Genomic DNA, 57,671 nt, shown 5'->3' on the forward strand with positions numbered 1-57,671 from the left:
GCCTGGAGCCCTTTTTGGATTAATTCGGAAGACTATTTATTTATTGAGCAGAAAAAAATGGATAAAACGTTTGGATTGTATCGTGGCTCACTAAAAAAGCCTTCCAGGCAGTTCTTATTACAGGATGCGCAGACGCCTAGTATTTCGCGGTAACAAAGGTAGATATGTCAAAGTGTAGGTTGTGGCCCCAGTCCAGCATCTAGGCCTATGGGGCTCAATGTGGGGCCTGGAATCCAACCTACAGGTCATTGCAGAATTTCTGCTCTTATCGGATTTAATTGCTCCAGATGAGCTTCATGATGCGTCGTCAAAAGAATACCACAATGAACCGCCTTTTCTTCCAACAGCTCTAACAATACGTACTGTGATTTCTTATCCAAACCATTTAAAGGCTCATCTAAAATAACAAAATCAGGTTGTCCTATCAGTGCAGAACTTAAAATAAATTTCTTTTTCGTACCAAACGACATATCTGCAATTTTAGTGTGCGCATGGTCTTGCAACTCAAATCGCTCAAGAAGCCGATTAATTTCCTCTATATCGTTTGTTCTTGCTTTTGCAAGCCAAAATAAAAACTCATGTCCTGTTAAAAAAGGATAAATTGGTAGGTCATCTGGAACATAAAATAATCTTTTTGCATTAACCCTATTATCTCGTACCGAATAGTTATTATTCAGTACAATAGAACCCGAATCAGGTAAATCCAAGCCAACAATTAAACGCAACAAGGTAGATTTACCAGCACCGTTCTCCCCTGTGATATGATACACCCTCTGCTGAAATCTATAAGACAGGTCAGTAAACAATACCTTATTAGAAAAGGATTTATTAACTCCCTTCAGCTCGATATTACGCTCCAAAACACGCTCCTAGAACAATATGTTGAACAATACCACTTCCCATAGTACCAAGCGATGAGGTAAATAAGCAAAAGCGTAATGATTGAGCATAAAAAATTCGATTGATTATTAGCCCAATAAAACCCATCACCAAAATAACCAAGAGCAATAAAAAATGGTTTTTAAAACTAAAAATACAGAACAAAAAAACAGGAAACAGTATCACGGTCAACAATGCGAAAATAATAGTTATTTCCTTTAGCCAGTTAATGTGTCGTTGATAGGGAAAGACCTGGTGAAATAAGGCATAATCTAATTTTCCTTTTTCAAAAAAAGCAAAGAGTGTGGATAAAATATATGTTTGCAAACCCACTAAAAAAAGAATAATCCCTTCTCGATTATCCAGCGCGCCTTGAAAAGAAAATAACTGTAAAATTAGTATGGAAACTGTCAAACAAAAAGTTAAGCGTGTTACTAGTGCTCTTTTGCTTTCTCTTAAAACCGCTAATTGGATAACAAAAATACCCTGACAGATACGACGATTCGATGCGTATATAGGGACTGTTTTAAATAAATAATTTTTTGTGCTTACAAGAGGTTCCACAGTCCAAATAATCAATCCACTTAGTAATAGTACAAAGCAACTAACACTATAATTTACAATCCAGCTCCCCTGTTTTGAACTCCAAAGAACAAGTAACAATGCAGAAAACAATAAAATACCATTCATCATTTTCCGATAAAGACAATTCCATAATAAAGTAATTAGTACCAATATCGTAGCAGCATAAAGACAATATTGAGATGAAACAAACCATGCTGCCTTAGCGTAATGAACAATGTTAAGAGCCCCACAAAAAACAGCAAACCAGACAATATTTAATGATAATAAGAGAATAATGAAATCTATTTTCTTATACGTAGAAGAAGGTATATGTAAAGTATGCAAATATTCTCTGAATGCCCCACCTTTTATAAAACGCGATTGCGATATGGTCATTGTCAGTAAAAAGATAACTAAGCAAACTAAATAAATTAGCTTCTCTGTTAGGGGCTTAGAAGTATCCACAAGAGCATAAAACGGAATACCTATTGCTTGAATATGTGCCACACCAGGTGCCAATAAACAAATGATGAAGGCTAACAATAACTTGTGTCGAGCAAGAAGCTCCGTCGTTTCATTAAAGTAGTACTGAATACGTAACTTGAGAAAATACTGATTAAAACCGCTCTTATCCAAATGATTTTGTTTAAACATAGATAAATGTGCCTAACATACAAAGATCGCGATGAAAGGATAGTTATTTTCTGTAGATAAGTACATAAGTGGACAATGATTAAATTATTTTACTCCTAATAAAGGCTTAATGTTCGTTTGTTATACTATGCCCCGTATTAGTTAATAAGAGAGTATAATATGTGGCTTTTTAAATTTTTTAGTTCTAGCTCAGAAAGTGTTGCTGATTCGCTTCCCGGATGCATCGAATCTACATCAAACGCAGCACTAATAGGCTCTGCATCCGCCATGGCTGTTGTAGGCTCCCCACTTATTATTGGATTTCTGATTTTAAATGAAGTAAATCCAACATTAGGAAATGCGATTTTAAACAAGTTGGGCCTCGGCTCTGATATGGTTGATGAGCTAGATATTCTGCCCACAGGCCACTATTATCAAGAAACTGAGGGTGCCATCGCTTTTGCCCAACAAGAACAATCAGAACGGCACAAAGCTCAAGCGCTAATAAACAAGATTGCAGAAAAACTAGTTCATGACTATGAAACTGCAGAGACATTAAAAGAAATTCCTGAAGAATACCTATGTCCCATCACCTTAAGTATCATGGTCGAGCCCATGCGAGTTATCACCTATGTGGAGAACAAAGAAGTTATTCATTATTTTGATAAAGATGCGATCGAGGAATGGTTAGAAAACCACGACACCAACCCTCTGAATAGACAAATGATTGTTTCGATAGAAAAAGATGAGGCATTTAAGCAAAAAATTCGTAGTTTTGTCGATGACCCTAAAAATCATAAAGAAACTGAAGAAGAACTGACTCAATCGACAACTGTAGCATCTATGTACTAATTCTGCCGTTACAGCCCGGTTGCTTGCAACCGGGAGACTCATCGTACTCATACCCCAAAAAAGCATATAAACACGTTATTGCTCAAATTGCGACATGACATTTTTTAGTGGAAAACTTTCGCTCACTACACTAACTGCTTTTTTAAAAACAGAAAATACCTGTTCTTCCCTATTTTTGGTTATGCTGCCATCAATAATAAGCTTTGTAAGCTCAGCTGCAATTTGCATTTGATTATTACACGCACTAATTGTATCTCTCATTACGTCAACCATCATGTGGTCGCTGTAACCCTCTTCCTCAAAAAGCGATCTGAAATCCATCTCTTCTTCTTGATTTTTCTTAGCCATGTTTATTCTCACCACGTATCAAAAGATGGAAGTTAATCATTTAACTGTATAAAAGCAAGAGGAATTTATGAGGGATGCTCGCAATAGAGAAATGGACAAATTAGTGAACGCGTACGAACTTTATGAATGAGAAACAGGTGGTTTAATTTAGGGGATTTGTTGAGTGTAAACTTTTACAAAAAGCTAAGAAGATTTGGTGCCCAGGGCCGGAATCGAACCGGCATGGTGTTACCACCGAGGGATTTTAAGTCCCTTGCGTCTACCTGTTTCGCCACCTGGGCTTTTCTTCTTATTTGGAGGCTGAGGCCGGAATCGAACCGGCGTCCACGGCTTTGCAGGCCGCTGCATAACCACTCTGCCACACAGCCAACTGATACTTGCAATGCACGCATCATTTGTATCTGTTGCTCTAAAAAAAAAGCGACTGTATCGTCGCTTTATTTTGGAGCGGGAAACGAGACTCGAACTCGCGACCCCAACCTTGGCAAGGTTGTGCTCTACCAACTGAGCTATTCCCGCGTCTCTACAGGGCTGCATTCTACAGGGTTTTCAGATCCTGTCAACAAAAAATTTAACTTTTTTTCGATAATTCTGGCCAGGCTATACAGAGGTAAATAACCATCGACCAAATAGTTAAAATTGCAGCCACGTATAACAAAATAAAGCCAAATATACCCCACCACGAATTGGCCGGATTAAAAGCTAATAACAAAAACAAAGCCGCCATTTGTAAAAATGTTTTCACTTTTCCAACATACCCCACTGCAACACTGGTTCGTTTACCAATTTCAGCCATCCACTCTCTTAATGCAGAAATCACAATTTCTCTGCCCACAATGATTATTGCAGGAATAGTAATGTAATTAAGATCCTTAACCCCCACTAAAAGCAATAAGCTAGTTGAAACCAAAAGCTTATCGGCCACCGGATCTAAAAATGCCCCTACTGGTGACATCATGTGTAACTTCCGTGCCAAATAGCCATCGAGCCAATCCGTAAAACTAGCTGCAGCAAAAATACCTGCGGATACAGCGCCAGCCCACTTAACAGGTAAATAGAAAATAATAATTAGTACCGGAATCAATACGATACGAAGTAAGGTTAATAAATTAGGTAAACTGGTCAATGTACTCAATGCTTGATACTCCCTTTGCAGACATAATCCTAATAAACATCAGCAGATGCCCTAAGGATAATATTAACGAAAAAATTTAGTGCTCTCACTGTGTTTCAATAATTTAGAACTTCACTTACTAACGCCTGCCTGAGTAGAGCTCAGCGCAATCCGAGCTAGAACTACAATCGGAATTCCTCCCATATTACGCTAGTTAATACGGCTAAGCTTCCTGAAATCGTCCTTTAACTTACGGGCACTAACCTCAATCATCGCTTAGATCTTATAAACGTAAATAATCAGCAAGCAACTTATAGTTATCAAATACGGCTAAAGCACCTGCTGCTTTTAATGCGCTTTCTTGTTGGTGATAAAAATCGACACCGATGACATTAACCTGGATGCTTTTTGCCATCTCTACATCGGTAACGGAATCACCTATCATTAATGTTGTAGCTATACGCCCACCCATTTCATCAATAATTTCTTCAAGCATCTGCGGGTGCGGCTTTGCGGGTACCTGTCCTGCGGAACGCGTAACCTTAATAAACTCATCAAGGCCGGTAGTCTGTAATGCCCGTGTTAATGACTGATGCCCTTTGTTCGTGGCAACAGCCATATTTATATGAGCATCATGTAGTTGCTGAATAAATTCGCGGACTCCAGGAATTAAAAAGACTTCAAGCGAACGCGTATGCATTGAGCGATGCACCGCATGTATTAACTGCTCATGTTCTTTGGCAGATAAGTGTGGGTATGCTTTTATTAATGCGCGTTCTAAACCCAGGTCTACATATTTTCTGGCCTCTTCTGGATCAAAAGCTCCAAAACCGAGTAAATCTGCTTCTATAGCAACAGTATGAAATACTGCACCTAAAGTATCTGCAATAGTGCCTTCCCAATCAAACACTACCAAATCATAAAGATTGCTCATTACTCACTACACTCCTCGCACGCAATTGTTTTAGTGTGTTAGAAAAGACTTCATCTGCATCAGCTTGAAAGAAATGCTTAGTCCCATTCAATTCAAATTGGATAGAACGTGCATGCAAATAAAGACGATGATGTCGATTATCTATGCCTTCTACTTCTCCTGCAATAGATCCATATTTTTCATCACCCACAATTACATGTCCTAAATGTGCACTATGTACTCGAATTTGGTGAGTACGCCCTGTTTTAGGGCTTGCCTCAACCCAACATGCCTGTTGGTAATTTTCAAGTAATTTAAATCCTGTTTCTGAGGCTTTGCCCTCATCGGTTACCGACACCACACGCTCACCTGATTTTAAGGTATTTTTTTCTAGTGCAGCGCGAACAGTTAATTGTTTTTTTCCTTCCCAGCGATGCGTTAGTAATGCCCAATAGGTCTTTTGTACTTCACGAGCTTCCAGTAAAGCATGCATGGCTCTTAAAGTACTTCTCTTTTTAGCCAGTAAAAGACAACCTGAGGTTTCTCTATCTAATCGATGGATTAATTCTAAATAAGCCAGATCCGGTCTGGTTTTTCTTAATGCTTCAATAACCCCAAGGCTTAAACCACTGCCGCCATGTACAGCAATACCCGAAGGTTTATTAATCACCAAAAAACAAGCGTCCTCAAAAATAACGCATTCTTTAAGGCGTTTTGCCATAGCATCACCAACAAATACTTCTTTTGATTCTGAAATACGAATTGGTGGAATACGAACCATATCTCCTGCACGCAAGCGAGAACTAACCTGTGCTCTCTTCTTATTAACACGAACCTCACCACCACGAATAATTCGATAAATGTGGCTTTTAGGTACGCCCTTTAAAATTCGGATTAAGTAATTATCCAGACGTTGTCCTTCCTCTTCATTACTTATCTCTCTATAACTTACTTCATTCATTGTCAATAAACCTGTTTTCTGGGCGTGTTTTTTTTGATATGATCGCCTGTAGCGTGGGAATAATTCCATGCAACCGAATTATAACGCATAAATATAAAAAAAGCGTAACTATTTACCGCACTGCCAGGGTATCTGCTTATAATTCACTATTAGAGCCATTTGGCTAAGAACGTGAACTTATCATCAGGCCCAATTTTGAGTCTGCAAACACAGCGCAGCACAAGGATAACAAGGTATAAGGCAATTAGTTACAGAAGAATCGCGCTTCCATTTAGGCTTAAAGATATAAGGAAGCGAACCAATATGCCAGAGACAAATTGATCACATACTTGACAGAAACCTACGCATGCCAGACATGCTTTATACCGACTGTGAACTACAAAAAGACTTTTACACGTCTCCTTTTTACGTGTTTAGTTCCCATTCAGTATATTACCCAGTATGCACCTCCAATGATTCAGGGAACATGCGTAAAGTCTGTCCACACGGCTGCGGATTCGCTTAAAGATCACATCTCTTACTGTTCAAAAGATGAACCTCTAAGATATATTGAGCCTTACACTATCGTAACTTAAATGAAAGCGCCCTAAATATGGGGTTACAGATGGAAAAAATGTTAATTAATGCAACGCAAACTGAAGAGGTACGTGTTGCACTTATTAAAGATAATCGTTTGTTTGACTTGGACATTGAATGCCCAGGTGAAGTAAAGAAAAAGGGTAATATTTATAAAGCAACCGTTACACGTCGAGAGCCAAGCCTTGATGCTGTTTTCGTAGAATATGGTTCAAAACGCCAAGGTTTCTTGCCTCTTAAAGAAATTGCACCTGAATATTTAAGCAGAAATCTTGATGATTTTGGCGATGATAAACCACCAATTACTTCGTTAATTCGCGAAGGTCAGGAATTATTAATCCAGGTAGATAAAGAAGAGCGCGGTAATAAAGGTGCTGCGTTAACCACCTTTATTACATTAGCTGGATGTTATTTGGTATTAATGCCAAATAATCCTCGTTCAGGCGGTATTTCTAGACGTATTGAAGGGGATGAGCGTGACGAATTACGTGAAACCTTGAATGCCTTGACGCTACCTGAAGATATGGGACTTATTATCCGAACTGCAGGAGTAGGAAAAAGCCAAGAAGAATTACAAGACGACTTAGATATGTTATGTAATCAATGGCAATCCATCAAACAAGCCTACAATACGGAATTATCACCCTGCCTAATCCATCAGGAAGGTGATGTCATTATTCGTTCTATTCGCGATAATCTGCGTAAATCAATTAGTGAAATTATCATTGATGATCAAATTTCTTACATTAAAGCAAAACAATATATTGAACGGGTAAAACCTGAGTTTTTACCTAATTTGAAGTTATACAATAGCAGTATCCCACTGTTCAATTTCTATCAAATTGAAAGTCAAATAGAAACGGCATACCAACGCCAAGTGATGCTACCTTCTGGAGGTGCATTAGTTATCGACAGAACCGAAGCTCTGGTATCAATTGACGTTAACTCGGCTAAAGCCACTGGAGGCTCTGATATTGAAGCCACTGCCTTCAATACTAATATCGAAGCTGCGGATGAAATTGCGCGTCAATTACGTCTGCGTGACTTGGGTGGTTTAGTGGTTATCGATTTCATCGATATGAGCTCAAGCAAGAACCAACGCGATGTTGAAAATCGCTTAAAAGAAGCATTACAAGCAGATAGAGCGCGCATCCAGGTTGGTCGGATTTCTCGCTTTGGCTTATTAGAAATGTCGCGTCAGCGTCTGAGATTATCTTTAGGCGAAACAGCTCAAGAAATTTGCCCGCGCTGTGAAGGTCGCGGTACTGTACGTAATATTCAATCGCATGGGCTTTCTATTACCCGTCTTATTGAAGAAGAAGCATTAAAGGAAAAGACCGCTGAAATACAAGTACAGCTTCCTCCAGAGATGGCTACATTCATTATGAATGAAAAGCGTAATTTCATCCGAGAAATTGAAAAAAGACATAATGTTTCAGTAATGATTATTGCTAATCCTTACATGCATTCACCCCAGTATACGATTACTCGTTTGAAAGAAGATAACGTAGGTAAAACTAAAAAACCAAGTTATAGCTTAATTCAGCAACCTGAATTGCAAGTTACAAGTAATGAGCAAGAGGCGGCTGTGCGTGACGAACCTGCAGTAAAACCATTTGCCGGTCATCCTACGCCTAAAAACCTCCATACCGGCTTTATTAAGCGTTTATGGTCAAGTTTATTTGGTGCCCATACAGATACCACAACACCTGCTGCACCTAGCCATACGAAAAAAACGCATAATCGTAATCCTCAACAAGGGAAATCAACGCCCCGTGGAACAGGTGGCGAACGCAAGCCCCAACAAAACCGCAGACGTCGCTCCGGAGGTAATCAGCAGCAACGTACAGGAAATGTCGGTGCCAATGCCAATACAGGCAATACAGGCAATGCGAATGCAGGAAATACGAACGCGGGGAATGCAAATGCAGGCCAGCAGCAACAACGCCGAAGATCAAATACCAATCAGCAGGGTTCCCGTTCTTCTACACCACGTGAAGGAAATAAAAAAAGGGAAACAACCCCTAAAGAACAAATAGAAAAATAGCCTTTTGTATCCGAGTTGCTTGCAACTAATCAGATCCGAATTACCGCGGTCAGCCGCGGTAATTCATACATAGTAAGCCACAAAGTATCTTCTTCCTTACACTCCCCCAACATTGTTTTCTAAGAACTCCTAGTTACAAACCACTCCCCTTTCATATTCATCATAAGGCTTGACGGTTAACCCAAAGCCCCCTATCTTTAGATTCCATTATCACTTTATTAAAGGACTAAAAATGATACCTGTAAAAGGATATGCTGCCCATGATACCAAATCCCCATTAATACCTTATGAGTTCAATCGTCGTGAAGTAGGAAAAAATGATGTCTTAATCGATATTCATTATTGTGGTATTTGTCATTCAGACATTCACCAAGTTCGCGATGAATGGGGCGGTTCTTCTTTTCCAATGGTTCCAGGGCATGAAATCATTGGTACTATAAGCAAGGTTGGCTCAGAGGTAACCCACTTCAAAGAAGGAGATCGCGTTGGTGTAGGTTGTTTTGTTGATTCGTGTCGTAAATGCGTTAATTGTAAAGAAGATTTAGAACAATATTGCGACGAGGGAGCTACGCTAACCTATAACAGTAGAACTCGTGATGGTAGTGAAGCCACTCAAGGTGGATATTCCACAAAAATTGTTGTGGATAAAAATTATGTGTTACGTGTCCCCGAAAATTTACCTATGGATGCAGCTGCCCCTCTTCTCTGTGCGGGTATTACCTTATATTCGCCGCTTAGACATTGGAATACTGGTCCTGGAAAACGAGTTGCTATCTTAGGCTTAGGTGGTTTAGGGCATATGGGCGTAAAACTAGCTCATGCCATGGGGGCTGAGGTTTCTGTGCTGAGCCATTCAATGAATAAAGAAGCTGACGCGAAACGTTTAGGGGCTGATCACTTCTATGCAACTTCGGATCCCCAAACATTTAATAAACTAGCTAACCATTTTGATCTTATCATTTGCACGGTTTCTGCTAAATTAGATTGGACGCAATATTTAAATCTGCTGAAACGTGATGGGGCTATGGTGGTAGTTGGCGTACCCTCCGATGAAATTCCCATACATGCCTTTGCTCTGATTGGTAAACGCTTAACCTTAGCAGGCTCGATGATTGGCGGGATAAAAGAAACCCAGGAAATGCTCGATTTTTGTGGAAAACATAATATCGTCTCCGATATTGAATTAATTCCAATGCAGAAAGTCAATGAAGCTTATGAGCGTGTAGTAAAAAGTGATGTACGGTATCGTTTTGTTATTGATATGGCCTCTTTGTCATCCTGAAATAGGAAACCATAAGATGACTTTGTCTGACCATGTTGAAAACTTTATTCCATTACGCTCATTAAGAATACACTTAATAAAAGAGGCAAATGGTTTCCCTCATTGACTCAATCACTAATGAGGTTGCATAGCCCGTATCAACGGTTGGATACGGGCTGTTTTGTCTAGTATAGAATTCTAAGGCACCACCGCCGGACTAGGACCACCAAACAAACTCATAACCAACATAATAATAAATATCACAATAAACAAAAAGAATAAGATCTTAGCTATATTTGTAGCAGTTGAAGCAACGCCTCTAAAACCAAATAAACCAGCAACAATCGCAATCAACAAAAATATGACCGCCCAATGTAACATAACAATCTCCTTATTAATTACTCAACAGGTACCAGAGCTACCCTATTGTTTAATACAGCGTCATAATGTACTTTTTAAGTATAGATGATTTTGAGCGTTGGGTAACTATTACTACTCAGCAGCAATTGGATTGACTCCGATGTTGGGATTAATACCGCAATCATCAAGAATCTTGAGTAAATTGTTACCTTTTTTAGTGAAGCGATTAATACAATACTCAGTCAAATAACTTTTTAAAATATAATAATATTCATCCAAAATTAAAATACGTAGTATTTTCTCTGCTCGCTCTAAATGCTTGACTTGACTGAATTCACAGGCCTGAAATAAGACCCCACCCAACATTGCAGCAATACTTGCCTTTCGTTGAGGACTTGCCAAATAAAAACGTTGTATGCATTCGTCCAATGCGCGGTCTTTATCCCATTCCACCCATTCATCATAGAGCCGCATAGCCGGTGCTGGATTAAAGGCATTTTGCTTGATAATTCCTTGGATAGCATAAGCAACGGGAACGATTGCCTGTATATTGGCCCAAGAACAGTTACCAGCAATCTGGGGACTAATTGGCATTCGCGCTACGGGAATTAAGCCTAACTGCTGATTAATTTGCTGATGAAAATAACGCCGACTTTGTTTCTTATACATAAAGTTTTGTAAGAAACTTAGGTTAATTGCTTCAGGACGAGTAATTTGGTAAATATTAACCGTGCCTTCTTTGGTGCTATTTTCACCTCGATCTATTTTTGCCCACCATTGTCCAAAGCGAATAAACCCCATCGCATGTCCACGGCTGGCAGCAGGAAGAATCAACATGGGTGCCTGTAATATTTGCTGCATACGGGCAAAATGTTGATCTTGTAAGATAGGAATATGTTGGAATTGTAATAATTCAGCCGCGTCATTAAAGGCATCAATAATCACATGCAGTAAGGGAAAATAGTCGCGCAAATGGCGGGTTGAATAACTACTGGTAAAACGTCTTAGGGAGTCTTTGAGTACAGCAACTGTAAACTCCAGCATAAAGCCTTCGTAATCCAACTCAATAAACTCACCTTGAGCATTGATTATATCGACATCACCTTGTAATTCAAATCGATGTCCCAAAAGTTTGCCATTGATGAAGTCTAAAGCAAAATCGAGTCGCGCACCGTATTGATATAACAAATGTTTTAATGGATCTTGGCCGCGCAGAACGGGATAAACTAATATGGAAAGTCCATTGCGGGTATATGCATTTGCATCAGCGCCATGTTCTAATAATAATCGCACCATATCGATGTCATTATTATCAACAGCCCAGTGCAGAGGTGTATGCCCGGTTACATCTTGCCCGTTCACATCCACTTTACGTGCAAGCAATTGTGCTGCAATTTTAGGTTGGCGGGTAATCGCACATTCAATAAGCGGGGTAAAACCATATTCATCAATATCGTCTAAAGATTCACCAGCACGCACATAAGCATCAAAATCAGGCATCCGATGACTGATAATGTCATTAGCAATAGTCATTAGTAAGGCCCTCTAGGCGTAGGGGCATTACTAAATTTAGGCATGTTACCCAAACGCAATTGCTTCTCCTTTTCTTGCTCACGACGCTTATTATCGTATTCACGGCGCGCAGCTGAATTTAACGGAGGTTCGGGATTAACATTTGGGTCAATTCCATCAAAACGCTGATTATCCAGATAAGGATGTTGAAGCATGCCATTATCAGCAGCTTCTTCGGGGGTATCCCCAATATTATCAGTAGTGCTATGCTCACGCGCATTCACACGAGCTATTCTGCGTTCTCCATCTTGTTCCATGAGGCGCCTTCTGCGCTCCATCTCTTTGGTTTCGGCAGCAAAATAACTACTATCAGCCTTGCGGGCTGCTGGCAAATTAGTGTCTGGAATGGTTACTTTTGTGCTCATAATTACTGAGTATATACCTAAAAAAACTTTATGGCTAATTGCAGTACATTCTGTTAAATGTATCTGGAGTTAAGCAAAATGTCACTATTAATTTAATGTGGGCGGGGCTGTATTTTTTCAAGAGGTTGCTGATAATTAAATTCCTTACTGAGTAGCCCTGGGTTGCGTCGCTACGCTCGTAATGACGGATATGTCGTCGTTGCGAGCATAGCAACCCCTGAGTAGTGGAGTGAGGTTATCCAGCTGCTACAAATATTCTCTTTGCAAAATCTCGGCGATTTGCACTGCATTTGATGCTGCGCCCTTGCGGATATTGTCGGCGACAACCCACAAGTTTAATCCATTAGGATGAGAAAGGTCCTCTCGGATACGGCCAACAAATACATCATCATACCCTGCGGCATTTTTTATCACGGTGGGATAGCTGGCTTTAGCTGGGTTATCAACTACCTTCACCCCTGGAGCTTTAGACAGAAGAGTGCGTGCCTCAGCAGCAGACATAGGCCTTTTTAACTCGACATTAATCGCTTCTGAATGCCCATAGATTGCGGGTATTCGCACGGCGGTTGGGTTTACTAAAATATCCGCATCTTCCATAATTTTACGTGTTTCCCAAACCATTTTCATTTCTTCACGGGTGTAACCGTTTTCTTCAAATTGGTCAATGTGTGGAATCGCGTTAAACGCAATCTGCTGAGGATATACATCAATTTTCGCAGGTCTGCCATTGAGCAAATCCCCCACTTGTGAAATAAGCTCACTAATTGCTTTTTTCCCCGTACCAGAAACCGATTGATAAGTAGCCACATTAATTCGTGAAATCCCTGCAGCATCATAAAGCGGTTTTAGCGCAACCACCATTTGAATCGTGGAGCAATTAGGGTTCGCAATAATATTTCTATTTCGATAGTCTGCTATGCGATGCGGATTAACCTCAGGAACCACTAAAGGAATGTCATCTTCATAACGAAAGCAAGAACTGTTATCAATAACAATACAACCTGCTGCTGCAGCTTTAGGAGCATATTCTTTAGATACCGCGCCCCCAGCCGAAAACAACGCAATATCTGCCTGACTAAAATCAAATTCAGCTAAATCCAAAACATCGAACTGGCGATTATTAAACGCAATGGTCTTACCCACTGAACGAGAACTAGCCAAAGGGTAAAGGTTCTTAATTGGAAGCTGACGCTCTTCTAAAACCGTTAGAAAAGTTTCACCAACAGCCCCCGTAACACCTACTATAGCTATATTTAATTCTATGCTCATTATACCCTCTTTTATTGTATTGCCTTTTGGCGTAGATAATGGTCCATCAGCACTAAAGCCATCATCGCCTCAGCGATAGGCACTGCTCTAATTCCCACGCAGGGATCATGGCGACCTTTAGTCACAACGGTCACCTCTTCACCGAAAACATTTATCGTTTTGCCTGGAGTAGTAATACTCGAGGTGGGCTTTAAAGCCATACTGACTTCGATATTTTGCCCAGTAGAAATTCCACCTAAAATTCCACCGGCATTATTACTTAAAAAACCTTTTTGTGACATTTGATCGCGATGGACAGAACCCAACTGGTTAACTGCGGCGAAGCCAGCTCCGATCTCAACACCTTTAACAGCATTAATCGACATCATTGCAAAAGCTAAAGTCGCATCTAACTTATCAAATACCGGATCCCCCAAACCAACAGGTACATTTTTAGCAACAACTTTAACACGAGCACCAACTGAATCGCCTTGCCGTCGTAACCGATCTACATACTCTGCCAATGCTTCAACCTGTTGATTATTCGGACAAAAAAACGGGTTATGATTAATTTCCTGCTCATTGTCAAAATGCAAGACTAAATCCCCCATTTGCTCCAGATAGCCAACAATTTCCAATTGTAAATGGCGCTGCAAATACAAACGAGCAATCGCACCCGCAGCAACTCGAGCTGCCGTTTCACGTGCAGAAGATCGTCCTCCCCCCCGATAATCGCGGTGGCCATATTTATGGTGATAAGTAAAATCTGCGTGACCGGGACGAAACAAATCCTTTATTTCCTCATAATCACGCGAACGTTGATCCATATTTGGGATCAATAAAGCAATTGGTGTTCCAGTCGTTTTTCCTTCAAAAACGCCAGAAAGAATTTGCACCTTATCGTCTTCTCTTCGTTGCGTGGTGTATTTAGACTGGCCTGGCTTACGCTTATCTAAAAAAGGCTGGATATCCTCCTCTCGCAGCTCTAAACCTGGAGGACAACCATCGACAATACACCCAATAGCCGGGCCATGACTTTCCCCAAAGGTGGTGACAGTAAATAAGGTTCCAAAGGTATTACCTGACATTGAAGTATTCGTCCAATTGCTGTTTCGTTAACAAGAACACACCCTGTCCGCCATGACTCATATCCAACCACGTAAATGGGACATGAGGATAAGCATCATTTAGAGCTTCTTCACTGTTCCCTACTTCAACCACTAAAATTCCATGATCACTGAGGTATTCATGAGCGTTCCTTAATATATCTTCCACAATGGCTAAACCATTATTACCTGTTTCTAAAGCTAATACCGGTTCATGTCGAAATTCATCCGGCAGCGTCTGCATTTCTTCCTTACCAACATAGGGAGGATTGCTCACAATTAAATCATAGCGGACCTTTGGCACTTTGGCGAAACAATCCGATTCAATTAAAGTAAGTTGCTCTTCAACACCAAGCTCCTCACAATTAATGGCAGCAACGGCGAGCGCTTCGCTAGAAATATCTACTGCATCGACCTGAGCTTCGGGGAACGCATAGCAGCAAGCAATGGCAATACACCCACTTCCTGTACATAAATCTAATATGCGCTCAACTTTATCCGCCTCAATCCAAGGAGCAAATTGCTCATTAATCAATTCAGCTATAGGAGAACGAGGAATCAGGACGCGCTCATCAACGTAAAATGGCAAATCACAAAAATAAGCCTCTTTAATTAGGTAGGGAACTGGAACACGTTGGTTAACCCGTTTCTCTAACTGTTCGCATAAAAATTTCTTTTCGCTAGTCGTTAGACGACCGTTTAATAGCATCGGATCAATATCATAAGGAAGGGATAAACTTCTAAGAATTAAAGACCGCATGTCGTCTAATGCGTTGTCTGTGCCGTGACCATAATACAATTGTGCATCAATAGCACAAGACAAACTAAAACGTAAAAAATCCAAAACTGTTGATAATTCTTCCGTTTCTTTAAGAATATAGTTACTCATTACTGCTCCATGTTCCTAGGATGTGACTGTTATACAGAAAAGATACAGATTGTACCTCGTAAATCTGGCATTTTGAAGGATCTTAAGTATACTTCAGGCATAACTCTTAAATATTGATAAAAATGGTTGATGACTTTCTGTCTGATGAAGACAAAGCTTTGTTTCGCGAACACATGCGTAGCGTCAAACCATTAAATGAAAAGAACAACCGGGTTAAGACTGAATCGTCCCCTAAGCCTCCTCCTCTACGGAAGAGAAGAATAGAACCGGTAATTGAAGCAAGAAACGATTACTATTTATCCGACACCATTCAAGAAACGGTTTTGTCGCAAAGCATATTATCCTATGCTCAATCGGGATTAACTAATCAGCGTTTCAAAGAACTGAAAAATGGCAAAATCCCCTGGGAAAGCCGTTTAGACTTGCATGGATTAAAAGCTGATAATGCGCGCGATTTATTGTGTCGCTTTATTCATAACCAAGCAGAAAATGGCAAGCGCTGCCTTCTGATTATTCACGGTAAAGGGGGCCATCTGGGAGCTCCTCCAGTTATCAAAAATTTGGTTAACCGTTGGTTGCCTCAATTAGATGATGTGCTTGCCTTTCATAGTGCTCAGCCCAAAGATGGTGGGACTGGGGCTGTTTATGTATTTTTGAAAAGAAACCGGCTCTAAGCACTTGAATTTTTTATCAGCATCCCCATTAATCGGCTATAAATTCGCGAAACAAGCTCCTTTACTTGCGTTAACACCGCATTCTGAGGATAATTCGCTTCATTATTAAAAATCATGAGTACAACATGGAACACTTAGGTCAATTTATTACAAATCACTGGCAACTATGGTTACTTTTCATTGTCGTGTTATTTTTAACCTTCCTTAATGAACTGCTAATGCAAAAGAAAAAAGCAAAACAGCTCTCACCACAAGCAGCCGTTGATCTAATCAATAACGAAAATGCTATCGTAATTGATTTGCGTGAAAAAGAGGTCTTTAAAAAAGGCCATATCATTGATGCAATCAATGCTAAAAATGACGATTTTGAACAACAAAAAATGGATAAATACAAAAATCAGCCCATTATTTTAGTTTGTGAGCGCGGCTTACAATCTCCTGCTGTTGCAACTAAAATCAGTGCCCAAGGTTATAAAGCCTCCGTACTCAATGGTGGAATGGCTGCTTGGCTAAATGCGGACTTGCCTATAGTGAAAGGGAAGTAAATTATGGCTGAGGTTATTATCTACACCACAGGCTATTGTCCTTACTGTGTCAGAGCCAAGGAGCTGCTTAACAGAAAAAATGCTGCGTTTACAGAAATTCGTGTGGACTTACAACCCGAACTTCGTGAAGAAATGATGCAAAAAAGCAACAGGCATACAGTACCTCAGATATTCATTAATGGTCATCACGTTGGTGGCTGCGATGATTTGCATGCCCTGGAAGCTCAGGGAAAATTAGATCAATTACTAAGAGGATAGAAACATCATGGCTGAACAAGCAAACCCAGAACAACAAAACCTTGAAACTCAATTCATGATCCAACGCGTTTATGTTAAAGATTTATCCTTTGAAACGCCAAATACTCCTGCGGTATTCCAACAACAATGGGAACCTGAGTTAACACTTGATATTAATACTACTTCCACTCAATTAGAAGCCGGTGTTTACGAAGTGGTTTTAACCGTAACTGCGACTGTGAACAATCAAAAAGAAGTTGCATTCCTAGTTGAAGTAAAACAAGCAGGTATTTTCACTATTCAAGGCGCTCCAAACGAGCAGTTAGATCATTTGCTCAATAGTTTCTGCCCAAGTATTCTATTCCCTTATGCTCGTGAAGCAATTACATCACAAGTTATTCGTGGTAGCTTCCCGCAACTCGTATTAGCACCAATTAATTTTGATGCTTTATACATGCAACAACTTGCAGAAAAGCAACAAAGCGCCCAAACTCAAGAAGAAACTACTACTCACTAAGACATATGGATAAAAAAACTATTGCCATATTAGGTGCCGGATCATGGGGCACCGCTGTTGCAATTCATTTATCCCAGATAGGGCATCGTGTTTTGCTATGGGCGCATAACCCAGCGCACGTAGCCCTTATGGCGGAAGAAAAGTCTAACTCTCGATATTTACCTGATATAACTTTCCCGAAGACTTTAATTCCTGTTGATGATTTAAGCCAATGCATGCGCGACGCAGATTATGTCATTATTGCCGTTCCCTCCCATGCCTTCGCAGAGATTGTTTCTAAGATAGATAAGCCGAAAACGAGCCAAGGTCTGGCTTGGATTACTAAAGGAATCGACCCCCAAAGCCATTTACTACTCAGCCAGTTAGTCGAACAACGTTTTGGTCCGGATTTACCGGTTGCTATGATTAGTGGCCCGTCATTTGCAAAGGAAGTGGCTCGCTTTTTGCCAACAGCGCTGACTCTTGCAGGGAATGACTTAATATTTCAAAAAAATATTCGTGAATTGCTCCATCATAATAATATTCGTGTTTATCTCAGCGAAGACTTAATTGGTTTGCAAGTTTGTGGGGCCGTTAAAAACGTACTAGCTATAGGTTGTGGAATTAGTGACGGTTTAGGTTATGGGGCTAATGCTAAAGCTGCGATTATTACTCGTGGTTTAGCGGAAATGAGTCGCTTAGGTCTAAGCTTAGGCGCTAATGCTGATACCTTCCTCGGTTTGGCCGGTGTAGGTGATCTGGTATTAACCTGTACCGATGATCAATCTCGTAACCGTCGTTTTGGCTTGCTTTTGGGCAAAAACACCAGTATAAATGAAGCAGAGAAACAAATTGGTCAAGTTGTGGAAGGAAAAAGTAACGCTGCACAAGTTTGTTTTCTAGCCAAACAAAACCGGATTGAAATGCCCATTTGTGAGCATATCAACGCACTGTTACAAGGAAGCGTTAGTGTCAAAGAGGCTGTTCATAGTTTAATGAGCAGACCCCCCAGGGAAGAATAGCTCCTTATTAAATGATTTGATCCTGGGGTTGTATTATGTATGCTAAATCTGAAGAAACTCTTTTTTGTTTACATCAAACCGTCCTTAGTAAAATAAGTGCTATTGAACTTACAAAAGCGAATGAGGACTTATTGCAGCTGCTTTTGGAACTTCTTCATGAGAAAAATTTACTCTCGCACCCAAACATGCCCAGTCTGCTCTATCTGTTAGATAAACCGGGATTACCTGTATTGATTAACTATATTGTTGGGTTGGATAGCGTTGATGCCTCACCAAAGTCATCTAAAGGTTCATTCTTCGCTCAAGAAATAATCAACAAACAGCATGCTGGCTGTATTAATTTGTTGCGGAATGTAGCCTCAGTAAAGAATGACGACTCTCACTTATGGGAAGATGCTAATGGTTTATTACAAAATGCGCTCTTAATTTATCCCGCATACCATAAACTGTCTAGGGAAATTAATTCTGGATTTTGCGTTCTATGCTAAAAAGAAAACCTAGGGGAGATACAACCTCTTTACACCTACAGCTCCTGGACAAAAAATACTCACGAATTACCATGGTTGGAGCATGATCTCCACAAGTTCAAAGTGAAGAACAAGAAATTTGGATACCGTAGTCCAACCCCGGTAATTCGAGCTCTGTAGGCAAAAGAGCTAGCAGCAAACCCGAGGTTACGTCCACCACGCCAACTCTTAACGCACATCCACTAATTCAATATCCGTAGCGCTTAAAGCCTCTCCTAAAAATATTTCACCAACAGACTGAAAACGTTTAATTGAGTCAGTTACTAAATAATTAACGGTCGCAACTGCAGATGAATCATTAAGTAGTTTTTTCTGCTCGAGTAAAGTGCACAATGAGTAGGCTGTTGCATGGGCTGAATCAACTATAGTAACCCCTTTAGGCAATAAATTGGTTAATAAGGATTTAAATACAGGAAAATGAGTGCAACCTAGCAATACGGTGTCCTCATCCTTAAATCCATCCAAATAATGCTTTAGGGCCTCCCGGGCTACTTGATTATCTGTCATCCCCTCTTCTGCCAATGCCACCAAGACACTGCATGCACGTGTACTAATTACAGCTTCCGGCAATTGCTGCACGATAAGCTGTTGATATGCTTTAGAAGCAATCGTTGTTTCTGTAGCTAAAACAGCAATGCGTTGATTTCGGGTTGCCGCAACAACCGCTTGAGCTCCTGGCATAACCACCCCAAGTACGGGCATATCAGGCAGCATAGATTGCAAATAAGGTAATGCGGCAGTTGTTGCTGTATTGCACGCAATGACCAAGGCTTTAATCCGCCGTTCTACAAGTAGCTTCGCCATTTGCATCGCATACTGCTTTACAGTATCTGGGCTTTTTGTACCATAAGGAAGACGAGCCGTATCACCTAAATAAATAAACGATTCTTGAGGTAAGCATTCTTTCAATACACGTAAAACAGTCAGCCCTCCCATCCCTGAATCAAATACCCCAATAGCTAATTGATTAGAATCCAATTATATCCCCTTATTATTTAGGCCAAACTAAGTCCATTTTAGCTAGAATAGTAGAAATAGCAACTCACAACAGTTAAAACATTACGGCTAGAATTGAAGAGCCCGCGGTCAAACCGCGGGTGGTTGAAGGAGGCGAATTAGCCAGGGCGTCGTGCCTGTTCCGCTTCCGTCTCTGCAGATACACCGTGTGCTTTTACTGTTTCTTCTCTATTAGTATTTATAGTACTTCTATAAAGCTGACTTGTTTCTTTCAGTTGTTCTTCAGACTTAGGCGTTCCTTTTCTATTCAATCGTTCAGAAGCATGTTCTTTTGATGCTTCAATTGCTGAATTAACACTATCATTATGTTTTTTAAATACTTGTTCATGAAGAGAATCTTTAGCAAAATTACTCCATCCCCAACCTAATTGAGCTTTGGGATTAAAAATATGATCATTAACAACCCTGATTGCATCAGGACCAAATTTCATATTGGGTGTGTTCTCACCAAGAATAACCAAAGCAGTCCATATATATTTTAATTGCTCCTGATCTTTCCCACGCAAACGAAGCGGATTATCCTTACTTGGTGGGCGATCCATAGTAGCAAGGAGTTGAGTTGCGACAGCCATAGCATAATCTACTTTTGCTTTTTCAAGTAGCACCGGATCCTCGGGGCTTCCGGCTTGATAAGTTGGAAATTTATCTACATTGATACGACCGGCATTCGCTCTATGTATTCCGCGATCCGTACCTGTTGTAGGAACGCTTTTGCTCGTATCATAAGTAAAACGGCTTTCAATAGTAACAGTCTGACTTTTATCACTTGTATGTTGGCGTTTCTGAACAATATCAAAATAACGAACTTCTGTACTTGCTAGTGGATCTGCAAGATTAAAGTTAGCTACTTTTCCTGGATCCACAGCATCAATACCGACCATGTCCTCATCTGGATTGACCCCAGCCTCTTGAATACTCAGCGCGTTTAATTGTTCACGTGTTGTAACCCCACTGGTAATCTCTGCATGATTATAATACCAATAGGGCTGCTGCCTTATTCGATGAACCATATCAAGGATACCCTTAGGTCCCTCAATACGCTCTTTTATTAGTGCGTATTGCTCTAATTGTTGATCAATTTTATCTTGTTGCGCCTTTAATTTATCCTTCAATTCCTCAATTTTAGGTCCTACCTTGAGTTTAGTTTCGCTATCACCTATACCAGCAGTAGCTGGTAAAGCATCAACCAAACGTTGCAATCGCGCATGATCATGCCTTAACTCGTCCATCTTGGCATCGCAATTTTTTACCAAAGCCCCATATTTTTCTCTTAGACTTTCCCCTGGTTTAGCAGCTTTTTCTTGTTCTCTGATTAGAAGATTATTTATATGTATTTCTTTGACATCGAAAACGAACTTTGCACTATCAAGATGCTTTCCAATCTTCTCTTGAGCTTGTTCCACCTGATCTAAGATTTTTTGTACTTTATTTACTGCTTTTGTTGCCTCATCAGGTTTTTTTTCTGTACACGCTTGCTGTAAAAGTTCAGCTTGCATCTCATTAAATAGTGAAGGCGGAATCGCTAGGTCTAAAGATGCCTTAAATTGCTTTCTTTGATTTTCTGATAATCCGCTACTTCCCATGTCAACGCATACATTGATAAAAAACTCTCGATCCGTAAAATTTAATACTCGATTCTGCAAGGTCTGAAATGAAACCGGTGTATTAGGAACTGTCCCATATGCAAGCGGTAGAGCCAGCATAGCGCCTAAAAATTTTTTATTTATAGTGCTGCTAGGATCCTGGTAATTATCAAAGAGCGCTTTATATTTTTTATTGTGATTATGAATTTCTGCGGCAAATCCATGAGGATCATTTTTAGTTAACCCATCATCGGCAAGTCCAAAAGCTCGGTTAAATGCTACTTCATTAGCAGCTCCGGCAATGCCACAAATGTCCTTTATCTCAGCGACCATTTGTATATAACTAGCCTCATCACTCCACTCTTTTTTAGCCAAGGTCGCATTGATCTCATCAACTTGCTCGAGCGTTAGGTCAACTGGAAATCTGGCAGCTAGTACCTTATAAATTCCGGGGTTCTGAATTTTTTTTGATAAATCATGTCGCACAGAAGAATCTAATACCGCTTGTAAATCATCTTTCTTTGCATCTGGCATATAATGTTGGAGGACACTTATATCACGCGCATTCACTAGATGCTTTATAATAACTACGCGCTCCATATCCCTGTCATGTCGAGGCAATAATTTCTCTTGCGCCGCGACACTCATATTTGAAAAGGCCTCAACCAAACGTATATGTGATCCAGGCGTTAAACGGGCAGCCGCAGATATCGCTATTTCGAAGGCTCTAGTACGCGCCGCTTGGCGTACCTCATCAGCCTCTTCTCGATTTTCAGCAGTAAAAAGATCATCTACCATTTTCGATATTTGTTGTACGGCTTGATTTTTCGCAGCTTCATCAGTCAAATCCACACCAAGCGCAACAAGAGCACTATCCGATGTTTTACTTGCTTTTATAGCGTTTTTAAGCTTCTCATCAATTTGAGATGCTGCGCTAATCAAAAAATTATAATCGCCGTTCGACTCTCTAATTTCTTTAGCAATATTTAAACCCATTTTCGGAGCCATTTGCTCTTTGCATTCTTTCATGAATTTGGGAGTGACCACTTGGTCAATATAGGTATGAGCTGGGTATAGTTTTTTTAATTCAGCAGCAAACGTTACTTCCGTGTCCGCGATAAATAGTGCATTTAAAGAATGGCCTTTCTGAATCCGGTCTGCTACAGACAGCTTCAAATAACGCTCGCCTAGCAGTTCTCTAAGCCCTTTAACTTCATCAGCACTTAGATCTCCTTTATGTGCGTGTTTGGTCGATCCTGCGTCAGGCAAGCCAATGCGAAAATTAGCATCATCCGCTATCAAAAGAGGAGCCATATCCAAAACATCTTCATCACTTAGATTGTTAATGTATTTGGTATAATCAGAAAAGGCTGTTTGCACAGATAATTCTTTTTGACGTTCAGCAACTCTTCCTTTCACTAAATCCCAGATGCGCGCACCAGCGATCAAGCCATCCGCTTCATGAGGAAAGCCCGGTAAGGCTTTTATTTCGTCATTAAAGCCATCACCTACTTTATCAGTTAATCGATTTAGCACATCCAGATCGGCCTTTTCTACAGCCATTAAAACCCACCGTGCTACCGCATCTTGTTGAATGTCTATTAAAGCTTCATCAGTTAAAACATTATCTTTTGATGGTTTTTTTGCATCCCAACCAGCACCTAACGCCATCGTTGGCGCGATATGACTTGCTAGATATTCTCTTAGGACATCTTTATTGTTTTGCATGACCCCCAATAAAACATCCTGATCAGTCACATTATTTAAGCTGAGTTTAACGCGCTGGGCTGCCGCCTCTTGATGAAGTTTAATAAAATTAACTGAATCTCTAGGATTTAAAAAATCATTTGAAGTGTAGTATTCTTCGGCCGTGTAGGTTACAAGACCCAAACCAGAACGCGCCCATGCTTCTGGATCATCAAAAACACCCCAAGTTTCTTCATGGGCTCTTACCGCTTCTCTAAACTCAGTAGTGTCTGTAGGATCTACGGCTAATAAGGCATCAAAAGCAGCTAATAATTTGGTCTTAGCCGCCTCGCCTAAACTATCCCATTTAGGGTTATTCAAGACATCCCACAACTCTTTATTTTTAGCCATAGTTACACTCCAAAAACCATTATGTATTCATTTTAAACTTTAATTATTAATTTAACCTTAAATCGGTAGAAAATCCTCATTTTTATTGAATACTTGGTATAAGATGAATTAAGTTTATATTTAGTATAGCAAGTTTAGGGTCATTGTAATGCGAATTATTCTGTTGGGTTTATTAGTCATGGCAAATTTTGTTCACGCGCAAGGATGCATTGTAGGAAATACACCATCCCAACCGCGTTATATTTGCTACGATGGCAGAACTCTGGAGCTAACGCCCAGAGGTTATGTCTGGAATGCCAAACGTGGCTGCTTTATTAGCTCAATCCCTTGTTGTGAATATAACGCAACGCACTACGCCTTTTACAATGACCCTAGAAAAATAGGTGCTGGTTATGCGCGCTGCCGTCATACTTACCCATTCCGATTAGGGGAGATGCAAACTCATTGAGGAAGAGGACAAAACAGTTGCGTCACATCGTGGCGCAGCTATCGTTTTACCCCCGCTGAAAAATGAAAAAAAACTCGTTTCGCGCGGATTGAGTTCATGTCTTGCCTGGCTAATAAGTTGATTAATTTCCATCTGCGTTGAGGTCAAGCCATATAATCCTCTTAACTGACGAACAATCCACAACTTACTACGTAATTGGCGAATATATTTTAATGGCGCAGCCTCCGCCTCAGACGACGAACCATTAACATCACGTTTTAACTGCTCTAATTCGTCGGGAAAATCAGGATGGGACCTTCTTACCTCAATCCATCGTCGAATACAGTCAATGGCCATATTCTTTTTATATTTTAGGCAAAACTGATGCGCCTCACCAATATCTCTTAAAATCTCGTGCAGATCAGTATAAGAAAATGTGGCTTCAATACTTGCTTTAAATGGGTTTGCAAAAGCATAGGTTTTGATTTTCCTATCCAATCCAGAGCGTTTAAATGCCTCAGTCTTTTGTGCCCCATTTTCTAATAAATGCTTCATCACAAATCGCATGTCAACACCCACATTATTATCCGCATCGGGGGCAAATGCGTTCACTTGATCCAAAGCCACATCTAAAGGCGTTTTACCCTCTTTATTTTTTACATTGATAAATGAACCAAACATGCGTATGGATTCTTCATAACGATACTCACCCAATTTAATTGCTGTATGTAATGGCGTATCTCCCTCTGCAAATCCATTTTCAGCACATAAAGTATGAAAACGCGCTAAGGCTTGTGTGATTTGTGGTTCTAGAGCATCATTGGTGGGAATAATTTCCCGCAGAAGCTCTTCATTTTCGTCATCGCTTAAACTAACAACAAACTCACGAAACTCTTTAACTGAAAATAATACAGCTCGTAAATGGGCAAGTCGAGTCACCATCACTTGAGTTATTAGTGCAATATGAGCGCGGTCGGCTGGATCTTGAATATTGGCACATTCCTTTAGGGTTGTTTCAATTAAGGTGCTGGGGATAGAACAATGTTTAAAAAAAGTTTTCCATTTTGAGCGAATAAACGCAGGATTGGTTGCCAATCGTGAAAAAGCCGCTATTTCGGCAAAATTATGATATTCCTTATTATCAAAAGGATTGGCTACATAGCCAAACTTTGTTGGCCAATAAGAATTAGCTGAACGCTTCAAATTTGGAAAGGATATTAAGTCTTCTGCAAAAATATCAAAAGCACTGGGACCATGAAATAAATGAAATGGCCTGCGTGTGTGGAACCCCATAATACTATCAACGAACATCAAATCATGGTCGATTTTAAAAAACACAACATGCGGTTTTCCTGCTTTTTCCACCAGGTAAAAACCAAAATTCCCTTTGTGTAAATCATCCTCCTCCATGGTATAAGAGGTTACAAGGATGCTTGCCAACGAATCATAATCAATAGTCAACTGTTCAGCCTTTTCTGCTTTACGTAATTGGGCATAAAAACCCTGCGGTAATTTGTCTAGAAAATAGATAGGAATCTTTGTGAGATCAGTAACCCGATGTTTCGTGGTTTTACAATTAGAGCGTGGGTTATTTAAGGTATAGAATGAATGTTGTAATCCCTCTTTATTCTCAACAACATAGCAAAGATGTTGAACCGCTACCCCAACAACTTCGTTTTCATCATCAACAACCAGTCGTTGTGATGGTGTTAAATCGGGGGATAAAAATAATTTAGCTAACTGGCTGAAACTCACTTCTAAGCGAGAAAAAGAAGCAATACCATATTTATTTTTTTTATAAACGATCTTTTGATTATTAAGTTTATATGAGGCACTGAGATACGCTTCATGCCCAGAATGAGAAGGAAGACCTAAAATAATATCTTTAATGTTATAAAAAGCAGCACCCATTAAAAACCATTCCCCACAGCATGACCTGTTCAATATTAACACAGAGATTAAAAAAAACAACTCCCTTGTTAATTATTTAACAAATCAAAAAATAAAATATAATTAATTCATAGATACGCCGAGACCATGGCGTTTTTTGGCAGCCTCAACTACTGACACGCTATCAGGCCGCAATACTAAGGGGAATTAAGTAATATCTCAACTACTTATATTCTATAATCACATTTTCTCTAAAACTTCATGTAAATACTTTACCGGCTCAATCACCATAGAACTACTCTGTTGTTTTGGAGCATTAGCAAAAGGAACAATAGCACGCTTAAAGCCATGTTTGGCTGCCTCTCTTAACCGCTCTTGACCACTTTGCACAGGCCTAATCTCACCAGCTAAGCCAACCTCACCAAAAATTATGGTTTCGCTATCAAAAACGCGATTACGTAAACTCGAAACTACTGCTGCAAGCAGGGCTAAGTCAGAACCTGTTTCCGTAACTTTAACCCCCCCTACCACATTGATAAAAATGTCTTGATCATAAGTTGCAATTCCTCCATGACGATGCAAAACAGCTAGTAAAATAGCCAAACGATTATGCTCAAGACCTACAGTGACCCGCTTGGATTGTTGGCCATGGGCTTCATCGACCAAAGCTTGCACCTCAACCAGCATAGGGCGAGATCCTTCCCAAGTAACCATCACGGCACTACCTGGAGTTGGCTCTGGCTGACGCGATAAAAAAATGGCTGATGGGTTAGCCACCTCTTTTAGCCCCTTATCGGTCATAGCAAATACGCCCAATTCGTTCACTGCACCAAAACGATTTTTAATCGCACGAATAACGCGAAAACGACTATCACTTTGCCCTTCAAAATATAAAACACTATCAACCATATGCTCTAAAACCCGTGGACCTGCCAAAGCCCCTTCCTTAGTAACATGCCCTACCAAAAACACTGCGGTTTGGGTCATTTTGGCAAAGCGCACTAATTGCGCAGCGGACTCACGGACCTGGCTTACCCCTCCGGGAGCTGAGCTAATACTTTCCGTAAAAATAGTCTGGATAGAATCAATAACAATAATCTTGGGATTTTCTTTTTGCGCGTGGGCAATAATTGATTCAACCTGTGTTTCGGCTAAAAGCCTTAAGCCTGCTAAAGGAAGACTTAGGCGCTTGGCGCGCATGGCAACCTGTTGCAAAGATTCTTCACCAGTAACATATAATACCGTTTCTTGTATGGAAAGATTCGCTAAGGTTTGCAGCAGTAAGGTCGATTTTCCAATTCCTGGGTCGCCACCAATAAGTACCACAGAACCATAAACAAGTCCCCCACCTAAGACACGATTTAATTCAGATAATCCACAATCCAAACGGGCTTCTTTATCCATCACTACATCTTCTACCGCCGTAATGACTGAACGCTGATTGACCCAAGAACCCCCACGGGTATTGCGGCTGGCAGGAACAATGCCCTCCTCAGCTACCGAATTCCATGCCCCACATTGCGTGCATTGCCCTGCCCATTGTTTAAAGACTGCGGCGCATTGACTGCATACAAATTGGGTTTTGGTTTTCATAGCTAATGACCTTAATTAATGTGCTGGCATCATAGCCGAACTCTAAAAAAATTCCTACCTGCTTGTTGGGATTCGCGACGCTCAGGGCCCAGCATGTAGCGAGTTTTAATTTAATGATTGAATCCGGAAAACAACTCAATGTATAATTACAACTTTTTGCACAAACAGGACAAAGTCTATGAGCAAAGACATCCACTTTGAGCAGTCTATAGGGGAATTAGAGGAAATTGTTAGACAGCTGGAAAAAGGTGAATTAACTCTTGAAGACTCACTAAAGCAATTTGAAAAGGGAATCAGCTTAGCCAGACGCTGTCAGGATGTATTACAGCAAGCGGAGCAAAAAATTGAAATGCTAACTACTGCAAAATCCTCTGCAGAACCCTTTTCGGATGAAGAATTAAGTGATTAAAACCTATCTCGAACGTCAAGAACAATTTCTTGCGCAGATTACCCATGAAGTATCGATACCAGCGGAACAGATTTATGCGGCAATGAGCTACTCTCTTTTCCCTGGCGGCAAAAGAATCAGACCTATCCTGGTTTACTTAACAGGTAGCTTAATTAATTTAGACCTCCAGGTTCTGGATGTAATTGCGGCTGCAGTAGAATTAACTCATTGTTACTCTTTAATTCATGATGATTTACCTGCAATGGATAACGATGATTTCCGTCGCGGTAAGCCAAGCTGCCATAAAGCATTTGATGAAGCTACTGCAATCTTGGTAGGGGATGGAATGCAAGCGCTGGCAATCGAAGTGCTCCTGTCGCATTTATCCCAACGCCTGCCCCCTGCTCAAGTGATTGCCATCACTCAAGAATTAGTGAGAGCCAGTGGTGTTTCTGGGATGGTCAGTGGCCAAAGTCTGGATCTATCCGAATTAGGTAAATCATCGATTAGTGAAGAGCTCCTTTGTGAAATACATCATTTGAAAACTGGCCGGCTTATTTCCGCCGGTATTGAAATGGTCTTGGCTGCAGATAACTCGACCAGCGAACAAGGCAAGGCGGCGTTAAGATCCTATGCTCGTCATATTGGACTGGTATTCCAATTGCAAGATGACTATTTGGATCGTTATGCGCCAACAGAGCTTTTAGGTAAAGGACGTTCCTCCGATCTTGCTAATGATAAAATTACGTTCGCCTCTTTATATACTAAAGAGAAATTAGAAGCGGAAATAAATAATCATTATCAAATAGCCATAGATGCACTTCAATTGTTTGGTGATAAAGCGGCTGAATTGATTTCTTTGACCTGCATATTGCAAAAGCGCAGTGATCTAAAAAAAATGGTTGGGGCTCAATAAATTTAGGTTGGCCCCAACCTACCAGGTAAGACATAGGGTTTATGGCATTATCGGAGCCGACGTTCGTTTCCCCAGATACCCCTGCACTTCATCAAAATAAGTATGATTATTCCAATGATTTGTAGCATCAATGATTTCTTGTTTGGTACGCGCTACAAAATTCCACCAAATGAGTATTTCTTCGTTAAATGGCTCTCCCCCAATCAATAAAAAACGCGCCTTTTGAGGAATATTAAGCTCTAATTCAGAGCGTCCACAACCAAGATAGAGCAACATACTAGGATCAATTAAAGTACCTTCTATATTAATCTCATTATCTAACGGCAAAATCCCATATTCAAAACGGGGGTTCATTGGAAGCTTGGTTTGCACTGCTTTTTGCGCATTAATATCCAACCCGATAAGCGGCGAATAAACTGAAACTGGAGCTTTAACCCCTAATAATTCCCCAACCATTAGATCAATCACTAATCCTTCATGTTCGATTACTGGCACTTCCGGATAATGCTTAAAGTCCGGGGCCATATGTCTAGCCAAATCAGGCAAAGCAATCCATAACTGTACTCCCTGCAATACTATTCCCGAATGTATTGATTCTTCTGAATGAGCAATTCCACGCCCCGCAGTCATGAGATTCACTTGCCCTGCTTTGATCAGCTGTCTTGATCCCAAACTATCCTGGTGCAGTATTTCTCCATCCATTATCCAAGTAAATGTTTGTAAGCCAATATGTGGATGAGGTGCGACATCGAACTCATGTCCTTGTTGCAAATGCAAAGGCCCGAAATGATCGAGAAAACACCAAGCTCCGATCATGCGGCGTTCACGAGTGGGCAAGGCACGACTAATTATTAGTTTGTCTCCTAATAAAGCATGTCGTGTTTTAATCATTTGATGGACTGGTTTTACGGAAGACACGGGACAGTCTTTTGAATCCGAGAGTTGAGCTTTAGTGATGAGATCGCTCATTGGTATTCCTTGGTAGCTCGTCCATAATTTTTTAAGTTATAGCATAAAGTACGCTTGGTACCAACCGGAACGCGCCGCCTGTACTATAATGATACAATTATGCGGTTGTTTTTTAGGAGCGATGTATGAGAAAGGCGGATGCCGCCCTTGGCTGTTTGGGCATAGTGCTATTGCTCACGAACTGCGCCACCACTGATTCAAATGGTTTTGTAATCAACCCGGGAAAAAAAACTTATGTAGTAACTGATACACCAAGCTATTCAGACGAAAACCCAACAACCGCGTATTCATCCCCTTATAAAAACATCAATTATGTTAATCCTAAAGATCCATTGATGAAAGGAACTATACGTAAAAATGATCCCGGAACGCTACAAACGATAGAACAAGAACTACAATCATTACCTAGTGATTATTCGAATGAATGGTAAGCCATAAGTGGCGGTCATTACGATCCGCTCCTTCGGTATAGAGCTGTTTAATTGTAATTGCAGCGACTGTACACACTATGGCGCTGCCAATGAGGTAAAAACTTGGAGCTAGGACATTGGAGGAAGACTCTACTAGATAAGTTACAATCAATGGGGTTAAACCTCCAAAGAAAGCAAAGGCAATATTATATGCAATCGCAATACCCGTATAACGAATGGACGTTGGAAAAAGCTCTACCAACAAGCTTGGATAAACCATAATCGAGCTACTTAAAATAGCTAATAGCGATAAAGCGCTAACTAATGCCTGAGTTGTTTGTATCGATAAAATGGCAAATAAAATGTAACCAAATAAAATAAAACCTATTGCCCCTGTCAATAATACCGCTTTTCGCCCAATTCGATCCGCAAGCCAGCTAAAAAATACCAGCAAACATGAGTAGAAAAATAAGTTAATTGTATTAAATAGGACAGCCTCTTGTTTGGGATAAGATAGAATAGTAGAAAGATAAGTAGGCATGTATAAAAATAATAAATTTATAACAACAGAGCCAAGGCAAGTTATACCTACTCCCTGTAATATTTGTCGCCAATAAAGCGTAATGGCCTCTATAAAAGGGATGCGTGCCCGTTCCTGCTGCTCCTGAAATACCATAAATAAAGGACTTTCAGTCATTTGCTTGCGAATGTAAAAGCTAAATACCCCAAGCAAACCACCAACAATGAATGGAATACGCCAGCCAAAAGATAATAATTGCTCTTTGGTTAACAAATTGGTTAACAGCAAACTGATTGCTGCACCTAAAAAAATTCCTAAATTGAGAAAACAAAAAATTACCCCGCAGGCTAATCCTCGAGAACGTGGATTGACATGCTCGCAGGTAAAGGTAATCGCTCCAGGTATTTCACCACCAATTGAAAGCCCCTGTAAAATGCGCATTAGCACCAGTAAAATACTAGCCCAAACCCCTACATGCTGATAGGTGGGTAAAAGCCCAATAATCACCGTAGGCACAGCCATTAAAGCTACGGAAAAAATAAATGTTTTCTTGCGACCATATTTGTCACCGAAATGGCTAAAAGCGATTCCCCCTAAAGGACGAATTAAATAGCCGATTGCAAAAATTGCATATATTTTCATTAAGGAAGCCAATTTGTCCGTTTCAGGAAAAAAAATCTGGCTAATTGTCTGGGCAAAAATAACGTAAATGATGAAATCATAAAATTCCAGAGCACCTCCTAGAGAAGCTAAAAAAATGATTTTCCGCTCACCAGCATGTAGTTTTTGCGTAGACATCGTGACTCCCTTCACTAAAGAATATCATTGAAAATATCATAACATTCATTGGGTTTCATGGTTTTTTTCATGGGAGTCAGTCACGCGATAAAAGGCGTAGTAGCATTTTTGGAGAATGATTAAGTAAATGTATTACAAACCAAAACGGTATCTGCTTCTGCCCATTGACAAAGTTGGAGCTTACCGAAAAGTTAGATTGCAGGGAGTGTGGTCATCTTCAGTTGCCCCATCATCCGGCTGGATCTCAACATTGGGAACAGATATAGAAAAATTACTCAATACATTGGTAGGTTGAGCAGAAACATCGTGAAAGAATCTACTTTTGTTCTGGAAGGTATTTGCTATTGTCTTCCCGATAAAGAGGATAAAACTCGAAACGGTCGCTAAAAAATCATAAACCGCAGTTTTAATGCGTACATCACTTGCAATAGCGGCTTGATGGCGCAAACAAATGCTATTTAATTTTTTTTCAAAGAGAGCCTGATTAGCAAATTGTTGTTGTGGAGATTGCTGAACATACTCATTAACTAGCATCTGTAATTTTCCGTAGGCTGCGCCTAATTCTTTTGCATAAGGATTATTTTCCGTGGCTAATTGGTCAATCACTGTTTTGATGCGCTCTAATTTTTTTTCCAGCAGTTCATTTGGATCAAGCAAATTGTTGCGTAAATAATTATGATAAGCAAGCGTTAAAGCATGGAATGCCTGGTTTTCGTGACGGTGGTCAGACCAGCTTAGGTCATTATAAAATGCATTCAATAACGTTCCTGCATACGGATGAATTTGAATATCTTTTAATGCAGGACCTATCATTGCATCGATATGATCCATATATTTATCAGGTTCCAGACCACGTGAAGCTATGGCATCAGAATAAATGGCAAAGGAGGCTGCGGTTAGCGCTTTTTGATGTTCAATATTCGAGGGCTGTTTCAAGTAATTTATTAAAGAAACCCTAAATTGTTTCGCCAAATCATGAAGCATTCACTGATCCAGTTTAACTCAATTGGTTAAATCATATCAAACAAATATTAAAGCAATATTAACCCTTATTTTTCTTCAAAAGAAATTAGCGTTTGGATCTTATAAGTTGGGAAATCGGAATTAAGGTCTCAATTCCTCGCTCCGTATTTCGCTGTTCTCCTTTCCATGCATGCCCATAAACGACCTCATAAGTCAGCGGATAACGCCCGGTATCTGTTTGTAAGGAGGTGTAATTTTGCTCGAATTTTTTCCACGATCCACGACTAGTTAGGCCTTGATTACGTCCTGAATTAATATTTTTTACTCCTTGGGCTTTTAACGAATGTACGAGTTTAAGCAGTGATTCATAATGGACAGCTAGCAACTCCATATCCATTACAGGTTCCAAGAAATGCTCTGCCATAAGGCAATCCCCAACATCATGCATGTCAGGAAATTCATTCACATGTGCAAAGTCATTCGCACCAGACCACGCATGTTTTAGTTCTTTAAAGGTATCAGGACCTAAGGTGGTAAACATAAGGCAAGCATTTGGTTTCATTACTCGATTCAACTCGCGAAAAACAAACTCTAAAGACTCCCCCCAATGAATTACTTGATTCGCAAAAACTAAATCAAAGGCTCCCGTCGCAAATGGAAGCTGTTTCATATCGGCGCTTACTAAAGGCCATTTACGTCGCCAGCTGTGTTTTTTCTGTGCCTGCAATAACATTGAGTGCGCCAAGTCCAAACCCACAACCTGGGCTTTAGGATACATCTGTGCTAATTCGCGTGAAAAGATGCCGGTGCCACAGCCCAAATCAAGAATGCGCTGGGGAGCAATTTTTAAGTAGTGGAGTCGCTCCAATAAACGAGTTCCAATTTCATGCTGTACTTTTGCAGCAAGCTCATATTCTGCGGCATGTTGATTAAATGCCTTGCCAATTTCATGTATACGGGTCATTATGAGAACCAGGAAAAATTAATATGGAATCCAACACGCGTGCGTCAGAAACTATTCATTGTAACACAGAGTTTACGTTTGCCCTCTATATGCACACTGTGCAGTCAATTTCATAAAAGTAATCATGCTGTCTGTGAGCGTTGCATTGAGTTCATGCCCCTATTGGGCCTGGCATGTCGACATTGCGCAACCCCTTTAGCTGATGCCGGATCGTTAATATGCGGTAGCTGTATAAAAAAACCACCTCAGTTTGAACATGCGTATATTACTTATAAATTTGAAGAGCCCTTACGCGGCTTGCTTCACCAATTTAAATACCATAATGGACTCTATCTTCATTCTTTTTTAAGTCATTTAATGTTGAACGGCTTACCTGACAGTAATCTGCCTCAATGTCTCATTCCTGTCCCGATGCATGCGCGAAAAATAAAACAGCGAGGGTTCAATCATGCAGCAATTTTAACACGCGGCTTAGCTAAAAAATTAAACCTTCCCTACGATTTGACTAGTTGTCAAAAAATTCTCAATACAGCGCCACAGGCAAGTCTGGATAAGAAACAAAGACAGAGCAATTTACGTCATGCATTTATTAGCAAAAAGCTTCCCTTTCAACATGTGGCCTTGGTTGATGATTTACTTACGACAGGGTCCACTGCCAATGAACTTGCATTAACACTCAAGAAATCTGGAGTGGAACGGGTGGATTTATGGTGTTGTGCGCGGACGGTGTTTAATGCAAATTCGTAGATTAATACCGCGGTCAAGTGTATGGCTAAGAGACATACATTTGCCGCCGTAATTCGAACGTATTATATTACACTAGGCCAATAGAGGCTACATCTTAGATTCTTTGTAAATCATTCATCAACAAATGCACCAACATCACGCAAAACACAATAAACACCAAACGATGCACTAACAGTTCCATCGCAACCGAGATTGACTTACCTCGAATCTTCTCCAGCACCGCATAGACAATAGAACCCCCATCCAATCCTGGAATAGGAAATAGATTAACCAAGGCAACAGCCAAGCTTAACGTAGCAATGAAAAACATAAAGACCACAATTCCTTGCGTCAAGGAAGCAACAGAAGCAGCAAAAACACTCAAGGGTCCAAGAAGCATAGAGAAGGGGATTACTCCAGTAAATAGCTGTTTAAAAATCATTAAAAAGAAGTACAACATACTTGCTATCACTGTATTTGCTTGGTGGATGGCCGCTCCCAAAGAAGGAGAGCGTAAGGTATCACGAGGCGCAGAAAGATTAGGTTCTATACCCAACTGACTTAACAAATTCAACTTAGCTCCTCGAAAACTGACCTGGCTTAAATTGAGGGTTACTTTTTTCAATTCCGTCCCATTCCTTAAAACCATTGGAATTTCATTTTTTCCCCAAAGGATAACCATTTGCATCCCAACATCATTCCACGTTGGTGTTGCTTTATCGGCAATCGAAACAAATTGATCGCCGACAGCAATTCCTGCCTGAGCAGCAAGGCTATTCGGTTGGACGGCTTTAACTTGTGGTAAGGTATAAGTAAGGCCGAGGCTATAAACTAGAATCAGGGCAATCCATGCCGTAATAAGATTCGCCACGGCTCCGGCCAATAAAATCAGAATTCGCTGCCAAATAGGTTTTTTATCAAAGCAACCAGAGTATTCGGAGGGCTCCACAGGACTAATGCGGGTATTTTCCAATTGCACATAACCACCTAAAGGAAACATGGCCCAAACCCATTCACACCCACTGGCACTTTGCCAACGCAATAAGGGCTTACCAAAGCCAATTGAAATTTTTTTAATTTTAACCTGAAAGTAACGAGCAACTAAGGCGTGACCCGCTTCATGAATACCTATGACCAAAAGTAAGGTAAGGATTATGGCAATAATCGCCAAGAACATAATTAACTCCTTTTCCAGATTAATTTAGATATGACTAGGTATCTGGTTTCGTATTGAAAATACATCAACAAGCGCCCGTCATTTCGAACCTAGCGTTTAGAATGACGGGCGCTTCTTTTCTGATAATTGCTTCAGAGCCTAAGTCTTTATTTTGTATTATCAACCACTAATTGTAGTATGGGATTCCCTCTTCGTCCCATTTCATATCCTTGCCGAAACACCTCAAAAACACGATAAGCCTGGTTGGACTCACTATCCACCAACTCTACATCATCACCCTGCTCATCGATTAATGTTACCGTTAGGTGAATTTCCCGAAAGGCGGCAATATGATAGCGTTCTTTAAAGAGTTGTAAAACTCGCTCTAAACTCTGTGCTGCCTCATCGCCGCTATGTTCACCTTGAAGGATTATATCCATGACCGTCTCCCCATCAGTTAGCACATTTAGTGCAAAAGCATTCTACTGTATGTTAGCGGCTAAATAATTTTGTACTTTAATTTTACAAAATATTTCTTATATCCCTTTTATCGCAACAAATTGCCAGAATGAAACGCAATTAATTGCTGCCATTACAGCAGAATTGTTGCTAAACCCTACAAATTTAGCGACTAATCGTTTACAATCCCCCGATTACTTTAAATATAGACCAATTCATATTTCTATGGTGTTTGTTGCTTGCGGACTTAATCATAAAACTGCTCCAATAAACGTGCGTGAAAAAGTTGCGCTATCTCCGGCTACCCAAGATTCACTAATTAACAGCTTAATAAGTCTTCCCGAGGTGAGTGAAGCGACGATTTTATCTACCTGTAACCGTACAGAAATCTATTGCGATACCCAAGACCCACAGGTACTTACTGACTGGCTAGCACATGAGCATCAACTTGCTCCTGAGGAATTAACCCCTTATTTATACATTCATAAAGGCAAGCAGGGTATAAAACATGCATTGCGAGTTGCCAGTGGTTTAGACTCCATGATGATTGGTGAACCCCAAATTCTTGGGCAAATGAAACAAGCCTACCAATATGCAAATCAGCTCGGTTCAATAAAGACCCAATTACGCCCCATTTTTGAATATATTTTTAGTGCTTCAAAACGAATTAGAACGTTAAGTGGTATCGGCATCAACCCTGTTTCCGTAGCCTATGCAGCAGTCCAGCAAATTGGCCAATTTTTTGCAGAATATAAATCATTACGTATTTTATTAATTGGCTCAGGAGATACTGCAGCCCTCGTCGCTAAATATTTACATCAACAAGGGGTACACCATTTTCTAGTCGCCAACCGTACTCTGGAAAATGCTGAAAAACTGGCTCAGACTTTTGGAGGCAAAACTGTTCCCATCAGCAACCTGGGGCAACATTTGCCCGAAGTCGATGTGGTCATAACGGCAACAGCCTGCCCTATTCCATTTATTAATAAAGATTTAGTGGCACATGCAATCCAACAAAAAGCATCCGCTCCTATGTTCTTTTTAGATTTAGCGGTTCCACGTAATATTGAAGCCAATATTACCGAGCTTGCGCAGGTGCATCTGTATAATGTTGACGATTTACAAAATAAAATTCAGCAAGGCATGGAAGAACGACGCCAAGCAGCCCTGCATGCAGAACAGTTAATCGACGAAGAATTAAGTAATTACTTACGCAAACAACGTTCTTTAAAAGCCAAAAAAGTCATTTGTGACTATCGTTTTCAGATGCAACATCTGGCCCAAAAAGAATTGCAACGTGCTTTAAAAAAACTTTCTGCAGGACATTGCCAACAGACGGTTTTAAATGAATTTAGCGAGCGCTTAGTTAATAAATTAACGCATACCCCTACTACCGGCTTAAAACAAATAGCGCGTGATGGGCGTGAAGATTTGTTTATCCTAGCGCAATACCTCTTTAATACAACAACTTATCAATCACCTTATGAAGAAATCTCTTGAGTTAAAACTGCAACAAATGCTGGAACGCTTCCAAGAAGTGGAGCGATTGTTATCTGAGGCCTCAGTGATTGCAGATCAGAATCAGTTTAAAGCCTTATCCAAGGAATATGCGCAATTAGAACCGGTAGCCAATTGCTACGAAACCTATATCGAAGCACAAAATAATCTGGCATCCCTACAGGAAATGCTGGAGGGAAATGACCAAGAACTTGCGGCAATGGCCGAAGAAGAAGTTGGTGATGCCAAAAAACAAATTGAAGAATTAGATGAGCAACTGCAATGGCATTTGATTCCTAAAGATCCGGATGATGAGCGTAACATTTACCTTGAGGTGCGTGCGGGAACTGGTGGCGATGAAGCAGCTATCTTTGCTGGCGATTTGTATCGTATGTACAGCCGCTATGCCGAAAATCGAGGCTGGCAGCTGGAGTTAATTAGTGCCAGTCATGGCGAACATGGGGGCTACAAAGAAATTATTGCCCGCATCAGCGGTACCGCAGTGTACTCTCAACTTAAATTCGAATCAGGAGCACACCGTGTACAACGAGTTCCGGAAACGGAATCTCAAGGTCGTGTGCATACATCTGCATGTACTGTAGCTGTTATGCCAGAAGTTGAAGAAATTGATGAGATTCAAATCAACGCCGATGATTTGCGCATTGATACCTACCGCTCTTCAGGAGCTGGAGGTCAGCACGTTAACAAAACGGACTCCGCTATCCGCATCACTCATATTCCTACCGGAGTAGTGGTTGAATGCCAGGATGAGCGTTCGCAACATAAAAACCGTGCTAAGGCGATGTCTTTGTTAAAAACACGCTTATTAGATGCCGAGCAAAGTAAACAAAGACAAGAGCAGGCTCAAACGCGCAAATCACTTGTTGGTACAGGGGATCGCTCTGAGCGCATTCGTACCTACAATTATCCTCAAGGACGCTTGACAGATCATCGTATTAATTTGACCATTTATCAACTTGGCGATGTAATGGAAGGTAATTTATCTTTAGTTATTGACCCATTACAACGTGAATACCATGCGGAACTGCTCGCAGAATTGGGGCGCAATGATTAGCATACGTGAGGCTTTGGGTAATACCCCAGAGCTAGAAGCTGAGATTTTACTCTGTCATGTCTTAGGTAAAAACAGAGCATATTTGTTTGCTCATCCTGAAGAGCTACTTAGTAAAGAGCAATATGAAACATATCAAGGCTTCTTAATGAAGCGAGCCCAAGGTATTCCTATTGCCTATATTACCGGTAAACGTGAATTCTGGTCACTAGACTTAAAAGTCAATGCGCATACGTTAATCCCGCGCCATGAAACCGAATTATTAGTCGAATTGGCTTTAGAAAAAATACCTCAAAATAGCGAAGCATGCATTCTGGAACTAGGGACAGGAAGTGGCGCGATCGCCATTGCTATTGCGAAAGAAAGGCCAAACTGGAATATTGTTGCTTGTGATTTTAGCCAGGATGCATTGAGGGTCGCTCAAGAAAATGCTCAACAGCATCAAGTGCGCAATCTAAACTTCTATCATTCAAATTGGTACAGTGCTCTTCCCAAGCGACAATATCATGCCATTATTTCCAACCCACCATATATCGCCGAGCACGATCCACATTTACAAGAAGGTGATATACGCTTTGAACCAAGAAGTGCTTTGGCGAGTGCTCAAGATGGATTAGCAGATCTTCACTTGATTATCGAACAAGGTTATGATTATCTTTTACCTAATGGCCTGATTTTACTCGAACATGGTTACGATCAAAAATTAAAAGTTAGAGCTATACTTAACGAACTAGGCTACAAAAACGTACAGTGCTGGAAAGATTTACAGGGTCATGACAGAGTAAGTGGGGGTTGGCGATAAATGTTGTTGATGATACAACAGTTTTTTGGTATACCTACCGCCTTCTGAAGGGATCCCAAACGAGTAAAAATCATCTCAGTTGGTTGCTATTATTGATACGGGAACCACTGGACAGTGGGATGGAGGCTAATATGACCGAACAATTAATTGATAAAAATAATGAGAGACTATACAACGTGAAAAATGACACGATAGGTAGCATGGGAATTTCTCCTTACATTGAAAGTGAAGGGGAAGAATATATGAATGAAAAGCAGCTAGCCCATCTTGAAAAGATATTGCTAGCGTGGCGTCAATCATTAATGGAAGAGGTAGATCGCACGGTTACTCATATGAAAGATGAGGCAGCTAACTTCCCAGATCCATCTGACAGAGCAAGTCAAGAAGAAGAATTCAGCATTGAATTACGTACTCGCGACCGCGAGCGCAAACTCATTAAGAAAATTGAAGATGCGTTGGAACGATTGAGAAACGATGATTTTGGTTATTGCGAAGCATGTGGTATAGAAATAGGCCTTAAGCGCTTAGAAGCGAGACCAACCGCTACACTGTGCATCGACTGCAAAACGCTATCTGAAATTAAAGAAAGACAAAATCAAGGTTCTTAATCTCGTTTCATCCCCATACGTCCGCGACTAGCTCGCGGACTATATCTATGTATTCAATTACTCCTAAATCACAATTACCTAGTTAATGTAATCTAGAGTCTTTGACTCATAAGATCCCCGTATCACGCCTTCTAATACAGGCTACACGTTTTAAGATTCCTGAATGTTCATGGTATAGTAATAGTCTTAAATTAAGAAACTTATAATAGCTCTCTTTTTTCTACAGGCTTAATGATGAGACGTAAACAAGAACTTCTAGAACCATCTAACGATTCTAAGCACATGAAATTTACCTACGACTCTACTCTTGGCTTCTTTGCAGCCACAGCAATAAATCCCCCGCAAACAGAGAGCATTTTAGCCTCTAAAGAAGATAAGAGTGGTTATCCTGATGAGCAAAACTATTCCTACCAAGACATGGATGGATATATTCTTGTTGCCGAAGATGTCACAAAGTATTCACAAAACAAAGTGACTAGTGCTCATATTGATTATGATGGCTGTGTTGGCATTCGTTACAATCGCCATAAACAAACTAACCAGGAATTAATTGATCATTTAATCAACGTATCCACAGGAACTAATTTACTTTTGTTATTTGTTTCCAGCTTACGCCAAACAAGTTGTGTCGATTCATTTAACGGAGTAAAAAATCGCAATGGCTCTGCATTCCATTATTTATTTGATTTTGCCAAGAAAATAAAGTCCTCGGAAAAGTGCCCTGCAGATTTACAGGTAAAAATTGTCCCATTATCACTTTACGATTTAATTGCAAAGCTTCCTGTTGGAACAACTTATGAAGAGGTTCTGCGTTGTTATGATGGCAGTTACGATCAAAATCAAATAGATACATGTAATCTATTACACCGAGTTCCTAATTATCCTTCCAAGTTTCCAATCGTCTATATGCAATTAAGCCTTGTAGCTACTTTATTTCAAGAGGCCGAAGCGTATTTCTTTGATGATTCAGAGGATGTTTTACAAAAATTAATTCAACCCCTCCAAAGTTATCCTGAGGGAATGTTTGTGAATGTTTGTTATCACCAACAACAATGTATACGTGGTAAATTGCATGGTGATAGCTTGGTGATTGAACCGGGGAGCATGCCAACACACTTTGATCCTTATAAAATATTTCAAGTCTTACAGACTTTAATTTCTGGACAAGCAATTGATGGTACATTCATGGGATCTCCCTGGTTATTACCATTTGGAAATAGCCTTGTAGACCTAATAAAAAACCTAGATGATGTAAGACGGATTATCTCATTTCTTAAAATCATCGCACATCCGCAGCTCGAAAAAAGTCTCTCTTTTGATGACAATACGGGGATCAGCTTTAATGATCCCAAATCACCTAATTCTTTATTAAACATTCAACTAGCACCCGGCCATGACTCACAGAGTACGATTGCGGATGATTCTGATACTGAAGAAAATGATGCAATTCAAGCTCTGCAGGAACTAAAGGGTGATCAGTGTAGAGGACTGAGTATTTAACCAAACACTGTTGTAGCTCTATTAGCGTAATACGGCTACAACAGCCGTTCTTACAATTATAATAAACTGTCTATTTGCTGCATGTGGCGCAGGACTGCACCTTTGTTTTTTTCAAGTACCCCAATTGCATTATTGATAAGTTGATGGCGATAAAGAGAATCCACATGCAGCTTAATCAATTCATCAATCATTTCATCTGCTTGTTGCACTAAAATAATTGCCTTTGCTTTCTCCAATTCCTGACAAATTAACTTAAAATTATGAACATGAGAACCGCTAATAACAGGAACATTCATCGCGATTGGCTCAAGCACATTATGACCGCCAACGGGAACAAGACTGCCTCCTACAAAAGCGTAATCACTGATCTGATACATTCCTAAAAGCTCGCCTAAGCTATCCAGCACTACAATTTCATTCTCACGGCTTAAAGAGGTTAAATTAGAGCGTAATCCGGTATTAAATCCTGCTTGAATGCATTGTTGATACACTTCTTGAAAACGCTCGGGGTGTCGTGGTGCAATTAGTAATACAACCTCAGGGATAGCTTTTTGTAAACGTTGTAACTGAGCAACAATTTGCGATTCTTCATTGTCATGAGTACTGGCGGCAATGACAGCTGTCCGTTCGGCTCCCCAATGACTTTTTAATTCAATAAATTTTTGGCTGTCGATGTTGCGTGTTTGTAAATCATATTTAATATTACCCAGCACCCGAACACGTTCTGTTTGCGCCCCTAAACCGATGAAACGCTGAGCGTCCTCCTCACCTTGTGGCAAAATGGCCGCAAAGCGATTAAGTAGCGGTTTTATAATAAACTTAATCCACTTATAACCTTGCATCGACCCATCAGACAGACGCGCATTAGCAAGCAATAAGGGTACATTGGCGGCTCGTGCTTCATAAATTAAGTTAGGCCATAGCTCCGTTTCCATGATCAAACCAACCCGCGGTTTAATTTGTTTGAAAAAACGCTTAAGAATTCGGGGAAGTTCATAAGGCACATACTGATGCCCTACTCTATTACCATAATGGCTTTGCACGCGTCCCGACCCTGTCGGTGTCATGGTCGTGACGAATACTGACCAATTCCTCTCTAGCATGGCATCAATCAAAGGAATAGCAGCAATCACTTCTCCTAAAGAAACGGCATGCACCCAAACATCGACAGGCTTGTGTTCTTTTACTCCCAAACAAAAGCGTTCAGCAATACGTTCTCTATAGGCTGGTAAGCGACGCCCTTTCCACCATAAACGGGCTACAATAAATGGTGTGAGTAAATACATTAAAAAAGAGTAAAAAAATCGCATACAAAGCCAAACCTAAAAGCCGACAGTATATACTTAAAATGTGGTATAAAGCGATAAGGCTATTGCAGATGGGAGCAGCACCCTCATATACAGTGGAACTGACATTTATTTTAAGGTAAATCTCTATAATGAATTTTAAGGAATTTTTTACAATTAGCACCTGGTGGGGAAAACTTCTCGGAGCATTTTTTGGCTTTTTATCTGCAGGTCCCACAGGCGCAATCTTTGGTATTTTAGTGGGCAATATCTTTGACCGAGGGCTCGCGAACCATTTTGCTAATCCGCTTTTATTGTATTTGACGGAAAAGCGCGGCAATGTACAAACCATGTTTTTTGAAGCAACCTTCTCCATTATGGGTTATCTGGCAAAAGCGGATGGCCGTGTTAGTGAAGAGGAGCTGAACATGGCGCGCTCAATTATGAATGAAATGCATTTGGGCCAGCAACAAAAGGTACTCGCCATGCGCCTATTTAATGAGGGCAAAGGGCCCCACTTTGATCTCATTAGTGTCCTTGTAAGACTACGCCGTGCTTGTAATGATAATCGTAGTTTATTAAAGCTCTTTATGGACATTCAATACCAGGCAGCACAAATTGATGGCCTGACTACTCGAAAAATACAAACCTTAGATATTATTTTCTCTCATCTGGGTTTTATGCCCTTTCATCAACAATACCGCTTTTATGAGGATTTTGGCTCTAATAAGCAAGAGGATACCAATCAGTCTTCTTCAGACTCTTATTCGTCATATAGCAGACACAACTATAAGCCGTCAAAATCAAATTTGGACCATGCCTATGCTTTAATGGAAGTACCCTCTAGCGCTAGCAAACAAGAGGTTAAGAGGGCCTATCGTCGCTTATTAAGCCGTAATCACCCAGATAAACTAATTGCTCAAGGTTTACCTCAGGAGATGATCAAAGTTGCTAATGAAAAAACGCAAAAAATTGTGAAGGCTTATGAGTTGATTTGTGAAAGTAAGGGCTGGTAACTTCGAATTAAACCCTCGATCTCATATTATACATCGTGATTTCCGCTCTCTACTATCTGATTTGGTTGCGGTTTAGAGATGCCTGGTTGCTTGCAACCAGGCTAATTCGTTAGTAATTTTTCTGTACAATAATCTCTTGTGTGGGTTCTGGAGGATCATTATTATAACCGGCCCAATCTTCTAGCTCATCATCCAAAACGAGATTATCTTTGGTGATAAGGGGAGCTATAGATGCTACATAAGAAACAAGCACAGGTGGAGGTTTGGGTTTATTTTCGGTAAGTTTTAACATCCAACCGCTGATGGATGATACCACCATAGGTTGATTGTATTCATAATCATGATTAGCACCGGGTACTTTCATGGATGTATATTTATTTTGTGCAAAATCCCTTTTACGCTCCTGCATCTGCTCAAGAACCGCAGCATAGTCAAATTGTCCGGCAATATCGAATATAGGAACTTTTAACTCAATTTTTTTATCATCTTTTTTATCCTCTGCCTTAGATAAATCATATGCAGAAAGTAAAACCAAACCTTCTATTCCTGCCTGTTTATCAAAGGCCGTTAAGGTTTGCGCTGCTTGCTCTCCATAATGAATAACCACAATGCGATTATTTTTTTGCTGCCGCAACGTATTGATTGTTTCTGGAAGTGCTTTCACCCAAGGTTCCGTACTGCCTGAATCGCAATTCAGTAATACTGTAGACCAACCAAAATCTGATAAATTTTTTGCTACATACTCTAAAAAATCTGACCATTGCGCCTGCTCACCGCCATTAATAACAACAATTGCACCATGGGGATCTTTTAATGCGGACCAATAAGGGAACTTAATACTCTTGCCATTAAGCTTTATCTCCAAGTGCTCTGCATTAGACGTGGAAATAATGAAGAAAAATACTAAAACTATTCTTAAAATGTAATACATAACGTCCCTGAAAAAATTTATAGTAACTGTCCTTTTATTCCGTCGACTGAAAAAGTCGTAGCCCACATTACCATAGCGTAATAGGGGCTACTTTTTAATCTTACTCCGTAAATACAACACCTGCCTCATCAAGCGCTTTTCGAGCACGATCCGCTAACAATTGGTGAGCTAAAGCAGTTGGATGCACTAAATCAAAAAATAAATAACCATCACAAGCATCATTCAATTTAGGTTTTGCTGCCCTAACCAGATTTAATACTGATTTTTTAGCGAAATTATCGTTGATTAAATCAACACAAGACCCACTAATATTATTAAATCCATACACCTGTGGATTAGAAACAACATCATTAAACGATTGGTTCATATCAAAAAACAACCATTCAACATCCGGATATTGCTGTTTTAGATTAGCTAACGAGTTATTCAACAGCGTATTATGAACTTGCGAGAAATAAGACATCGTTTCAATCGCTTCGAATTCAATAGCCGCTGGAGTACTTCCCAAATCAGGAATATTAACCACTAAAATATGTTTTGCTCCCTTCTGAGCCAAACTCTGTAAACTCTCGGTAATTCCCTCATTTACCTCACGGATAGTTTTATCAACTTCGGCAGGCAATGCTAAATAATTATTGGCGCCTATCCACACTACATAAAGGCTATCTGAACTTGCCTTATTTTGGTGGGAGGCGAAGTAATCTTTTACTTCTCTTCTTAAAGTAAACAAAACATCATCATCTTCTTCATCTGAAGAAACGCCGGCCCCGCCATAAGCATAATCTAGTAAATGCGCACCTGGATCCTTAGGAAAATAAGAGGCGGCTAAATGTTCTACCCATACCGGTCCATTTGAAAAACGACCCTTAAAGTAAGGAGGAGATGGAGGCAATTGATGATTCATGAATTCATAGAGATTGCCGTTATCCGACAAGCTATCACCGAATACAACTATATTATGGAGAGGTGTTGCTAGAACAATTCCAGAAAATAAAAAAGCAGCTAAAGTTGCTAACAGTCTCATGTATACCCTTAATTATAATTGATTGTTTTTAAAAACAAAATTTATCGATAATTATATCATTAAATAATTTTTTTGTTTATTTAACTCGCATTACCGATCCCCAATACCTCTGAGCCCAACATAAGAACACATCTTCATCCATAAGGAAATACCCTGTGCTCCTCTTCTTGCCCTAATTTCGAAAGATCCTTATAGTATTTCATTTATGGTAAGGAGACCTTAAATGACCATATTTGAACAAGAATTCATCGAAAAATCCCTAAATCTACTCCATCAGATTCTTTCTTGTGAAACAAAATTAGCTGATGCAATTGATGCATTTACTCAAAATGATCCACATAATCACCGCTATCAGCTCCATTCAAAAGTCACTGACGCCCAAAATTGGGAACAGCTTGAATTACTTCAAGTGAGTGCGGCCTATTCTGAAACCCTATTTCGCACCATCAGTTCCTATAGTCAAGATCCAACGATTAGCCCCCAACAAATTGATGCGGCAATCAAATTATTAGAAAAAGACTATTTCAGCTTAATAACGTCTAATACTACTCCGCAGCAACGAATTAGCTCGATTACAAACAAGATTGCGCAAATAAAGTTAGATAAGATTGATACGGAAGACAGTAATCCAGTTACAGAGAAACCAACAGCCCATCCCTATAAATTTTTTACTCCTGAAACTACAACGGCAGGTTTGATTCTCACTGCATCACTCGCAGCGGCAGCAACACTCTATTTTGCAGCAAAATAGAAACAACTCTTCTCCTAATTAAAGGAGAAGAGCCCCTTCTATAGCTAATTAAGCGCCACTACTAATTAAAGTTAATTTTAACTGACGACCACAAACCCATGCTTTGGTTAAATCATTTACTACTTCTTTAGACATACCTTTCGGTAGGCGGACAGTAGAATGATCGTCATGGATTTTAAGACCAGTAATATGACGACTTTGTAAGCCAGCTTCATTCGCAATCGCGCCTACAATATTGCCTGGTTTTACACCATGGACTTTACCCACGTCAATACGGAATAAATCCTGCTCAGCACCACCCGCAGCAACACCAGCACTATCATCATTAAATTTCTTACGACCACCATCACCAAAACCTTTTCGGTCATTAGAACGTCGCTCATCAGAACGTGAGAATGAACGCTCACGATCAAATCGAGATCCTCGCTCTCCACGTCCTTCTTTTTCAGGGCGAGCAGCTTTAGGCAACGATTGTTCTTTTTGCTGCCATGGCTGATCTTTATGAATTAACAAGGCCAAGGTAGCAGCAACATCCACAGCAGAAACTTCGTTTTCTTTAATGTACTCTTCAACAATCCTTTTGTATGAATGCAAATGCTCATGCTCTAAGCGCGCAGTGATATTTGCCATGAAACGCTGTTGTCGTGCAACTTGAATCATGTGATCGTTCGGAACCGTTACTTTCGTAATGCGCTGACGTGTATGTCGTTCAACACTACTGATTAAACGTGATTCCTTTGGTGTAACAAACAGAATAGCAACACCAGAACGACCCGCTCGACCAGTTCGCCCAATACGATGAACATAGGTCTCATTATCATGCGGCAAATCGTAGTTAATTACGTGAGTAACACGCTCAACATCTAATCCACGCGCAGCAACGTCCGTAGCTACTAAAATATCAATTGCTCCTTGACGGAACTGAGCAATAATACGCTCGCGTAAAGCTTGAGTAATATCGCCATGGATCGCCATAGCCCGCAAACCTTGCTGCTGCAATAATTCAGCCACCTCTTCAGTGCTACTCTTAGTACGCACGAAGATTATTACGCCTTGATATTCTTCAACCGCTAAGACACGTGATAGTGCATCTGGTTTTTGATAACCGGCAGCAAATAAGAAGCGTTGTTCGATGCTTTTTACCGTTGCAGTTTCTGCGCGAATTTCAACTGACTCAGGGTTATGTAAATAAGTATTCGCAATTTGCCGAATACGATGGGGCATTGTTGCCGAAAACAATCCAATTTGTTTTTTCTCTGGGAGTTTCGCCATAATGGTTTCAATATCTTCAATGAAACCCATACGTAACATTTCATCGGCTTCATCGAGGATAAAAGTACGTAGATTGTTCAAAACCAAAGTACCTTTATCAATGTGATCTAAAATACGACCTGGCGTACCTACAACTACTTGTGCGCCCGCACGTAATTGTTTTAACTGACGGCCATACTCTTGCCCACCACATAAGGTAGCAACAGTCACACCACGTTGTCTGGCACTTAATAATTCGAATTGTTCTGCTACCTGAATAGCTAATTCGCGAGTAGGCGCTAAAATTAACGCTTGGGTTCCTTGAATGCTGGGTGATAAGCTTTGTAAAATCGGCAATGCAAAAGCCGCGGTCTTACCAGTTCCGGTTTGCGCCAAGGCAATAATATCTTTTCCTTCCAACAAAAGTGGGATAGTTTGAATTTGAATGGGTGATGGTGTAGTAAACTTCATATCCTCCAGTGCCTTATTTATAGCATCTGAAAAATTAAAGGAGGCAAAGTTTGGTATATCTTGAATCATAAACTTCCTAATCGTGTAATGCATGGCCTAAAAAGGCCAAGCTATATAAAATTTGCTCAGTATAATAACAAAATAAACAGTGTCATGCACTATATTTGTTACATTTAATTCAAATTCAACTATTAAAAATTTGAAATTATTATTAATATTCATCGGGCTTATGAATTATATTTTGTCTTTACTTTATTCCTTTGTTACATTCACCAGGAAGCAAAGTAACATTAAACTAGGGATTTTTATTATGATAAACAAAGGGTTATTTGGGTTGCTCCTCCTATTTACACAATACGTTTCTGCCGAAGTGCCTACTTTAGCTAAGGCGTTAGACAACAAAAGCTCCGACTCCATTGCTGAATTATCGGTAGCTGTTAACGATCGAAGCGCAATCGTCTGCTCTAATTTCGTTCAAAACTGCACTATCAATATTGGCACGACGAGTTGCGTCACCCCCCCTGGTTTCATTACTGTGACTAATAATTCCATCGTGAACGCACGAAATATAGCAGCCTCATCCTCCGATGCAAATTATTTAAGTTCCGTGATGCAAAATAACCACTGTCCGTCCATCTTAAAGCCTCAAGCCAGTTGCACTATATCATTCACCTCCAATACCCCAAGTGCATATTATGTGCCTAATGTAGTGGTTAAAGGAAGTAATACAAATGCGACCTTTTTTAACATTAATGCAATTCAATGTTCAACACCACAAACAGGAGCGTTAGTGCCTATTCCTGGAAGCCCATTTGCAACCGGGAATCCAAATAATCTTGCCGCAACACCAAACAGTAAATTCCTTTATGTTGCAAACTATGGTAGTGGTGTAACAGGTTATTTAATTACCCCCACCACAGGTGTCTTAGTCCCGCTAGCAGGAAGCCCTTACAATCCAGGTAATGATTATTCTGGCATAGCTGTAAGCCCTAATGGCCAGTATGTTTACACTACCGACTCTACAAATAACCTTGTTGCACAATTCGCTATTAATCAAACTACTGGCGTACTAACATTTGTAAATAGCTACCCTTCGGGATCATCAAGTCCGGTGTTTATTGGACTCACCCCAAATGGACAATTTGCCTATGTGGCCAACCTAAACGGACACACTGTTTCAGCTTATACTGTCAACCCCACTACTGGAGCATTAACAGCAATTGCAGGAAGTCCTTTCTCTATCCCCCCAAGCAGCTCTCAACCCGTAGGCCTCACCTCGTCACCTAATGGCCAGTTTCTCTATGTAATTGATTATTTTAGTGCGTTCACCGGTGGCCACGTTCATGCCTTTAGTATTAATCAAAGTACCGGAGCATTAACTGCTCTCTCTGGTAGCCCATATCAAACGGGAACCTACCCTACGTCAATTATTACAAACTCTACAGGCTCTTTTATTTATGTGGCAGCAGGTAATGGACCAGGCTTGAAAGCCTCTGAGTTTAATACCTCTATTTGGATTTATTCAGCAAATTCTACAACGGGTGCTTTAACTGATGTAACCCCCATCATGCCAGATACAGCAGCCTCAGGCATTGCTTTAACGCCTGATGATAAATTTACTTATGATACGCGCTATCAAGATGACTTAATCATTGCCAGTAGTGTTGATCCAACTTCGGGCTTATTATCAATTCTACCCGATAGCCCCTATGCTACCGGCAGTGGACCTTCGGCAATAATCGTGACCCCTAATGGTTTATTTGTCTATGTGGTTAACGCAAGTAGTAATACAATCAGCGGGTATGTTATCCATTAACTCCCAATCACCTGTATTATGACTTCGTTGAATACGAGAGGTTTAACTTTTGCAAATTAGTAATGGTGTAACCTGGTTGCTAGGAACCAGGTTACACCTAACCGTTATATTAACGCGGCTAAACGACAAGCTTGATCAATCGCATGACGTGCATCAAGTTCTAAAGCTTTATAAGCACCACCTATTAAATGCACTATTTTACCAGCTTCTTTTAATGGACCCTGCAATGCAGCAAACTCAACTTGGCCTGCACAAATTACCACGTTATCTACAGCTAAAAGCCGGGGCACTTCGTCGATCTGCACATGCAAGCCTTCATCATCTATCCGTTCATAAGTCACCCCGGAAAGCATTTGGACTTGCTTATGTTTCAAGCTCAGGCGATGAACCCAGCCTGTAGTTTTACCCAAACGCTTACCCAATTTTTCTTTTTTACGCTGCAGTAAATAAACCGCTCGTGGGCTTGGAGCTACTTGGGCTGGCTTAATGCCTCCTCGATGTGCTCCAGTCACATCAATCCCCCACTCATCATAAAATTCTGCTGCGGAAGCATGAGATTCATGGGTTAAAAATTCAGCAACGTCAAAACCAATTCCACCCGCTCCAATAATTGCGACTCGTTCTCCTACTGATTTTTGGCCGGTAATTACTTCGATATAACTTAAAACTTTTGGATGATCAATTCCGGGAATATCTGGAGTACGCGGTTTAATGCCACTTGCTAAAACAATTTCATCAAACTCTTTCAATTGCTCAACAGTGGCCTCGGTTTGTAGACGCACATCTACTTCATATTTTTCTAACTGATACTTAAAATAATCCAAAGTATGCTGAAACTCTTCTTTACCAGGAATTCTTTTCGCTAAGTTAAATTGCCCACCGATTTGCTCAGCCTTTTCAAAAACTGTGACTTGATGACCTCGTTCGGCAGCAACTGCAGCAAAGGCCAAACCAGCAGGCCCAGAACCAACTACTGCAATGGATTTGCGTTCGGAAGTTTCTTCATAAATCAACTCGCTTTCATTACATGCTCTTGGATTTACCAAGCAAGAGGCTGTTTTATTAACAAAAATACGATCCAAACAGGCCTGATTACAGGCAATACATACATTAATCGCCCTACTTTCGCCTAATTTAGCTTTTTCGGCAAATTGTGCATCGGCTAAAAAGGGTCTTGCCATAGAAACCATGTCTGCGACACCCGACTCAATTATCTGATTAGCTAGTTCAGGTGTATTAATGCGATTCGATGTAATCACAGGGATGCTGATTTCAGGTTTTAAGTGTTTTGTTATCGGGGTAAATGCTGCTTCAGGAACCATTGTAGCTATTGTTGGAATACGCGCCTCATGCCATCCTATACCCGTATTGATTATGGTAGCCCCTGCTTGCTCAATGGCTTTAGCCAATTGCACTACTTCTTCCCAACTACTGCCATCACTAATTAAATCCAGCATGGACAAACGATAAACAATAATAAATTTCTCGCCTACCGCTTCACGCACACTGCGTACGACCTCAATCGGAAACCGCATCCGATTCTCATAACTCCCACCCCACTCATCTGTACGTTGATTGGTATGGGTAACGATGAATTGGTTAATTAAATACCCCTCACTTCCCATGATTTCAATCCCATCATACCCAGCTAATTGAGCCAGACGTGCACAACGCGCAAAATGTTTGATGGTTTTTTTAATCCGGTATTTACTCATTCCCCAAGGTTTGAAGGGGCTAATCGGAGATTTAATTGCACTAGGAGCTACAATAAAAGGATGAAAACCATAACGCCCTGCATGTAAGGCCTGCAGCAAGATTTTACCACCCGCATCATGAACAGTTTGCGTGACTAATTCATGCAATTGTTGTTCTTTACTATTAGTTAGTTTCGCAGAAAAAGGCGCTAAACGTCCTGCCCTGTCCGGAGCAAAACCACCCGTGGTGATTAAACCCACCCCTCCCAGCGCACGTTCGCGATAAAATTGCGCTAAGCGATTCAAACTTCTCTTATCTTCTTCAAGACCCGTATGCATTGAGCCCATTAATAAACGGTTTTTTAATTGCGTAAAGCCTAAATCTAAAGGCTGGAATAAGGCTTTGAATGGGGTATTATCAATTCTCAAATCCATGAGCGCTCTCACTATAAAGCTGCTAAATCAAAAGTATAAACCGGGTTAGGCTCTTTTTCACCGAAAATCTTTTCCGTTCGAAATCCCATACCCCCCAAAAGACCCACAAAAAAACATACAGATCAATTTCTATACATTTGCATTTTTATAAACTATACTCTTAAAGAGGGCTTATTTGGGGATAGATTTATGAAGGATCCTTTTGCGGCACTAAAAGACGCCTTACAACCAGTTTTTCATAGAGCACCTATGAGAAATGAGCGTTTCATTTACTCTGAGATTCAGCAACTAAAACAATCTTTGGATAATTACCATCCCGTTCCACAAAGAAAGTTTATTGAGTTGTTGAAATTTCTAAAGGCAGTGATTCCTCATCTGGAAAACTGGCATCTGGAATTTGGTGTTATCAAAACACAAATTGATTGCTTAACGAAAACCCTTAATTTACCGCCTATGAAGTGGGATAATTACCTGTCTCATTCTAGCGCCTCTCTCAAATTTCAATTCAGTGCATTAAATCACAGACCCCAAGAAGCAGACTTATTAACCTGGTTAACCCATAAATCAGGAACCACCATTAAACACGAGAGCCCTAACTCGATTATTACCATGCTGTTGGAATATAGAGAGCATTTTGGATTCAGCCAAAAATTAAGCGCTCAGCTGAAGAAAGAACCACATTTTTTAACCAACCTGATTATGGAATCAGAGAATAACTTTGTACAAATTGTACGAACACGCTTAGTACTCTATTTAACTGATAGACAACTAGCAGAAGCAATCATTAAACACATTCCTCACTTTGTGCAAAATAATCCAGATCCGATTACTAAAGCAGCACAGCTGGTGGAAAAACTTAATGAGATATTGTCGAATGGCCGTTCGATATCAACCTTACTACGTAATGCCGAAGCAAAATTTATTTTGGACAGTTCAGAACTAATCCAAAGATATCAAACAGTTGAATTGGCAAAAAATGGATCGAAAAACGTTCACCGGGTGTCGGATAACTCTCCCTCTTTATCGGAAGAAGGAGAGTTTAAGCTAACATTTTAGCACTGTATTAATCTAATAACCCTAAAGATTTAACAGTATCACGTTCCTGTCTCAGTTCATCTAAAGTTTTATTAAACATTTCACGACCATAATCATTCATCGTTAAACCTTCAACAACTTTGAGTTCACCGTTTTCACGACGGCAGGGAACAGAGAAAATCAAGCCTTTATCAACACCATACTCACCTTCTGAATGACGACACATAGAGAAAGATTCACCAGCTGGAGTATCAAAAACAAGATGATTCACCCCAGTAATTATCGCATTTGCAGCAGATGCAGCTGAAGAAAGACCACGTGCTTTAATGATTGCTGCCCCACGTTGTTGGACTGTAGAAACAAAAGTATCTTTCAGCCAAGCATCATCATTAATTACGTCTGCAGCAGACTTACCATTAATCTTCGCGTTATAAAAGTCTGGGTATTGTGTTGCAGAATGGTTGCCCCAAACTGTCATTTGACTTACCGCAGTAATATCAACACCTGCTTTTTGTGCTAATTGCGTACGCGCTCTTAATTCATCTAACGTAGTCATCGCATAGAAACGATCATTAGGAACATCACGTGCATGATGCATGGCAATTAAACAGTTAGTATTGCATGGGTTACCCACTACAAACACGCGCACATCATCACTAGCATTATCGTTAATTGCGTGACCTTGCTTGGTAAAAATTCCACCGTTAATTTGTAACAGATCAGAACGCTCCATACCTTGCTTACGTGGAACTGAACCTACTAATAAAGCCCAATTAACCCCATCCATTGCCTTATTCAAATCAGAGGTACAAACAATGCGCTTCAATAGTGGGAATGCGCAATCATCCAACTCCATGGCTACCCCATTTAATGCCTGAAGTGCTGGCTCAAGCTCTAGTAGGTTTAATTCTACTTCAGTATCTGCACCAAACATTTGTCCAGAAGCGATACGGAATAATAATGCGTATCCAATTTGTCCTGCTGCGCCTGTAACAGCTACTCTAACTCGTCTCTTTGCCATGTTATCCCCTTTTTTTCTTATTCATTTTTGTGACAAAACGCATGTCATGATACTATTGCATTTCCAAACAAGCCAGTCTAAAAGTGTAATGATTCCTTTATCGTTGTATATTCATATTCCTTGGTGTATTCGTAAATGCCCTTATTGTGATTTTAATTCTCATAAAAGTCCGGAAATTTTGCCAGAGCAAAATTACATTCAGGCGCTTATTTCCGACCTAAAAACTGATTTACTTGAATTCCAGTCTCGTGAAATCAGCTCAATTTTTATCGGCGGAGGCACACCCAGCCTATTATCGGCAGAAGCCTATCACACTTTATTTGCCGAATTAAAAAAAATATTGCCCTTTGCCCCAAATATTGAAATCACGATGGAAGCAAACCCTGGGACTGTAGAGCAGCAACGCTTTACTGATTATCGACACAGCGGAATTAACCGTCTATCTCTAGGCATTCAAAGTTTTAATCCGAGGCACCTAAAAGTTCTGGGACGAATTCATGATGAGCAACAAGCACATCGAGCTATTGCCGCCGCACGCAATGCCGGTTTTGATAATCTAAATCTGGATATTATGCACGGCTTGCCACAACAAAGCATTGCTCAAGGTATGGATGATTTACGTACAGCCTTGTCCTATGAGCCCGAACATTTTTCCTGGTATCAATTAACCATAGAACCAAATACTGTTTTTTACAAAGAAAATCCACCACTCCCCTCCGAAGATGATGCCTGCATCTTAGAGGAGCAAGGGTTAACCTTGTTAAAAGAATCTGGATTTACCCGTTATGAGATTTCTGCTTTTTCTAAAGCGAATAAACAATCGCGCCATAATTTGAATTATTGGTTATTCGGCGATTATCTAGGTATTGGTGCAGGAGCTCATGGAAAAATAACCACTGATGATGGTGTTTTACGAACACGGAAACATCGCCAACCTAAAGATTACCTAAACGTGGAAAAACCTTTTCTTGCCAATATGGAACAAGTAGAAGGTTCTGAGTTGATTTTTGAATTCATGCTTAACACAACACGTTTAGAACAAGCCATTCCCTTAGAACTATTCACCGAGCGCACTGGGTTAGATCAAGCTGAGTTATTGAGACCCTTACACGTGGCAGCTCAGAAAAAACTAATTTATCTGACCGAAACTCATTGGCAAGTTACTGAGTTTGGCAGAAGATACACCAATAACTTGCAAGCACTTTTTTTACCAGAAGCACAGTAATACGCGAATTTTAGTTAAGGATCGCCTAGAATATAAGGAAATCAATTCTATTGCGATTTAAGACTCCGAAAGTGCAAGCAAGCAGGACGATTAGGGGATTTTTTAGCGAAAAAGGCATTGATTTATTAGATGTTTTAGGTAATTCTTATCCAAAAACTGATATTACTAGTCTAAATAAAGGAGTAATCCGTGATTTTAGCTGCTTTTTTGATCATACTTGCCTATTTAATGGGGTCGATTTGTTCTGCGGTTATAGTATGTAAAACATTTACATTGCCTGATCCACGTTCAGAGGGCTCTCAAAACCCAGGTGCAACGAATGTGTTGCGACTGGCGGGCAAAAAATACGCCACCATCGTTCTAGTCACGGATTTACTCAAAGGTACCCTTCCTGTTCTTATTGCCAAAATGTTTGGTGCTGATGCAACCCTAGTGAGCTATGTTGCCTTAGCCGCAGTAATTGGCCATATGTACCCGGTTTTCTTCGGGTTTAAAGGGGGAAAAGGCGTTGCTACTGCTATTGGTGCTCTTTTAGGCTTTCAATTTATTGTAGGGATCATGGTGACGGCAACCTGGTTATTGGTTGTTCGATTCTCTCGCTACTCATCTCTAGCTTCTATTGTTTCGATCAGCTTAGCACCGTTCTATTCCATACTAATTATCGGCCGTATCGAAATATTCCCACCTATCTTTTTTATGGCCGTATTAATTTTAATCAAACATAAAGACAATATTCTTCGTTTGATCGATGGCACCGAATCCAAGGTTAAATTCAAACAAAAGAGTGTCCTTGAAGAAGTAATGGATGATACTCCGCTTCCAGCCAATTCAGCCGATATCACCGCAGATGAACACCCAGCAACCGCTGAAGTTATTGAATTATCTTCCGCACGTAAAAAAACAGCCGTAAAAAAAGCAGCTGCCACCCCCAAACCAGTAGCTAAAGAAAGACCCATAAAAAAAGCTACCGTAAAAAAAACAGCCGCTAAAAAAGATGAAGCTGAAAAGAAACCTAAGTCTACGCAAAAGCCTGCAGCACCCAAGACGAAAAAGCCTAAAAAGGAAGAACCTAAAGACAAGGGATAAATTACCCCTCATAAAAAGTACGCTGGTAGGCACTTACTTAAGTTGCCCTTAACAAATAATACTCACGAATTACTGCGGTATCCATAAGTTGGGAATGAGGCACAAGATTAATCTGGCTACCGTGGCCAAGCCACGGTAAATTCGGCTTTCTATAGTAAGGCTAGTGGGAATTGTAAATGTCTACGCCAAAGGCCAGCGCGCCTTAACCTCAACCCCAACGTGCGAATCCTGTTCCCCAGTCACCATACGTAGACAACCAGCATAGGCAACCATAGCCCCATTATCTGTACAATACTCAAGTGCAGGAAAATAAATCTCCCCACCAATTCCATTCATCCATTGCTGCAAGGCCATGCGCAAAGCCTTATTGGCGCCTACGCCACCAGCAACCACTAAACGCTTGCATTCAGAATCTTGTATCGCACGTTTACATTTAATGATTAAAGTCTCCACCACCGCCAGCTGAAATGCTTTGGCAATTTCTGCTCGTGCTTGCTCATCTTTATTGCTTTGATTCCAGGTATTCAGGGAAAAAGTTTTTAAACCGCTAAAACTGAAATCCAAACCTGGCCTATCCGTCATTGGACGTGGAAAACGATAGGGAGTCGATTCACATTGATCTGCAAGGGCGGCTAATACAGGGCCACCTGGATAAGGAATTCCCATTAGCTTAGCAGTTTTATCAAAAGCCTCCCCCACCGCATCATCCAAGGTGTCGCCTAATAATCGATAATCGCCCAATGCTTTCACTTCAATTAATTGACAATGGCCACCCGACACTAAAAGCGCAATGAAAGGAAATTCCAAGGAAGGTGTTTCCATTTTAGCGGCAAGTAAATGCGCTTCCAAATGATGAATACCTAAAGCGGGAATATTTAATGCATAAGCCAAACTTTTGGCAAAACAAGCCCCCACTAATAAAGCGCCAATTAACCCTGGGCCTGCAGTATAAGCAATACCATCAAGGTCATACTTCTTCAAATTAGCTCGTTGCAATACTTCATCAAGTAAAGGAATAAGGTAATTCACATGATCTCGTGAAGCGAGCTCAGGTACGACGCCACCATGCACCCTATGTGTGTCAA

54 protein-coding genes, 3 tRNA genes and 1 pseudogene (2 of these 58 cut by a window edge) are annotated in these 57,671 nt (G+C 40.4%); 26 read left to right on the top strand and 32 right to left on the bottom strand.

Features of this window, described 5'->3' with window-relative positions; translation table 11 throughout:
* A protein-coding gene (locus E1P08_RS15170; RefSeq protein WP_133137843.1) for a TolB family protein crosses the window boundary here: on the top strand, nucleotides 1–153 show its 3' end. The gene continues 711 nt to the left of window position 1, outside the view; 153 of the gene's 864 nt are visible here — the last part of the coding sequence; the start codon falls outside the window, past its left edge; it ends in the stop codon at nucleotides 151–153.
* Between the two features lie 92 nt (nucleotides 154–245).
* On the opposite strand, the gene E1P08_RS15175 is transcribed toward E1P08_RS15170, so the two are convergent.
* Together E1P08_RS15175 and E1P08_RS15180 are read right to left on the bottom strand one after the other, a co-directional pair.
* A complete protein-coding gene (locus E1P08_RS15175; protein ID WP_133137844.1) occupies nucleotides 246–860 on the bottom strand; it encodes an ABC transporter ATP-binding protein in 615 nt (204 codons plus the stop codon).
* Entirely contained in the window at nucleotides 850–2,097 is a 1,248-nt protein-coding gene (locus E1P08_RS15180; protein WP_133137845.1) for a DUF6136 family protein, read from the bottom strand. The genes E1P08_RS15175 and E1P08_RS15180 overlap by 11 nt, the downstream gene beginning before the upstream one ends.
* Before the next feature lie 159 nt (nucleotides 2,098–2,256).
* Between E1P08_RS15180 and E1P08_RS15185 the strand changes: the two genes are divergently transcribed.
* Nucleotides 2,257–2,928, top strand: coding sequence for a T3SS effector NleG family protein (locus E1P08_RS15185; RefSeq protein WP_133137846.1), 672 nt, complete (start codon nucleotides 2,257–2,259; stop codon nucleotides 2,926–2,928).
* A gap of 75 nt (nucleotides 2,929–3,003) precedes the next feature.
* Here the strand turns inward: E1P08_RS15185 and E1P08_RS15190 are convergent, their stop codons facing one another.
* The 7 genes from E1P08_RS15190 to E1P08_RS15220 all read right to left on the bottom strand — a co-directional run bounded on the left by E1P08_RS15190 (nucleotide 3,004) and on the right by E1P08_RS15220 (nucleotide 6,264).
* Nucleotides 3,004–3,276: a hypothetical protein gene (locus E1P08_RS15190; protein ID WP_133137847.1), complete on the bottom strand. Its 273-nt coding sequence runs from the start codon at nucleotides 3,274–3,276 to the stop codon at nucleotides 3,004–3,006.
* A gap of 194 nt (nucleotides 3,277–3,470) precedes the next feature.
* Nucleotides 3,471–3,557, bottom strand: a tRNA-Leu gene (locus E1P08_RS15195).
* Nucleotides 3,558–3,570: 13 nt separating this feature from the next.
* Nucleotides 3,571–3,644, bottom strand: a tRNA-Cys gene (locus E1P08_RS15200).
* 75 nt (nucleotides 3,645–3,719) lie between these two features.
* Nucleotides 3,720–3,795, bottom strand: a tRNA-Gly gene (locus E1P08_RS15205).
* Between the two features lie 52 nt (nucleotides 3,796–3,847).
* Nucleotides 3,848–4,411: a CDP-diacylglycerol--glycerol-3-phosphate 3-phosphatidyltransferase gene (gene pgsA / locus E1P08_RS15210; RefSeq protein ID WP_133137848.1), complete on the bottom strand. Its 564-nt coding sequence runs from the start codon at nucleotides 4,409–4,411 to the stop codon at nucleotides 3,848–3,850.
* 262 nt (nucleotides 4,412–4,673) lie between these two features.
* Nucleotides 4,674–5,324, bottom strand: a complete 651-nt coding sequence (locus E1P08_RS15215) for an HAD family hydrolase (RefSeq protein ID WP_133137849.1) — start codon at nucleotides 5,322–5,324, stop codon at nucleotides 4,674–4,676.
* Nucleotides 5,308–6,264, bottom strand: coding sequence for an RluA family pseudouridine synthase (locus E1P08_RS15220; RefSeq protein ID WP_133137850.1), 957 nt, complete (start codon nucleotides 6,262–6,264; stop codon nucleotides 5,308–5,310). The genes E1P08_RS15215 and E1P08_RS15220 overlap by 17 nt, the downstream gene beginning before the upstream one ends.
* A gap of 604 nt (nucleotides 6,265–6,868) precedes the next feature.
* Here E1P08_RS15220 and E1P08_RS15225 point away from each other — a divergent pair.
* A complete protein-coding gene (locus E1P08_RS15225; RefSeq protein WP_165485206.1) occupies nucleotides 6,869–8,887 on the top strand; it encodes an Rne/Rng family ribonuclease in 2,019 nt (672 codons plus the stop codon).
* 232 nt (nucleotides 8,888–9,119) lie between these two features.
* Complete coding sequence (locus tag E1P08_RS15230; protein WP_133137852.1) at nucleotides 9,120–10,169, top strand: NAD(P)-dependent alcohol dehydrogenase; 1,050 nt, start codon at nucleotides 9,120–9,122, stop codon at nucleotides 10,167–10,169.
* A gap of 177 nt (nucleotides 10,170–10,346) precedes the next feature.
* Here the strand turns inward: E1P08_RS15230 and E1P08_RS15235 are convergent, their stop codons facing one another.
* The 6 genes and pseudogenes from E1P08_RS15235 to prmB form a co-directional block, all read right to left on the bottom strand.
* Nucleotides 10,347–10,529, bottom strand: a complete 183-nt coding sequence (locus E1P08_RS15235) for a DUF1328 domain-containing protein (RefSeq protein WP_133137853.1) — start codon at nucleotides 10,527–10,529, stop codon at nucleotides 10,347–10,349.
* 111 nt (nucleotides 10,530–10,640) lie between these two features.
* Complete coding sequence (gene ankH / locus E1P08_RS15240; RefSeq protein WP_133137854.1) at nucleotides 10,641–12,041, bottom strand: Dot/Icm T4SS effector AnkH/LegA3; 1,401 nt, start codon at nucleotides 12,039–12,041, stop codon at nucleotides 10,641–10,643.
* Nucleotides 12,041–12,418: pseudogene (locus tag E1P08_RS15245) on the bottom strand (Smr/MutS family protein); the annotation flags it as partial. The gene ankH and the pseudogene E1P08_RS15245, both read right to left, overlap by 1 nt.
* Nucleotides 12,419–12,691: 273 nt before the next feature.
* Complete coding sequence (locus E1P08_RS15250; RefSeq protein WP_133137856.1) at nucleotides 12,692–13,714, bottom strand: aspartate-semialdehyde dehydrogenase; 1,023 nt, start codon at nucleotides 13,712–13,714, stop codon at nucleotides 12,692–12,694.
* 11 nt (nucleotides 13,715–13,725) lie between these two features.
* Nucleotides 13,726–14,781: a chorismate synthase gene (gene aroC, locus E1P08_RS15255; protein WP_133137857.1), complete on the bottom strand. Its 1,056-nt coding sequence runs from the start codon at nucleotides 14,779–14,781 to the stop codon at nucleotides 13,726–13,728.
* Entirely contained in the window at nucleotides 14,771–15,688 is a 918-nt protein-coding gene (gene prmB, locus E1P08_RS15260) for a 50S ribosomal protein L3 N(5)-glutamine methyltransferase (protein WP_133137858.1), read from the bottom strand. The genes aroC and prmB overlap by 11 nt, the downstream gene beginning before the upstream one ends.
* A 122-nt stretch (nucleotides 15,689–15,810) precedes the next feature.
* Here prmB and E1P08_RS15265 point away from each other — a divergent pair, with 122 nt between their 5' ends.
* From E1P08_RS15265 to E1P08_RS15290, 6 genes are all read left to right on the top strand, one after another.
* Nucleotides 15,811–16,362: a Smr/MutS family protein gene (locus E1P08_RS15265; protein ID WP_133137859.1), complete on the top strand. Its 552-nt coding sequence runs from the start codon at nucleotides 15,811–15,813 to the stop codon at nucleotides 16,360–16,362.
* A gap of 125 nt (nucleotides 16,363–16,487) precedes the next feature.
* A complete protein-coding gene (locus E1P08_RS15270) occupies nucleotides 16,488–16,907 on the top strand; it encodes a rhodanese-like domain-containing protein (protein WP_133137860.1) in 420 nt (139 codons plus the stop codon).
* 3 nt (nucleotides 16,908–16,910) lie between these two features.
* Entirely contained in the window at nucleotides 16,911–17,165 is a 255-nt protein-coding gene (gene grxC / locus E1P08_RS15275) for a glutaredoxin 3 (RefSeq protein ID WP_133137861.1), read from the top strand.
* Nucleotides 17,166–17,172: 7 nt separating this feature from the next.
* Entirely contained in the window at nucleotides 17,173–17,661 is a 489-nt protein-coding gene (gene secB / locus E1P08_RS15280) for a protein-export chaperone SecB (RefSeq protein WP_133137862.1), read from the top strand.
* 5 nt (nucleotides 17,662–17,666) lie between these two features.
* Nucleotides 17,667–18,662, top strand: a complete 996-nt coding sequence (locus tag E1P08_RS15285; RefSeq protein ID WP_133137863.1) for an NAD(P)H-dependent glycerol-3-phosphate dehydrogenase — start codon at nucleotides 17,667–17,669, stop codon at nucleotides 18,660–18,662.
* A 35-nt stretch (nucleotides 18,663–18,697) separates the two neighbouring features.
* A complete protein-coding gene (locus E1P08_RS15290; RefSeq protein WP_133137864.1) occupies nucleotides 18,698–19,150 on the top strand; it encodes a hypothetical protein in 453 nt (150 codons plus the stop codon).
* A 207-nt stretch (nucleotides 19,151–19,357) separates the two neighbouring features.
* On the opposite strand, the gene murI is transcribed toward E1P08_RS15290, so the two are convergent.
* Both murI and E1P08_RS15300 read right to left on the bottom strand, forming a co-directional pair.
* Nucleotides 19,358–20,167, bottom strand: coding sequence for a glutamate racemase (murI, locus tag E1P08_RS15295; RefSeq protein ID WP_133137865.1), 810 nt, complete (start codon nucleotides 20,165–20,167; stop codon nucleotides 19,358–19,360).
* A gap of 137 nt (nucleotides 20,168–20,304) precedes the next feature.
* Nucleotides 20,305–23,886 (bottom strand): hypothetical protein, encoded by a 3,582-nt coding sequence (locus E1P08_RS15300; protein WP_133137866.1) that lies wholly within the window; start codon nucleotides 23,884–23,886, stop codon nucleotides 20,305–20,307.
* A 148-nt stretch (nucleotides 23,887–24,034) separates the two neighbouring features.
* Here E1P08_RS15300 and E1P08_RS15305 point away from each other — a divergent pair, with 148 nt between their 5' ends.
* Complete coding sequence (locus E1P08_RS15305) at nucleotides 24,035–24,334, top strand: hypothetical protein (RefSeq protein ID WP_133137867.1); 300 nt, start codon at nucleotides 24,035–24,037, stop codon at nucleotides 24,332–24,334.
* Here E1P08_RS15305 and ankK read toward each other — a convergent pair.
* Nucleotides 24,311–26,224, bottom strand: a complete 1,914-nt coding sequence (gene ankK / locus E1P08_RS15310; protein ID WP_207387381.1) for a Dot/Icm T4SS effector AnkK/LegA5 — start codon at nucleotides 26,222–26,224, stop codon at nucleotides 24,311–24,313. The two genes, E1P08_RS15305 and ankK, sit on opposite strands and share 24 nt — an antisense overlap.
* Before the next feature lie 219 nt (nucleotides 26,225–26,443).
* Nucleotides 26,444–27,796: a DNA repair protein RadA gene (radA, locus tag E1P08_RS15315; protein WP_133137868.1), complete on the bottom strand. Its 1,353-nt coding sequence runs from the start codon at nucleotides 27,794–27,796 to the stop codon at nucleotides 26,444–26,446.
* 178 nt (nucleotides 27,797–27,974) lie between these two features.
* Here radA and E1P08_RS15320 point away from each other — a divergent pair, with 178 nt between their 5' ends.
* On the top strand, nucleotides 27,975–28,205 hold the full coding sequence (locus E1P08_RS15320; RefSeq protein WP_133137869.1) for an exodeoxyribonuclease VII small subunit: 231 nt from the start codon (nucleotides 27,975–27,977) through the stop codon (nucleotides 28,203–28,205).
* Nucleotides 28,198–29,100: a polyprenyl synthetase family protein gene (locus tag E1P08_RS15325; RefSeq protein WP_133137870.1), complete on the top strand. Its 903-nt coding sequence runs from the start codon at nucleotides 28,198–28,200 to the stop codon at nucleotides 29,098–29,100. The genes E1P08_RS15320 and E1P08_RS15325 overlap by 8 nt, the downstream gene beginning before the upstream one ends.
* Before the next feature lie 39 nt (nucleotides 29,101–29,139).
* Here the strand turns inward: E1P08_RS15325 and E1P08_RS15330 are convergent, their stop codons facing one another.
* Nucleotides 29,140–30,069, bottom strand: a complete 930-nt coding sequence (locus E1P08_RS15330) for a pirin family protein (RefSeq protein WP_133137871.1) — start codon at nucleotides 30,067–30,069, stop codon at nucleotides 29,140–29,142.
* Nucleotides 30,070–30,194: 125 nt separating this feature from the next.
* Between E1P08_RS15330 and E1P08_RS15335 the strand changes: the two genes are divergently transcribed.
* Nucleotides 30,195–30,500 carry a hypothetical protein gene (locus E1P08_RS15335; protein ID WP_133137872.1) on the top strand — a complete coding sequence of 102 codons (306 nt, stop codon included), beginning with the start codon at nucleotides 30,195–30,197 and terminating at the stop codon, nucleotides 30,498–30,500.
* On the opposite strand, the gene E1P08_RS15340 is transcribed toward E1P08_RS15335, so the two are convergent.
* From E1P08_RS15340 to bioC, 3 genes are all read right to left on the bottom strand, one after another.
* Nucleotides 30,475–31,797: an MFS transporter gene (locus E1P08_RS15340; protein WP_133137873.1), complete on the bottom strand. Its 1,323-nt coding sequence runs from the start codon at nucleotides 31,795–31,797 to the stop codon at nucleotides 30,475–30,477. The genes E1P08_RS15335 and E1P08_RS15340 overlap by 26 nt on opposite strands.
* A 180-nt stretch (nucleotides 31,798–31,977) precedes the next feature.
* The gene (locus E1P08_RS15345) at nucleotides 31,978–32,781 is read right to left on the bottom strand and encodes a hypothetical protein (protein ID WP_133137874.1); all 804 of its coding nucleotides are present in this window, start codon (nucleotides 32,779–32,781) and stop codon (nucleotides 31,978–31,980) included.
* An 85-nt stretch (nucleotides 32,782–32,866) separates the two neighbouring features.
* Nucleotides 32,867–33,724, bottom strand: coding sequence for a malonyl-ACP O-methyltransferase BioC (gene bioC / locus E1P08_RS15350; RefSeq protein ID WP_133137875.1), 858 nt, complete (start codon nucleotides 33,722–33,724; stop codon nucleotides 32,867–32,869).
* A gap of 39 nt (nucleotides 33,725–33,763) precedes the next feature.
* On the opposite strand from bioC, the gene E1P08_RS15355 reads away from it, so the two are divergent.
* Nucleotides 33,764–34,471: a ComF family protein gene (locus E1P08_RS15355; protein WP_423202247.1), complete on the top strand. Its 708-nt coding sequence runs from the start codon at nucleotides 33,764–33,766 to the stop codon at nucleotides 34,469–34,471.
* A gap of 94 nt (nucleotides 34,472–34,565) precedes the next feature.
* On the opposite strand, the gene E1P08_RS15360 is transcribed toward E1P08_RS15355, so the two are convergent.
* Nucleotides 34,566–35,627, bottom strand: a complete 1,062-nt coding sequence (locus tag E1P08_RS15360) for a M50 family metallopeptidase (RefSeq protein WP_133137876.1) — start codon at nucleotides 35,625–35,627, stop codon at nucleotides 34,566–34,568.
* A gap of 146 nt (nucleotides 35,628–35,773) precedes the next feature.
* The gene (locus tag E1P08_RS15365; RefSeq protein WP_133137877.1) at nucleotides 35,774–36,046 is read right to left on the bottom strand and encodes a hypothetical protein; all 273 of its coding nucleotides are present in this window, start codon (nucleotides 36,044–36,046) and stop codon (nucleotides 35,774–35,776) included.
* A gap of 244 nt (nucleotides 36,047–36,290) precedes the next feature.
* Between E1P08_RS15365 and hemA the strand changes: the two genes are divergently transcribed.
* The 5 genes from hemA (at nucleotide 36,291) to E1P08_RS15390 (ending at nucleotide 41,544) form a co-directional block, all read left to right on the top strand.
* Nucleotides 36,291–37,565 (top strand): glutamyl-tRNA reductase, encoded by a 1,275-nt coding sequence (gene hemA / locus E1P08_RS15370; protein ID WP_133137902.1) that lies wholly within the window; start codon nucleotides 36,291–36,293, stop codon nucleotides 37,563–37,565.
* Entirely contained in the window at nucleotides 37,549–38,637 is a 1,089-nt protein-coding gene (gene prfA, locus E1P08_RS15375; protein WP_133137878.1) for a peptide chain release factor 1, read from the top strand. The genes hemA and prfA overlap by 17 nt, the downstream gene beginning before the upstream one ends.
* The gene (gene prmC / locus E1P08_RS15380) at nucleotides 38,630–39,436 is read left to right on the top strand and encodes a peptide chain release factor N(5)-glutamine methyltransferase (RefSeq protein WP_133137879.1); all 807 of its coding nucleotides are present in this window, start codon (nucleotides 38,630–38,632) and stop codon (nucleotides 39,434–39,436) included. The genes prfA and prmC overlap by 8 nt, the downstream gene beginning before the upstream one ends.
* 131 nt (nucleotides 39,437–39,567) lie before the next feature.
* Nucleotides 39,568–40,044, top strand: coding sequence for an RNA polymerase-binding protein DksA (gene dksA / locus E1P08_RS15385; protein ID WP_058533559.1), 477 nt, complete (start codon nucleotides 39,568–39,570; stop codon nucleotides 40,042–40,044).
* A 282-nt stretch (nucleotides 40,045–40,326) separates the two neighbouring features.
* A complete protein-coding gene (locus E1P08_RS15390; protein ID WP_133137880.1) occupies nucleotides 40,327–41,544 on the top strand; it encodes a hypothetical protein in 1,218 nt (405 codons plus the stop codon).
* A gap of 56 nt (nucleotides 41,545–41,600) precedes the next feature.
* Here the strand turns inward: E1P08_RS15390 and waaA are convergent, their stop codons facing one another.
* Nucleotides 41,601–42,854 carry a lipid IV(A) 3-deoxy-D-manno-octulosonic acid transferase gene (gene waaA, locus E1P08_RS15395; protein WP_133137881.1) on the bottom strand — a complete coding sequence of 418 codons (1,254 nt, stop codon included), beginning with the start codon at nucleotides 42,852–42,854 and terminating at the stop codon, nucleotides 41,601–41,603.
* A 128-nt stretch (nucleotides 42,855–42,982) separates the two neighbouring features.
* On the opposite strand from waaA, the gene djlA reads away from it, so the two are divergent.
* Nucleotides 42,983–43,846, top strand: a complete 864-nt coding sequence (gene djlA, locus E1P08_RS15400; RefSeq protein WP_133137882.1) for a co-chaperone DjlA — start codon at nucleotides 42,983–42,985, stop codon at nucleotides 43,844–43,846.
* Nucleotides 43,847–43,955: 109 nt separating this feature from the next.
* On the opposite strand, the gene E1P08_RS15405 is transcribed toward djlA, so the two are convergent.
* Together E1P08_RS15405 and plaA are read right to left on the bottom strand one after the other, a co-directional pair.
* On the bottom strand, nucleotides 43,956–44,777 hold the full coding sequence (locus E1P08_RS15405; protein ID WP_242602494.1) for an alpha/beta hydrolase family protein: 822 nt from the start codon (nucleotides 44,775–44,777) through the stop codon (nucleotides 43,956–43,958).
* 100 nt (nucleotides 44,778–44,877) lie between these two features.
* Entirely contained in the window at nucleotides 44,878–45,801 is a 924-nt protein-coding gene (gene plaA / locus E1P08_RS15410; protein WP_133137883.1) for a GDSL family lysophospholipase PlaA, read from the bottom strand.
* Nucleotides 45,802–46,024: 223 nt separating this feature from the next.
* Here plaA and E1P08_RS15415 point away from each other — a divergent pair, with 223 nt between their 5' ends.
* Nucleotides 46,025–46,552, top strand: coding sequence for a hypothetical protein (locus E1P08_RS15415; RefSeq protein ID WP_133137884.1), 528 nt, complete (start codon nucleotides 46,025–46,027; stop codon nucleotides 46,550–46,552).
* Between the two features lie 48 nt (nucleotides 46,553–46,600).
* On the opposite strand, the gene E1P08_RS15420 is transcribed toward E1P08_RS15415, so the two are convergent.
* A complete protein-coding gene (locus E1P08_RS15420; RefSeq protein ID WP_133137885.1) occupies nucleotides 46,601–48,343 on the bottom strand; it encodes a DEAD/DEAH box helicase in 1,743 nt (580 codons plus the stop codon).
* 241 nt (nucleotides 48,344–48,584) lie between these two features.
* Between E1P08_RS15420 and E1P08_RS15425 the strand changes: the two genes are divergently transcribed.
* Nucleotides 48,585–50,090, top strand: a complete 1,506-nt coding sequence (locus E1P08_RS15425) for a beta-propeller fold lactonase family protein (protein ID WP_165485207.1) — start codon at nucleotides 48,585–48,587, stop codon at nucleotides 50,088–50,090.
* A gap of 104 nt (nucleotides 50,091–50,194) precedes the next feature.
* On the opposite strand, the gene E1P08_RS15430 is transcribed toward E1P08_RS15425, so the two are convergent.
* A complete protein-coding gene (locus tag E1P08_RS15430) occupies nucleotides 50,195–52,219 on the bottom strand; it encodes an NADPH-dependent 2,4-dienoyl-CoA reductase (RefSeq protein WP_133137887.1) in 2,025 nt (674 codons plus the stop codon).
* 189 nt (nucleotides 52,220–52,408) lie between these two features.
* Between E1P08_RS15430 and E1P08_RS15435 the strand changes: the two genes are divergently transcribed.
* On the top strand, nucleotides 52,409–53,275 hold the full coding sequence (locus tag E1P08_RS15435; protein WP_133137888.1) for a hypothetical protein: 867 nt from the start codon (nucleotides 52,409–52,411) through the stop codon (nucleotides 53,273–53,275).
* A gap of 7 nt (nucleotides 53,276–53,282) precedes the next feature.
* Here E1P08_RS15435 and E1P08_RS15440 read toward each other — a convergent pair whose 3' ends face one another.
* Nucleotides 53,283–54,275: a malate dehydrogenase gene (locus tag E1P08_RS15440; protein WP_133137889.1), complete on the bottom strand. Its 993-nt coding sequence runs from the start codon at nucleotides 54,273–54,275 to the stop codon at nucleotides 53,283–53,285.
* An 88-nt stretch (nucleotides 54,276–54,363) separates the two neighbouring features.
* Here E1P08_RS15440 and hemW point away from each other — a divergent pair, with 88 nt between their 5' ends.
* Together hemW and plsY are read left to right on the top strand one after the other, a co-directional pair.
* Nucleotides 54,364–55,500 (top strand): radical SAM family heme chaperone HemW, encoded by a 1,137-nt coding sequence (gene hemW / locus E1P08_RS15445; RefSeq protein WP_133137890.1) that lies wholly within the window; start codon nucleotides 54,364–54,366, stop codon nucleotides 55,498–55,500.
* Nucleotides 55,501–55,689: 189 nt separating this feature from the next.
* Nucleotides 55,690–56,586 (top strand): glycerol-3-phosphate 1-O-acyltransferase PlsY, encoded by an 897-nt coding sequence (gene plsY, locus E1P08_RS15450; RefSeq protein WP_133137891.1) that lies wholly within the window; start codon nucleotides 55,690–55,692, stop codon nucleotides 56,584–56,586.
* A gap of 180 nt (nucleotides 56,587–56,766) precedes the next feature.
* On the opposite strand, the gene tsaD is transcribed toward plsY, so the two are convergent.
* Nucleotides 56,767–57,671, bottom strand: the 3' portion of a protein-coding gene (gene tsaD, locus E1P08_RS15455) for a tRNA (adenosine(37)-N6)-threonylcarbamoyltransferase complex transferase subunit TsaD (protein WP_133137892.1). Its footprint extends 97 nt past the window's final position; the window shows 905 of its 1,002 coding nt (coding positions 98–1,002); the start codon falls outside the window, past its right edge; the stop codon is at nucleotides 56,767–56,769.

The organism is Legionella rowbothamii (genome assembly GCF_900639985.1).
Classification (GTDB): Bacteria; Pseudomonadota; Gammaproteobacteria; order Legionellales; family Legionellaceae; genus Legionella; species Legionella rowbothamii.

Excerpts from the sequence above, each read along its gene's own strand:
- E1P08_RS15180 (WP_133137845.1), bottom strand. The coding sequence starts at position 2,097 with ATGTTTAAACAAAATCATTTGGATAAGAGCGGTTTTAATCAGTATTTT.
- E1P08_RS15185 (WP_133137846.1), top strand. The coding sequence starts at position 2,257 with ATGTGGCTTTTTAAATTTTTTAGTTCTAGCTCAGAAAGTGTTGCTGAT.
- E1P08_RS15190 (WP_133137847.1), bottom strand. The coding sequence starts at position 3,276 with ATGGCTAAGAAAAATCAAGAAGAAGAGATGGATTTCAGATCGCTTTTT.
- E1P08_RS15215 (WP_133137849.1), bottom strand. The coding sequence starts at position 5,324 with ATGAGCAATCTTTATGATTTGGTAGTGTTTGATTGGGAAGGCACTATT.
- E1P08_RS15220 (WP_133137850.1), bottom strand. The coding sequence starts at position 6,264 with ATGAATGAAGTAAGTTATAGAGAGATAAGTAATGAAGAGGAAGGACAA.
- E1P08_RS15225 (WP_165485206.1), top strand. The coding sequence starts at position 6,869 with ATGGAAAAAATGTTAATTAATGCAACGCAAACTGAAGAGGTACGTGTT.
- E1P08_RS15230 (WP_133137852.1), top strand. The coding sequence starts at position 9,120 with ATGATACCTGTAAAAGGATATGCTGCCCATGATACCAAATCCCCATTA.
- E1P08_RS15235 (WP_133137853.1), bottom strand. The coding sequence starts at position 10,529 with ATGTTACATTGGGCGGTCATATTTTTGTTGATTGCGATTGTTGCTGGT.
- ankH (WP_133137854.1), bottom strand. The coding sequence starts at position 12,041 with ATGACTATTGCTAATGACATTATCAGTCATCGGATGCCTGATTTTGAT.
- E1P08_RS15250 (WP_133137856.1), bottom strand. The coding sequence starts at position 13,714 with ATGAGCATAGAATTAAATATAGCTATAGTAGGTGTTACGGGGGCTGTT.
- aroC (WP_133137857.1), bottom strand. The coding sequence starts at position 14,781 with ATGTCAGGTAATACCTTTGGAACCTTATTTACTGTCACCACCTTTGGG.
- prmB (WP_133137858.1), bottom strand. The coding sequence starts at position 15,688 with ATGAGTAACTATATTCTTAAAGAAACGGAAGAATTATCAACAGTTTTG.
- E1P08_RS15265 (WP_133137859.1), top strand. The coding sequence starts at position 15,811 with ATGGTTGATGACTTTCTGTCTGATGAAGACAAAGCTTTGTTTCGCGAA.
- E1P08_RS15270 (WP_133137860.1), top strand. The coding sequence starts at position 16,488 with ATGGAACACTTAGGTCAATTTATTACAAATCACTGGCAACTATGGTTA.
- grxC (WP_133137861.1), top strand. The coding sequence starts at position 16,911 with ATGGCTGAGGTTATTATCTACACCACAGGCTATTGTCCTTACTGTGTC.
- secB (WP_133137862.1), top strand. The coding sequence starts at position 17,173 with ATGGCTGAACAAGCAAACCCAGAACAACAAAACCTTGAAACTCAATTC.
- E1P08_RS15285 (WP_133137863.1), top strand. The coding sequence starts at position 17,667 with ATGGATAAAAAAACTATTGCCATATTAGGTGCCGGATCATGGGGCACC.
- E1P08_RS15290 (WP_133137864.1), top strand. The coding sequence starts at position 18,698 with ATGTATGCTAAATCTGAAGAAACTCTTTTTTGTTTACATCAAACCGTC.
- E1P08_RS15300 (WP_133137866.1), bottom strand. The coding sequence starts at position 23,886 with ATGGCTAAAAATAAAGAGTTGTGGGATGTCTTGAATAACCCTAAATGG.
- E1P08_RS15305 (WP_133137867.1), top strand. The coding sequence starts at position 24,035 with ATGCGAATTATTCTGTTGGGTTTATTAGTCATGGCAAATTTTGTTCAC.
- ankK (WP_207387381.1), bottom strand. The coding sequence starts at position 26,224 with ATGGGTGCTGCTTTTTATAACATTAAAGATATTATTTTAGGTCTTCCT.
- radA (WP_133137868.1), bottom strand. The coding sequence starts at position 27,796 with ATGAAAACCAAAACCCAATTTGTATGCAGTCAATGCGCCGCAGTCTTT.
- E1P08_RS15320 (WP_133137869.1), top strand. The coding sequence starts at position 27,975 with ATGAGCAAAGACATCCACTTTGAGCAGTCTATAGGGGAATTAGAGGAA.
- E1P08_RS15330 (WP_133137871.1), bottom strand. The coding sequence starts at position 30,069 with ATGAGCGATCTCATCACTAAAGCTCAACTCTCGGATTCAAAAGACTGT.
- E1P08_RS15335 (WP_133137872.1), top strand. The coding sequence starts at position 30,195 with ATGAGAAAGGCGGATGCCGCCCTTGGCTGTTTGGGCATAGTGCTATTG.
- E1P08_RS15340 (WP_133137873.1), bottom strand. The coding sequence starts at position 31,797 with ATGTCTACGCAAAAACTACATGCTGGTGAGCGGAAAATCATTTTTTTA.
- E1P08_RS15345 (WP_133137874.1), bottom strand. The coding sequence starts at position 32,781 with ATGCTTCATGATTTGGCGAAACAATTTAGGGTTTCTTTAATAAATTAC.
- bioC (WP_133137875.1), bottom strand. The coding sequence starts at position 33,724 with ATGACCCGTATACATGAAATTGGCAAGGCATTTAATCAACATGCCGCA.
- E1P08_RS15360 (WP_133137876.1), bottom strand. The coding sequence starts at position 35,627 with ATGTTCTTGGCGATTATTGCCATAATCCTTACCTTACTTTTGGTCATA.
- E1P08_RS15365 (WP_133137877.1), bottom strand. The coding sequence starts at position 36,046 with ATGGATATAATCCTTCAAGGTGAACATAGCGGCGATGAGGCAGCACAG.
- hemA (WP_133137902.1), top strand. The coding sequence starts at position 36,291 with ATGGTGTTTGTTGCTTGCGGACTTAATCATAAAACTGCTCCAATAAAC.
- prfA (WP_133137878.1), top strand. The coding sequence starts at position 37,549 with ATGAAGAAATCTCTTGAGTTAAAACTGCAACAAATGCTGGAACGCTTC.
- prmC (WP_133137879.1), top strand. The coding sequence starts at position 38,630 with ATGATTAGCATACGTGAGGCTTTGGGTAATACCCCAGAGCTAGAAGCT.
- dksA (WP_058533559.1), top strand. The coding sequence starts at position 39,568 with ATGACCGAACAATTAATTGATAAAAATAATGAGAGACTATACAACGTG.
- E1P08_RS15390 (WP_133137880.1), top strand. The coding sequence starts at position 40,327 with ATGAAATTTACCTACGACTCTACTCTTGGCTTCTTTGCAGCCACAGCA.
- waaA (WP_133137881.1), bottom strand. The coding sequence starts at position 42,854 with ATGCGATTTTTTTACTCTTTTTTAATGTATTTACTCACACCATTTATT.
- djlA (WP_133137882.1), top strand. The coding sequence starts at position 42,983 with ATGAATTTTAAGGAATTTTTTACAATTAGCACCTGGTGGGGAAAACTT.
- E1P08_RS15405 (WP_242602494.1), bottom strand. The coding sequence starts at position 44,777 with ATGTATTACATTTTAAGAATAGTTTTAGTATTTTTCTTCATTATTTCC.
- plaA (WP_133137883.1), bottom strand. The coding sequence starts at position 45,801 with ATGAGACTGTTAGCAACTTTAGCTGCTTTTTTATTTTCTGGAATTGTT.
- E1P08_RS15415 (WP_133137884.1), top strand. The coding sequence starts at position 46,025 with ATGACCATATTTGAACAAGAATTCATCGAAAAATCCCTAAATCTACTC.
- E1P08_RS15420 (WP_133137885.1), bottom strand. The coding sequence starts at position 48,343 with ATGATTCAAGATATACCAAACTTTGCCTCCTTTAATTTTTCAGATGCT.
- E1P08_RS15425 (WP_165485207.1), top strand. The coding sequence starts at position 48,585 with ATGATAAACAAAGGGTTATTTGGGTTGCTCCTCCTATTTACACAATAC.
- E1P08_RS15430 (WP_133137887.1), bottom strand. The coding sequence starts at position 52,219 with ATGGATTTGAGAATTGATAATACCCCATTCAAAGCCTTATTCCAGCCT.
- E1P08_RS15435 (WP_133137888.1), top strand. The coding sequence starts at position 52,409 with ATGAAGGATCCTTTTGCGGCACTAAAAGACGCCTTACAACCAGTTTTT.
- E1P08_RS15440 (WP_133137889.1), bottom strand. The coding sequence starts at position 54,275 with ATGGCAAAGAGACGAGTTAGAGTAGCTGTTACAGGCGCAGCAGGACAA.
- hemW (WP_133137890.1), top strand. The coding sequence starts at position 54,364 with ATGATTCCTTTATCGTTGTATATTCATATTCCTTGGTGTATTCGTAAA.